Raw genomic sequence first — 57,671 nt, forward strand, 5'->3', positions numbered from 1 at the left:
TTGTAATAATCGCAGGCCACGATGGGGTCGTCACCCTTCAGTTCGTACATCATCTGAAGTATCCGGCCCTTCTTCTCGCCAGTTTCGTACAGTCTGTCCATCGCCATTTTGTAGCGTGGATCGTTTGTCAGACCCAGCATCTGGGAAAGCTCTATAAAAACGGCGTACTCTACCGGTGCAACGTTTTCGACTACACTATCGCCGAAAAGTTTTGCGGTCAAATCGGCGATCATTTCCAGTGAACTTTCTCTGCTGGCGGATGCGTCTATGAATTCTTTATAGAAGAGAAGTTCGCTGTCGAGTATCTCGAAATCGAATTTGTTGGTTTCTATATAGTTTTCGATCCATTTTACATACGCCTCGTTCCTGTAACCTTCCACGAAATCGCTGTATATATCCTCGCTGGCCGCAAGGTCGGAAAGCGAATCGATCTCCGTTCTTTCTTCGACCACTAACAGGTGGTACCCCGATAAAGTCTTCACAGGTCCGTAGAGCTCGCCCACAGGTGCCGTGAAGATGGCTTCCTCGAACTCGGCGACGGTGTCGCCTCTTTTAAGATAGTCAAGTTCTCCGCCGTTCGGGGCGGAATTGGAATCCTCCGAATACTGCGCGGCCGCATCAGTGAAGGTTACCTCCCCGTTCTTTATTTTGTTTTTCAGCGAAAGAGCCTTGGCCTCTTCGCTGACCAATATGTGCCTGGCCTTCACCGTCTCGTACAGGTCCCGAATTGTCTCGATGTTTTCCATGAAGTAAGCCAGAAGCGATTCCTCATCGGCCGGAATGGCTTTTTCGAGAAAGCGGTTCATCTTGAGCGAATAGGTGACATATTCTTTGATCTCTTCGGCAAAGACGTCTATTGAACCGTATGCCGCTTCGATCTGCCCGACTGTGTATGGGTCTGAAGTGTACATCGAAAGCATGGCTGCAGTCTCGCTGGCAATTTCACCCTCGGATGGAATTAGGTTGTTCTCGAAAGCGTAGTAGTCAATAAGTTTCTCATCAACCAAATACGAGATGATTATCAATTTCATGTTGTGCTCGCTCGGAATGTTCAAATTCGTGAAGTACGGGTCGAACACAACTCCCTGGCCGGCTGCATCTGAAACTGTTGCTTCGAACGCCTGCCCAAGCTCCTCTGAAGATATCCAGAACTCTTCGGGAAGAGCCTCACCATTTCTGGTGACTTTTACGGCATATTCAACAGCCAAAAGGGTGATGGAGAAAAACACCAGTAGCGCCAGCAATAAAGTTTTTTTCATAGCCTATTCCCCCTAATATAGTAGATAGTACAATGATAATACTCGCTATATGGGAATCGTCAGAACTGGTCCGGGAAACAAAAAAGCAACGGATCACTCGAATGCCTGGAAATCCGGTACAAATGCTCTGAAAAGCTCCCGAACTTCCTCGAGAGAGTCACATTTCATGTATTCCTTTCTCAGATTCGAAGCATACCTGATGTTTCTGGTGTAACCGGCAAATGACTTGCGTAGATCTTTAACGGCCTGGTCCTCGCCGACCACGCCGGCCAGTCTTTCTATGTGATATAAAAAATGTTCGAGTCTCTCGTTCAAACCGAACTCCTCGTAAGTGCCGAGCTCCATTAAATCTTTAGCCTGCTTGAAGATCCAGGGGTTGCCTATGGCACCTCTGGCAACGACAACGCCGTCTACCGAGTAGTTTTTTAAGGCTTCCGCAACTGCTTGAGGTGAAAACAGGTCGCCCGAGCCGTAAGAAAGGATTCCTGCCTGGCGGAGCGTTCCGGCGATACTCTCTATCTCTTTCCAATTGGCCGAGCCGGAGTATCCCTGCGAAACGGTTCTTCCGTGGATGAAAACCGCGTCGGGCTTTGCCTCTAAGATGGGTGGGATGATCCTGTCGCTCTCGACGCTATCCCAGCCGAGCCGGATCTTCACCGATACTGGCACGCAAGACACTTCTTTTAAGGCTCTTATCATCTCTCCTATCTTGTCGGGATCTTTCAGAAGGGCACTCCCTGCACCGCGCCTGGTTACCTTTCTAACCGGGCAGCCGGCATTGATGTCGAACCACGTGGCCACATCCTTCAACTTAAGTGCGGCTTTCGCCATTCTGCGAGGATCGGAACCGAAAAGTTGTATCCTGCAGGGACTGGAGGGGATCACTTCTTCGGTCTTTTCGGTCGATCTCAGCACACCCTCTACGCTGAGCATCTCACTGAAGACGAAATCGGCGCCCCACTCGAGCGCCAGTTCGCGCATTACGCCATCGGTATAGCCCGCCATAGGCGACAGTCCTATTTCTTTATACATAAGTCTTTTCGACCTCTCCGATTATCGATCCTGGAACCATGCCCAGCAGAGACCTCTTCGATCTCGCCCTCTTCCTTATCTCGGTCGATGACAGTTCTATCATAGGCGCCTTCAGAAAAACCACCCCTTCCACTAACTGTGATGGCTTTTCGTTGCACGAACGTGGATACACTGCCAGTCGGGATTCCTTCAGGAGTGTTCTGTACTCGTACCAGCTTTCCAGGGCGCGGTAACTGTCCTCACCAACGATCAGGTAAGGTCTGCAGGAGTGTTTCTGCGAGAAGTACCTTATCGTGAAGAGCGAATAAGAGATACCTCCCCTCTCTTTTTCGTAATCCGAGATCACTATCTTTCCTGTCCCCTCGAAGCATTTTTCCAGCCATTTTTTTCTGAGTTCGTACGGTGCAAGGTTTACCTCTCTCTTGTGTGGAGGCAGATAGGTGGGGACGATGTACAGCCTGTCCAGTTCCAGCTCTTCCAGAGCCCTGATCGCTATGATGATGTGACCGTTGTGGACAGGGTTGAACGATCCGCCGAACACGCCAATCCTATTCTCTAAAGACATACTCTCTATCATCTATCACGACGGTATCGCCCTCTTCGATACCGGCATTTTTCAATTTCGTTGTGAGTCCGCCCTTTTCCAGCTTGTCCATTATGAATCTATCCCTGAATTTCTGCGCCTTGATCTTCCTGAAGTAGAAATCTACTGCCGGTCCGGAAACTACGAACCGTCCTCTGGAATCCTTTTCGACCTTGAAGTTCTCCGGTTCTGGGGCCGTGTACACGACCGGTTCGACTACCGGCAAGGGGAGATCTTCCTCGACTTTCAGCCTGTTCAAGAAGGATTCGCTATCGCCGATAACGTTCCAGATGAGTCTTTTTAGATCCTCGACTCCCCTGGAAGTGGCGGCCGAGATAGGCAGGATTTCCTTGCCGGTTTTTTCTTTGAAGAGTTTCACCCGCTCGTTCAACAGTTCTGGTGCGAGAAGATCGCTTTTATTACCGACAACTATCTCCGGTTTTTCCAGGAGTTCCGTTCTGTAGAACTCCAGTTCATAACGGATATCGAAATAATCCTGTACGAAATCTCTCTCCTCGGTCTGCGCTATATCCAGAAGATGGACTAGTATTTTGCATCTCTCTATGTGCCTCAGAAAACTGTGTCCGAGTCCGATTCCTTGGTGTGCACCTTTTATAAGACCTGGCACGTCGGCCACGATGTATCCTAGAAATTCCGTCGCCATTACGACTCCCAGATTGGGAGAAAGCGTTGTGAAATGATAATTGGCTATCTTTGGTCTTGCGTTGGATACGACCGATATCAGGGTCGATTTGCCCACGTTGGGAAAACCGATGAGAGCAACGTCAGCTAGAATCTTCAATTCGAGGCGCACATAAAGCTCCTCACCGGGTTCGCCGTTCTCCGAGGCTTTGGGGGCCTGGTTGGTGGAAGAGGTGAAACGGGCATTCCCCCTGCCGCCCTTTCCACCCCTAGCGAGAACGACCGTTTCGCCGGGTCTGTTCAAATCGGCCAGAGTCTCGCCAGTTTCGGCGTCGTAAGCGATGGTTCCCACGGGTACCAGAATAACAATGTCCCTGCCTTTCCTTCCGGCCATGTTGGACCCTCCGCCATTTTCTCCGTCCTGCGCCAGGAATTTCCTTTTGTGTTTGAACTCGTACAGAGTATTTCTGCTGTTGCTTGCCCTCAAGAAGACGTGTCCTCCGCTCCCGCCGTCGCCGCCGTCCGGTCCGCCGTAGGGTATGTATTTCTCTCTTCTGAAGGAGACGGCACCGTTGCCGCCGTCGCCGGCCTTGACGTAAATTCGCCCCGTATCTACGAGGCTTTCCTGATCGTTCGCGAGCATCCCAGCACCTCCTTGGGTCTTCTATTATGTTATAATAACATCGTTGAAGGAAGGAGGAAAGTCGAAGTGGACCACATTGTCAATATTGGTTTCGAATCTTTTGTCGTGAAAGATAGGGTACTGGCCGTTCTTCCAGTTGCAAGCTCGGCTGTGAGAAGATTGAAGCAGCTCGGTATGGAGACTGGAAAGATCGTCAACCTGACGTTTGGTAAGAGAACCAAGGCGCTTCTCATCACCGATAGTGGTCACATCATCTTCTCGTTCCTTCCGCCAAGAAGAATCATAGAAAAACTTTTCAAGAACTAGGAGGAATTATGGACATAAGTATGGCGCCTTTCGTACCCTACGTAGTTGAAGATAGAGGAAGGGGAGAGAGGATATTCGATATTTTCACCAAACTTCTAGCGGAAAGGATCGTCTTTCTTGGCTGGCAGATAGACGACGAGATCTCCAATATCGTCGTAGCTCAGCTTCTTTTCCTTGAGTCGCAGGATCCGGATAAAGACATCAATCTTTATATAAACAGCCCTGGTGGATCGATCACCGCCGGCCTGGCGATCTACGACACCATGCAGTACATAAAGCCCGATGTCTCGACGATTTGTATAGGCATGGCCGCTTCGATGGGAGCGATCCTCCTCACCGGCGGCACGAAGGGAAAGAGATATGCACTGCCCAGTTCGAGAATAATGATCCATCAGCCTTTCGGAGGCGCCGAAGGGGTCGCGAAGGATATAGAGATCAGAACCAAGGAGATCCTTTACCTGAGGGACGAACTCAACAAAATCCTGGCCTTCCACACGGGTCAGTCGATAAAGAAGATAGAGAAAGACGCTGACCGCGATTACTTCATGAGCGCGACAGAGGCGGTCGATTATGGAATGATAGACAAGGTGATAGAACCCAAGAATAGAGAGAAAGCCAAAGAGTGACTGATTTTTCTCTTATGGCCGGCGCAAAGCGCCGGCTTTTGACGTATCCGGGGTTGGTAGTGTGTCTGAGATAACACCTATGATGAAACAGTATCTTGAGGTCAAGAACAATTACAAAGATTGCATAGTCCTCTTCCGTCTTGGGGATTTCTATGAGACGTTTTTTGACGATGCCAGACTTGTCGCCGACGAACTTCAGATAGTGCTCACTTCACGGAACGGCAATCCCATGGCCGGCGTTCCTTACCATGCGATCGATAGCTATGTGAGAAAGCTGATCTCCGCGGGCCATAAAGTCGCCATTTGTGAGCAGACCGAAGATCCGGCCCAGGCAAAGGGATTGGTGAGGAGAGAGGTTACCCGCGTCATGACTCCGGGAACTATTATGGAGGACGAACTTCTCGCCGGTCAGGCCAACAATTATATATTGACCGTGTCCGAAAAGAAAGGTACGTTCGCGGTCGTCCTCAGTGATATTTCGACCGGAGAAGTGGTGGTTACCTCCTGTGAAAGCCTTCCGGAGCTCCTGGATATAATATCAAGTTTCGAACCGGCCCAGATACTTCTCAGAGAGAGTCTGAAAACTTTGAAAAAGGATATCATGACTGTCTCCGGCGCCTTCATAGAGATCTTCGAGGACTGGAACTTCGCGCTCTCCTCCAGTCTCAGGTATGTGAAAGAATTCTATTCTTTGGCCTCCACAGATCATCTGGAGCTTGATTCCTCACAACTGGAGGCTCTCGGCGCCCTCTTTAAATACCTTCAGACCACCAATTTCAAACCTATGAAACATCTATCGCTGCCCAGAGTTATTAAAAGATCGGAAACAATGCAGCTGGACGCTTCCACGATAGAGAATCTCAACCTTCTGTCGAGCCAGGGAAAGGGTTCGCTTATCGCTATAATGGACGAAAGCGTTACCGGTATGGGAAAGAGGAAGCTGAAACAGTGGCTTTTAACTCCTCTTACCGACGTTCACAAAATAGAGCGCAGACTCGATACGGTTCAAAGCCTTTCGGAAGACCGGCTCCTTCTGGAAGAGCTCCGGGAGTATCTCGGTGGCATCTTCGATCTGGAAAGAATAGTTTCACGCCTTGCCAGTGATCGGGCCTCTCCCAGGGATCTCCAGTCTTTGAGGAACTCCCTCAGAATCCTTCCCTACATAAAGCAGCTTCTCGTGAGTAACCCTTCTCTACGTGAGCGAGGAGAGAGGATAGTCCTTTTCTCGAAAGAACTCGAGTTGTTGGAAAAGGCGTTGCAAGACGAGCCATCCGCTTTCGTCGGCGAGGGCAAGGTGATAAGGAAGGGTTTCAGCCATGAGCTCGATGAGCTACGAGATCTTTTGGAAAATTCCGTTGAGAAACTGAAGGAATTGGAGCGGAGGGAGAAGGAAGCAACCGGGATAAGCACTCTAAAGGTAAAGTACAACAAAGTATTCGGTTACTTCATAGAATTGCCCAAAGCTCAGGCTTCGAAGGCTCCGGAAAATTACACCAGGAAGCAGACTCTAGTGAACTGCGAGAGGTACATCACCCCCGAGTTGAAGGCTTTTGAAGATAGGGTTCTCAGTGCCGGAGAAAGAATAGACTCGCTGGAAAGGTCGCTTTTCGAAAATATTTGTCGCGAGGTGGGTAATTCGGCAAAGGATCTGCAGGAGCTTTCGACCGTCTTATCGGAGCTGGATGTCCTTCAATCTTTCGCCTCGATAGCCAGAAAGTACGGGTACGTCAGGCCCGAGTTTACATCGGATGGCGCCACCAGAGTCGAAGCCTCCAGACACCCTATAGTGGAGAGGTTCGTGGGAGAATTCACCCCCAACGATATAACCTTCGGCGAGGAAGGGCGGTTCTTCATACTCACGGGCCCCAACATGAGCGGCAAGTCCACCTATATAAGGCAGATAGCGCTAATCTCTATAATGGCTCAGATCGGCTCTTTCGTTCCGGCCTCCAGGGCGGTTTTGCCTGTTTACGACCGGATTTTCACAAGGATCGGCGCCAGAGACGATCTGGCCGGCGGGAAATCGACTTTCCTTGTGGAAATGATGGAAACGGCCACTATCCTTTCAAGGGCCACAGAAGACAGTCTGGTAATACTCGACGAAGTGGGAAGGGGAACAAGCACTTTCGACGGCATTTCGATTGCCTGGTCGGTCTCGGAATATATATATGAAGCCATCGGATGCAACACGGTCTTCGCGACTCATTTCACGGAACTGACGGAACTCTCTCAAATGTACTCAGGAATAAGAAATAAAACAGTTAAAATTATGGAGACCGAAAAGGGTATAGTCTTTCTACACAGAGTGATTGAAGGTGTTGCAAGCAAGTCGCACGGTATAGATGTCGCGAAACTGGCGGGTATTCCCAGCGTGGTTCTGGAGAGGGCCGAAGAGATACTCAGGGTTATCTCCAAACAGTCGGCGCTCGATAAGGCCGTTCGAGTGCTGACGACAGACGATCTTGTCGAAATACGCAGAGCAAAGAAGGGCAAGATGAACCGTAACCAGATAACGTTGTTTGACACATAGATCAATGGAGGTTGAGCATGTCGAGAATTGAACAATTCAGAAGCAAATTGGCCGAAATGGGACTGGAAGGCTTTGTTCTTTACAACCACGAATCGAGCAACAAATCGAGTTCCTGGTATCTTTCTGGCTTTTCCGGTTCTTTTTCTGTGCTTGTTATCTCCCCGGTGGGCGAGTATATCATCACCGACTCCAGATACTATACCCAGGCTTCGATCGAGACCGATTTCAAATTGATACCCTACAAGAGCGGCGATGAACTCAAGGACTTGATTTCAAACATACTCAAGAGTGACGGCGCTGGAAAGGTGGGTTTTGAAGAGGATACTATCAGTTACGGCCTTTACAAGAGAATCTTCGAGAATCTTGGCGTTGAGCTTGTTCCAGCCGACATTATTTTAAAGGAAATGCGAATGGTTAAGACACCGCAGGAGATAGAGAAAATAAAAAAGGCCGTAATCGTGGCTGAAGAGGCTCTTATAGAAACCCTCAACTATATAAGACCGGGAAAGAGCGAAGAGGATATAGCTGCCATTCTCGAACACGAGATAAGGACGCGCGGTGGTTACCTCGCCTTCGACACCATAGTTGGTAGCGGTCCAAGAAGTGCGGTGGTACATGGTAAGCCTTCAGACAAAAAGCTCCGCGAGGGCGAGTTTGTGCTGATAGATTACGGTGCGAGAGTTGACGGCTACAACTCTGATATCACCAGGACCTTCTCGCTTGGAAGCCCCAGCGAGGAGATGATAAAGGTTTACGAAGTCGTCTATGAGGCCCAGAAAGCGGCAAAAGAGGCCGCACACGCCGGAATTATTGGCAGCGACCTGCACGAAGTGGCCGCTTCGATAATAAGGCAGGCCGGATACGGTGAGTACTTCGGACACGGTCTAGGTCATAGTCTGGGAATGGATACCCACGACGGATCCGGCGGTGCAAGCCCGTCAAATAAAAACCCAATTCCCGCAGGGGCTGTGATTACCATAGAACCGGGAATATATCTACCCGAAAAATTCGGGGTCAGAATTGAGGACGACCTCTATTTTGGAGAAGATAAAACCGAGGTTCTTACTAACCTCGATAGAGAACTCAAGATACTGTAACGATCCGGAGGTGGCTTCTATATGATAGAAGTTGGCAAGTTAAGAAAGGGAATGCCTCTACTTATCGATGGAGAGATCTACATCGTTCTAGAGGCTAACAAACACTCCATGGGACGGGGAGATGGAATAATAAGGACACGAATGAAGAACCTGAAGACCGCTCTGGTTAGGCAATTTACTTTTCAGGCCAGTGAAAAGGTCGAAGAGGCTTCACTTTCGATAAGACACGTTCAGTACCTTTATTCCGAAGGGGATTTTTTCCATTTCATGGATCTAGAAACGTTCGAGCAGTACACGATCGGACCCGACGAGATGGGAGACGGTCTCGACTATTTGAAGGGAAATGAAGAGGTAGATCTTCAATTCCACGAAGATAGACCGATCGGAGTGATTCTACCCAACACCGTGGTACTCCAGGTCACCGAAACGGCACCGGCCTACAAAGGCGACACGGTTTCCGGAAGCGGAAAACCGGCCGTTCTGGAGACAGGTTTGAAAGTCACAGTACCATTCTTCGTCGAGAACGGCGAAATGATCAGAGTTGATACGAGAACCGGCGAATATATCGAAAGAGCCTGATAAGGAAAGGAGGGAGAAGAATGGATTTCGAAGAAACGGATCTTGGAAGGATAGAGATCTCTGAAGCCGTGATCCGGGATATAGCGATTCACTCCTACATCGAATTCTTGAAGTTCGATCCCAGAGAAAGCAAAGCCAGAAAGGAAGCCAAATCAACCGTAGATATCGATCTGGACGAAAAAGTGGATGGAACGAAAACCGTTAAGATCACCGTGAATACGAAGATCAAATATGGGGTCTCTATTCCTTCTTATGCCAGAAAGATGCAGGAGAAGCTTAAGAACGACGTAGAGAGTTTCAGTGGTCTGAAAGTGGAAGACGTCTCGATAAGTATTGAAGATGTCTACGAAGAACCCCAGAAGCCAGCCATTATCGAAGAGGAAGAGCCCGAGCACGAAGCGGCCCTTCCCCAAGAGGCGGGCCAAGCCGTTGAAAGCCCCATTGCCGAAGTAGAAATTGAGAAAGAAGAGGAAAAGAAAGAGAAAGAGGTATAACTCCACAATGACAGGTCCAAACAAAAGCCGGCGGAAGATGCGTGAGATAGTCTTCAGCGCCATATACCAGTTTGATTTCACTGAAGATGTGGAAACTTCTTCTGCCTATCTTGAGAGGGAATTGAGCTTTTTTGCCATGGACATGGAAATGAAGCTAATGACCCGAAAGTATTTCGAAAACATACTTCGAAGAAGGGAGGAGATCGACGGGATAATAAGAAAACATCTGATGAATTGGACTTTCGACAGGCTCGCCTCGACCGACAGAAATGTATTGAGGCTCGGCACTTACGAAATCGTCTATGAAAGTGCGGTGCCGATAGAAGTGACACTGAACGAAGCGATAGACATTGCGAAGAAGTACGGTTCGGAACAAGGAGGAAAATTCGTCAACGGAGTTCTCGATAGGATTGCCAGAGAATGTGCACCTGTCGCAAAAAAAGATTTATAATGGGAGGGTCAGTATGTTAACCGATCTAGAAATAGCTCAAAAAGCGGAACTCAAAGAAATCAGCGAAGTAGCTTCCTCGTTGTCGATACCTGAAAAATACATAAGGCGGTACGGAAGAAACATAGCCAAAATATCCCACCACTATCTTGAAGAGCTGCAAGAAAAACCCGACGGAAAGCTCGTACTAGTTACAGCAATAAGTCCTACCAGCGCGGGTGAGGGAAAAACGACTACCTCGATAGGACTGGCAATGGCACTCAACAAGATAGGGAAAAAGACATTTGTTACTCTGAGAGAACCCTCTGTCGGCCCTGTGATGGGTATAAAAGGCGGTGCCGCAGGAGGAGGTTATTCTCAGGTCCTTCCGATGGAAGAGATAAACCTGCACTTCACTGGCGATTTCCATGCTGTTTCTCAGGCTCACAATCTGCTTTCAGCTGCAATCGACGCGCATATAAAGTTCGACAACAAGCTCGGCATCGATCCCGCAATGGTTTTCTGGCCGAGGACGATGGACATGAACGACCGCGCCCTAAGAGAAATCATCGTCGGTCTCGGCGGGAAGAGCAACGGCTATCCAAGAGAGGAGTCTTTCGTCATAACGCCGGCTTCCGAAGTAATGGCGATAATCTGTCTTTCCAAAGATATCGATGACCTCAAGGAGCGACTGTCTAGAATAGTCGTGGCGAGATCGAAGAATGGCGGCTTCATCACTGCGAAGGATCTCAAAGTCCACGGTGCCATGGCCGCCCTGTTGAAAGATGTGCTCGATCCCAACCTTGTCCAGACCATCGAGGGGACTCCGGCCTTCGTTCATGGCGGTCCTTTCGCCAACATAGCCCACGGGACAAATACAATAATCGCCACCAAGATGGCTTTGAAACTCTCCGATTATGTTATAACAGAGGCTGGCTTCGGCGCCGATCTTGGAGCGGAGAAGTTCCTTGATTTTGTCTCGCCTGTTGCGGGATTTAAACCGTCATCGGTCGTTCTCGTAGCCTCTATTCGCGCCTTGAAAATCAACGGCGGAGCATCGAAAAAAGAAATTAACCAGGAGAATCTCGAAGCGTTGAGGGCTGGCTTCGAAAACCTTAAAGTCCACCACGAAAACCTGAGAAAGTACGGAATACCCGTTCTGGTAGCATTGAATGAATTCCCCAGCGATACGGAAAAGGAAAGGGAGCTTTTTGATTCTCTGTGCAGCGCTAACACCATTTCTTACGAAGTTTCCAGAGTGTGGGAGAAGGGTGGAGATGGTGGAATTGAAATGGCAGAAAAGCTAGTTCAGCTCGTTGAGAATGGCAGCAACAATTACAGGCCGATCATAGATCTCGATATGCCCGTTGAAGAAAAGATAAAGAAACTGGCCAAGGAGATATACAGGGCCGGAAAGGTTGAGTTTTTACCTGAAGCTCAGGCCAAACTCAAGCTGTTCAAGAAGCAGGGACTTGACAGATTACCGGTTATCGTTGCCAAGACACAGTATTCCATAACCGACGATGAGAAGAAGCTGGGAGCTCCATCCGGTTATACTTTCAACGTCAGAAACTTGAATCTCTCTGCTGGAGCAGGTTTCATAGTAGCCGTTTCTGGAAACATAATGTTGATGCCGGGCCTTGGAGAGGAATTCTGCGCCCAGCAAATAGATGTTGATAAAAATGGCAAGATAAGCGGACTATTTTGAGGTGGTTTCCATGATACTTGACGGAAAGAGTGTCGCAGAGAAGACATACTCCGAAATAAGAGAAAAGATCGAAGGCATGGTTTCGCTACCTTCACTGGTTCTCCTCTGTGATGAGCCCGATAGTTCGAACAAGACCTACATGAAATCCATAGTGAAACAGGGTGAAAAACTTGGAATCAATGTAGTGATTGAAAACACCGGAGAGGATCCCATCGCTCAGGTACACAGGATGAATTCCGATCCCTCCATTGCCGGTGTGATGATAATGCATCCGCTCAAAAACGCCGACGAAAAATCCGTGCTTGCCGCACTCGATCCTTCGAAGGATCTCGAAGGGCGTACTGTCTCTAATCTCGGGGGAATTGTCAACGATGAAGAGTTTTTCGCTCCTCCGACCGCTGAAGCGGTCATGGAGATGCTTTTTCAGTATGATATCAATCCTAAAGGGCGCGATGTCACGATAGTGGGACGCTCGAACACGGTTGGTAAACCCCTCGCTCTGCTTTTACTTAAGAAAGGTGTCGACGCGACAGTGACGGTCTGTCACTCCAGAAGCAGGGATATTGCCGAGAAAACGTTCAACTCCGATATTGTCGTGAGCGCCGTTGGAATAGCGAAGTTCCTCAAGAGGGAAATGGTAAGGCCCGGTTCCATAGTTATAGATGTCGGAATCAACTTCCTCGATGGAAAACTGGTTGGCGACGTCGATTACGACGAAGTAAGCCAGATCGCGGCCGCTATAACCCCTGTGCCGGGTGGTGTGGGAAGTGTAACCACGGCTTTGCTCTTCAAACATTATTTGAAATCGCTTGAACGTATGGGGAGAATTGCCCGATGAATGAAAGCCCTCTTTTCAGGAGATTGAAGGATTATACATATCCGCAGCTGGCCATGCTAGCCGAAGAGATAAGAGAGACAATAACATCGGTTGTGGCAACAAACACCGGCCATCTCGCCTCGAATCTCGGGACAGTGGAGCTCACCCTGGCCCTTTACAGGGTCTTCGATCCAGATAGAGACATAATAATCTGGGATACGGGCCACCAGGCTTATACCCACAAGATACTAACCGGGCGGTACGGTTCCTTCAGATCTCTCAGAAAAAAGGGCGGTTTGAGCGGCTTTTTGAAAGTATCGGAAAGTCCTTACGATCGTTTTGGCGCCGGTCACGTGGGAACGGCACTCCCCGCGGCACTCGGTATGGAGAAGTCAGACGAGCTCTTCAGAATCTCCAGAAATATTATCGTAGTGGCCGGTGACGGCGCCATTACTTCTGGAATGGCTCTGGAAGCATTGAATCAGATGAAGGATCTCGGTTCTAAAATAAAAGTAATAATGAACGACAACGGCATGAGTATAGGAAAGAATGTAGGCAGTCTTTCATCGGCGATGGCCGAGATGAGACTCAACCCCTTCTACAGAGAGATCAAGGGAGATCTGAAAAACACGCTTGAAACGATGAGGCTCGGCGGCCTGGAGCAATTTCTTTCAAAGATAAAGAGCGGTCTCAAGGCCACCATTCTCGGCGGAAACGTTTTCGAAGATATGGGCTTGAACTATATCGGACCGGTAGGAGGACATGATATTCAGGAGATGGAAACGCTTTTCAACGCGATAAAGGAGATCGATGAACCCTTCTTCGTGCATGTAGTTACGAAAAAAGGAAAGGGACTCGAGTATGCAGAGAAGAATCCAACACGTTTTCACAGCGTAGGAAAGATAGATCCCGAAAGCGGCGAAAAGCTCTTCGACTCGGCGGAGGTATCGTACAGCGATGTTTTTGGAAGAACCCTTACAGAGCTGGCTTCTCTCGATCCTTCGATCGTCGCCATTACTGCTGCTATGCCCGACGGAACGGGATTGTCCGGCTTCATGGAAAAGTTTCCCGCGCGTTTTTACGATCTTGGTATAACGGAGCAACTATGTACGACCTTCGCGGCCGGAATGGCAATCTCGCACAGCAAACCCGTCTTCGCGGTTTATTCTACCTTTCTACAGAGAGCCTTTGACCAGCTTGCTCACGATGTGGCCCTTCAGGATCTGCCGGTGCTTTTCGCGATCGATAGGGCCGGAATAGTTGGTCAGGATGGTCCGACCCATAACGGTATTTTCGATATTGCTTTTCTTTCCATGCTCCCTAACATGAGAGTTCTCTCTCCTTCGAGCGTCCAGGAACTCTCGAATATGCTGTACACCCTTCTTCTGAAGAAGGGTATGGAACATCCCACCGCCATAAGATATCCTAGAGAGGCCGAGATCATCTCTCTAGAGGAAGTTCTATCATCCATGAAAGAGATAGATCTCTGGAAATGGGAAGAGATAATGCACGGCGAAGGAGGTACGATACTGGCTACCGGCTCAATGGTGTCGCGTAGTTATGAGGTCGCTTTGAAATACGGCTACTCGCTTTACAACTGTCGCTCGATAAAACCACTAGACGAAAGCACGCTCGAATACATATTCGGCAAGTACGATACGATCGTCTGCGTCGAAGAGGGAATCAAAAGGGGTGGTTTCGGCTCCAGTATAGCTCTTGAAGCCATCGAACGCGGTTACACAGGTAAAATCGATATTGTGGCTATCGACGATTGTTTCTCGCCCCATGGAACCCGGGACGAGATTCTATCTGAACTGGGACTCGACGCCAGGGGAATAGAGAAAACTATCTCTAAACTGAGAGGTGAAAAAAATGCAAGTGACTACGGAATTCGGTAAAATCGATATTTCTCTTCAGGCAATCTGCTCAATAGTAAAGAAAGTAGTTTCCGAATCTTATGGACCGGTTAACGTAGGAGCACCACAGACTGGCTTTCTGGCCAAATTGTTTGGAACTGCCGAAGATACAAGAAAGGGAATTAAAGTAACCGAAGAGATCGATGGCACTCTGGAAATCGACGTGGATCTGATCCTCGAATACGGTGTGAGGATTCCTACTGTTGTGGAAAACATACAGGAGAACGTCTTCCATAAACTTAAGGAACTCACGGAAGCCACGAATATCAAAGTGAATATACATGTTGTTGGCTTACAGGATTGACAGGAGGCTTTAGCGATGAAACGTATCAACGGCAAGTTCTTTGTCGCCGCCTTCCGGAAAGCCGCTGAACGTCTTCTGGCCAACAAGGATGAAATAAACGCTTTGAATGTCTTTCCCGTTCCAGACGGCGATACAGGTTCAAATATGTCCGCGGCCATGATAGAAGCCTGCGAGTATCTGGACAGGTTGAAAAAGGATGATCTGGTCAGCGTCCTCGAGTCCGTCAAGACCGGGATGTTGATGGGTGCCAGGGGTAACTCCGGTGTAATTCTATCTCAGATATTCAGAGGTTTTGCGGAAGGGATAGGAAACAGAAAGTTCGTAAGTACGAAGGCCTTCACCGAAGGGCTTATAAAGGCGAAGGAAATTGCATACAGGTCTGTCATGAAACCAGTAGAAGGGACCATGTTGACCGTCATGAAAGTCGTGGCTGAAACCGCCAATGAGCATTATACGGAGCTGGAGGATTTCGAAGAGTACTTCGATGAAATGGTGAAGACCGCCTTCGAAACTGTAGAAAAGACACCCAATCTTCTACCGAAACTCAAAGAGGCCGGTGTAGTTGATTCCGGCGCCAAGGGTCTGGCCTATATCTTCGAAGGTTTTCAACTGGCTATAAAAGGAGAGTTAGAAGTCGATAGTCTGATACAGCAGATGCCACAGGCGATAGGCTCTTCGACAGAACGAATAGTGGAAATAGTAAGAGAAGAATTGAAATACACATACTGTACCGAACTGATCGTCAACCTTTATGACAGCGAAAACCCCGAAGAAACTTCCGATGAATTGAAAGCTTTCCTTGAAGAGATGGGAGATTCGATCGTCATGGTCAATCAGGACGAGTTCATAAAGGTCCACGTGCACACCGATCATCCTGGAGACATTATCGAAAAGTTCCTGCACGTAGGTTTTCTCCAAAAGGTGAAGATAGACAACATGAAGGTTCAACATGAACACATTGTAGATATCCAGACGAAGACATCGGAACTCTTCGGAAAGGGCAAGAAACACGGAATAGTTGTCATCTCCCCTGGGGAAGGCCTGGCCGATGTTTTAAAGAGTTTGGGAGTAGATTATACGGTAAGAGGCGGCCAGACCATGAATCCCAGCCTCAAAGATCTGTACGAAGCGATAAGTCACATGGAACCGGACAAGGTCATTGTCCTGCCCAACAACCCCAATATTATACTCACGGCCAAAGAGGCAGCCAACGCTGTTCATGACGAGAATCCCAAAAAGGAAGTGTATATCATTCCGACCCGAACGGTGCAAGAAGGTATCTCGGCCATGACGGTGTACAACGATGATTCCGATACTAAGGAACTGATAGAGGAGATGACGCAGGCGGCCGACGCGGTTACACCTATTTCCATAACCTACGCCGTTCGTGACTCGAGTATGAAAGGCAAAAAAATAAAGAAAGGCGAGTACATCGCCATCGGAAAGGATGGGCTTCTTGGCTCCGGCAAAAAGCTGGACAAGCTCGTACAGGACTCGATAAAAGCGGTTATTGGAAAGGAAAGCAACAGAGAAGTCGTGACGGTGTTCTACGGGTCCGACGTTTCCGAAGAAACGGCAGCAAAGTTGGCCGAGACATTATCTTCAAATTTTTCCGATCTCGAATTCGAGATCCACAGTGGCGGACAACCGTATTACTATTACCTGATTTCCATTGAATAATTCAGGAGGAGAAGATGTACCTACAGAACGTAATAGCTAACCTCAACAACTACTGGTCATCCATGGGATGCATCATAGATCAGCCTTACGACGTTGAGATGGGTGCGGGGACCTTTCATCCATCCACCTTCTTGAGATCTCTGGGCAAGAAGCCGTGGAAGGTGGCCTTCATTCAACCAAGCAGACGACCAACAGATGGCCGTTACGGTGAAAACCCTATGAGAGTTCAGCGCTACTTCCAGTATCAGGTGATAATCAAGCCAAATCCCGAGAATTCACAGGAGTTATACCTAGGATCTCTGCAAGCGTTGGGCATAAATCCCGTCGAGCACGATATTCGATTCGTGGAAGACAACTGGGAGTCACCCACACTCGGTGCCTGGGGAGTTGGTTGGGAGGTCTGGCTAGATGGAATGGAAGTGACCCAATTCACTTACTTCCAGCAGATTGGTGGTATCGACGTCGATCTGGTCTCCCTGGAAATAACCTACGGACTTGAAAGGATAACCATGTACCTACAAAAGAAAGATAACATATTCGATATAGATTGGAATGGAGAATTCAAATACGGCGATGTCTTTCTGGAGAACGAGAAAGAGTTTTCAGCCTACAACTTCGATGTGGCAGATACCGCAAAACTCTTCGATTTCTACAGAATGTACCGCGACGAATTCGATCTCTGTTTGAAGAGCGGATTAATCAGACCTTCTTACGACTATATGATCAAATGCTCCCATGCTTTCAACCTTCTAGATGCGAGAAACGCCATAAGCGTCTCTCAGAGGCAGAGTTATATCAAATCTATAAGGGAGATGGCCCGGTCGGTGGCGCAGGCTTACGTTGACAGGGAGGGTGAGAGCGATGCATAAGCAAAAAGCGTTGCTTGAAATTGGAGTCGAAGAGCTCCCCTCTAGTGAAGTATCGGCGATAAGAAACCAACTAAGAGAGAAAATCGAGAAGAGCTTACAGGCTACTAGATTGGACTACGATGGACTCAAAGTCTTCACGGCCAGCAGAAGATTCGGATTGTACATCGACGGGCTCTCTCCAAAGCAACCCGATTACCTCGAAGAGAAGAAAGGTCCGTCGGAGAAGATAGCTTACAAAGATGGAGAGCCTTCCAGAGCCTTGATAGGCTTTCTCAAAAGCAACGGTGCAGGAATTGAAGATATAACCGTTAAAGACGGTTATGTTTATATAGAAAGGAATATACCGGGAAAATCGTCGCTGGAGATTCTGCCCGGTATATTCAGGCAGGCAGTTCTGTCGCTTGAGTTCAAAAAGCCTATGCGCTGGGGTGATGGAACGTACAGATTCGTCAGGCCCGTGAAATGGGTCGTATCCATGATAGACAAAACCGTTCTCGAGATGGAGCTCTTCGGAAAAAAAGCCTCCGATACGACTAAAGGCCACAGATTCTATTTTGATGAAATACGCGTCTCTCCCGAGGATTACTTTGAAAAATTGAGAGAGGCGCTTGTTATCGCTGACGGTTCGGAACGGGAGAGACGCGTCCTTTCGGAGATAGAGAAAACCGGAGAGCTCCTCCAGGGAAAGATACCTATCGACGGAGAGTTGCTCGAAGAAGTGGTCTCCCTCACAGAGTATCCAACGGCCGTTGTTGGACGTTTCATGGAGAAGTATCTGTCACTACCGCCAGAGGTGATAATCGTCACGATAAAGCATCACCAGAGGACCTTCCCCGTGTACAGAGAAGGGGTGTTGACCAATAATTTCGTTGCATTCCAGGACGGCCCGGGAGACCCTCTCGGGAATATCAAGCAAGGCTACGAAGACGTTATAAACGCACGACTCGAAGACGCCTTCTTCTATTACGAGAAGGATCTCGAGAAACCTCTGGAAAGCTACGTGCCTGGTCTGGAAGAAATACTCTTTCAGAAAGGTCTCGGCTCGTTCATGGATAAATCGAAGAGAACGGCGGCGTTGGCACTCGAAATCGGAAAGCTTCTCAAGGCCAAGGGTGGAGAGCTGGAAAATATCGAAAGAACTGCTCTTCTGGGCAAGGCCGATCAGGTTACACGGGTTGTCCAGGAATTCCCGGAAGTCCAGGGAGTCATGGGAAGGATATACGCCGAAAAATCCGGTGAGAGCGAAGAGGTGGCTCTCGGGATCGAAGAACACTATCATGACCAGAAAGTTCCCACGACCCTCAGTGGCGCAGTCGTGGGCGTTGCAGACAGGATAGATACAGTCGTCGGAAACTTCACGATCGGCAATGTTCCTTCGGCCTCGAAGGATCCCTATGCATTGAGGCGAAAGATGGCTTTTATATTCAGGACTATGAATTACCTGGGATGGAAGATCGATCTTGAAGGGCTTTTAAAGACGAGCGCCGGTATCCTCGGCGGTCAGGCGTTCGATACTTTGCAGTCTGTAGCCTCCTTCTGTCGTTCCCGGTATGAATCATACCTTCTCGAACAGGGTTTCTCGATCAACGTTACCAGGGCAGTCAGCGACTGGTGGAGACTCCCTTATCTGGGCGAGAGAGCCGCGAAAGCTATAACCGAATACATTGAAAAGGCTGAATTCACGGACCTTCTGATCGCTTACCAGAGGGTTCACAATATAAGTAAGAACCACGATTCCGACGCGTTCGAAGGCTCGAAGTTCATGGAACAGGCCGAGAGAGATCTCTTCAACAAATACCTCGAATGTTTAGAGAGTGTCAATTCGGCCCTTGAAAAAGACGATTTCGAAAAAGCGCTTCATCTCCTCACAGGATTGAAATCATCGATAGACAGGTACTTCGACGATGTCTTCGTTATGGATAACCAGGAAGATATAAGGCTGAACAGGCTAGGCTTCCTCAAATCGCTAGATGGGCTCTTCCTGAAAGTAGGGGATCTCTCCCTGCTTCTGGAAGAAGAGAGAAAATGAGCGAAATCTTCAAATCCGGGATAGTCGCCCTCGTTGGAAAGCCTAACGTTGGCAAGTCATCGCTCATTAACCGAATAATCGGTGAAAAGATAGCCATAGTTTCCGATAAGCCGCAGACTACCAGAAACCGCATCGGTGGTATCTACACGACCGAACACGGTCAGATAGTTTTCTACGACACTCCCGGAATACACAAGCCTCTACACAAACTCGGCCAGTACATACTGAAAGTTGCGACCTCCTCTCTGTTGGGCGTCGATCTTCTGCTGGTTATGGTCGATCCCACCGACGGACTCAGGGAATCTGACAGACTGGTAGCCACCCACGTCAATGGAAGCCGCGTCCCGGTTTTTCTGGTGATAAACAAAATAGATGCTTACAGTGACGGAAAACTCCTGCATAACTTCTCGGAAAACGCTTCCCGTCTTTTCGAGAATGTTCTGGAACGCTTTTATATCTCCGCTGAAAAGGGTACTGGTGTCGATTCAATGATAGAGGCCATTTTCAAATTTCTTCCTTCTGGAAAGCTCCTCTTTCCCGAAGATTACATAACCGATCGTTCCTCAAGATTCATGGCTTCGGAAATCGTCAGGGAGAAAGTCCTCCTGCATACTCACCAGGAAATCCCACATTCGGTCGGAGTCTCAGTTCAAGAGTTCAAGGATGAGGGCGAATTGTTGAGGATAAGGGCCGATATCGTTGTGGAGAGGAACAGCCAGAAACCCATAATACTCGGCAAAGGCGGTTCTATGATAAAACTCATTGGTAGCGACGCCCGAAGGGACATGGAGTACATCTTCGATCAGAAAGTCTTTCTCGATCTCTTCGTGAAAGTCAGAGAAAAGTGGAGAGATAAGGATTCAATGATACAGGAGTTCACCAATCTGAAAGACGAACTCAGTTGAAACCGGGAGGGTTAGTATGAAAAAGAGCCGTGCAAGGATTGTACTTTTTCTCATGCTCTTCATGATGGTTTTTCTCAATGCGGATCAAATGGTAATGTCTCCGAACATCGGAGAAATAGAGGCCGAATTCGCTATAACCAAGGCAGATATCGGTCTGATTCAGGGATCTTTCACGATCGTGGGCGCCCTGGTCTCGCTGGCCTGGGGTTTTCTGGCCGATAAGTACAATAGGAAGCTTCTATTGTTGCTGAGCGTGCTGGTCGGAGAGATACCCTGTTTCCTCTCGGCCTTCGTCCAGAGCTTTCCACAGTTGTTCATAACCAGAGCCTTGACTGGAATCGGCGTTGGGGCACTCTTTCCGGTAGTTTTCTCCTTTGCGGGAGATACTTTTAAAGAATCGCACAGGCCAAAGGTCAACGCCTTTCTTTCGACAGCCATATCGCTCGGGGCAATAGTGGGAATGGTTATAGCCGGCTTCACCGGTTCAACGCTGGGATGGCGCATTCCATTCATAATCGTCTCTCTTCCCAACATCTTTCTGGCCTTGGCCTTCTACTTCCTGGCCGAGGAACCCAGGAGAGGCGCCGCCGAGGTGGCCGTTGGAGATCTGGTAGATAAAGGTTACAGCTACACCGGCAGGGTGAAGCTCTCCGATTATCTCAACCTCTTCAGAGTCAGGACCAATCTGGTGCTCTTCATACAGGGAATACTGGGTACTATTCCCTGGGGTGCTATCCCTTATTATCTGGTCAACTACTTCGAGACCTACAAAAACCTTTCGAAGGAATCGGCCACTCTTATCTTCATTTTTTTCGGCGTGGGGAACGTTCTCGGGATCTTTCTGGGCGGTCTGCTCGGAGGTTTGCTTTACAAAAGGAAGCCTTCCTACATGCCTCTTTTCAGCGGCGGTATGACTATCGCAGGAACATTTGTTGCCCTTGGTGCCCTGAACTTCCCGCCGGTTGAAGGTACAGGTGGTTTTTTCACACTTGGAATTCTTGGGATGGTTGCGGCAGCGACGGCCTCGATGACCGGTCCAAATATGAAAACCATGCTTATGAACGTTAACGAGCCGGAAAGCAGGGGCAGGATCTTCTCGGTTTTCAACCTCACCGATTCTCTGGGCACGGGGTTCGGTCAGTTCTTCGCTGGCACTCTCGCCACCGCCGTCGGCTCTCTGGGCGTAGCCATGAACGCTTCGGCGCTCTTCTGGTTGCCCTGCGGGCTCGTTCTTCTCGTCGCCGCGTTGACCTTCCCGCGAGACATCGCCAGGCTACATACGAGGATGCAGGAAGTGGCGAAAACAATGGAAAGTTGTAAATGAAAGCTATCTGAAAAATTTTTTATACCGAATGACTTCTCGATTTTGATTCTGGAGAAAAAAGTTGTATAATAAAGATGCTGAAGTAACCCTCAGACCGCTTCGCTGCCCTCGAAAGGGGCAGCAATTTTTTTCGTTTTTGGTCTCTCTTCCTCATCTTCCGTGTTCAAGGCCTTCCCGATTTTGCTCGAATCGAGATTCCGGCCAGATAACCCGTCGAGAAAGCCGCCTGGAGATTGTATCCGCCCGTCTCTCCGTCGAAGTCAAGAACCTCGCCGGCGAAGAAGAGATTGGGAACCAGACGCGATTCCATGCTCCTGGAGTTAACCTCCGTGATTGAAATACCCCCTCTCGTCATCATGGCGGTGAGAAAGTCCCCGGTTTTGGAAACTTTCATCTCGAGACTTGTGAGAAGCCTCTCCAGTTTCTTCCTTTCCTGCTTTTTTATCTCAGCTCCCGTTCTCGCCGCTGCACCGGAGAGTTCCACAAGCTTTTCGATCAACCTCTCCGGCAGATCCAGATCGGCCAAGATATTCTTGACGTTCTTCTTGCCATTGATGGTCAATCTCTCCAAAAGAAGCCTGTCCGCATCTTCCCTCTTCCAACCGGCGAGGTTGATAAGCAGAGTGTCTCCCGGGAGTATCTCTCTGGAGAGATGCAAGATCGCTGGGCCGGATAGTCCCGTATGGGTCAGCAGGAGATCCTCTCTTCTTTCGGCTATCTTGCCCCCGTTCCTCCAGAGAGAGACTTTGGCCTGCTTTATGGAGATTCCCGAGAGGTCTGATAAGGGAAAGTCGTCTATATATACGGCTGAAAGTGCCGGCCTTGGCTCTTGAATAGTGTGTCCCATCTTTTGCGCGAAGAGGTAACCATCCCCCGACGAACCGGTGTAGGGATAGCTCCTGCCACCGGTCGTTATGGCCAGGTAGTTGGCCTGAAAATCTCTCCCCGGAGTCTTGACAAGAAAGGTTCCGTCGTCTTTCCTATCGACGGATGTAACCCGACAGTTGCATTCGACGGTTATCCCTTGCTTTTCACACTCGGCCAGAAGTACTTCAAGTACATCCCTGGCGCTAAGTGTTGCAGGAAAGACTTTTCCGTCGTCTCTCACGGTCATCTTCAGCCCCCTCTTCTGAAAGAACTCGATCAGTCTGGAACTGTCAAAAGCCATAAGGGCTGGCTTGAGAAACCTTTCTGCTTCGATCCCGAAGTAATGCTTCAGCATTTGCTTCGGGGCCTTCAAGTTTGTGAGGTTGCATTGTCCCGAACCCGTCATCAGAAGCTTTTTGCCGGGCGAGTCGTTTTTATCGAGTACGGTGACGTTTCTCCCCTCGGTCGTACAGCTTATGGCAGTGAAAAGGCCGGCCGGACCGGCACCTATAACCAATATATTCCTCAATTTGAAGACCTCCTATCGCATCTGGCCGTCTTTTTCGAATGGGCGGATTTTTAAGCTCATGAACGTCTTATCGAGCGTATCCGGGAAAGACCGGCGATAATCTCACTCCGCGCGCTGAACAGGAAGAACGCGAAGAAAACTGCGTTCCCCAGCAGTAGCCATAGCAGGGTGGTAGAAAAATACTTCAAGACGAAAACAAAAAGATAGAGAGCCACAGCACAAATCAAAAGCAGTAAGATCCTCCTGAAGGGCATGAATTTCATTCCCTCCTTTTTCATGAGGAGATTGTAAATCACGGTCGAATTCAGTGAAACTAACGAGGTGCTGGCGGCTATGCCTGCGTGGCCGAGAGGCTCTAACAGTAACCAGTCGAAGAGAACATTGAGCATTATGGATATGAAGGATATAAGGGTTATGAAGCGAAGTTTTTTTCGAGCTATGAAGTAGCTAGAACAAGTATGCGATACGGGCGAAATAACTATGAGTGCGCCGTAACCTATCAAGGCCATGCTGACGAGCTTCGTCGAATCGGCGTCGAATTCTCCACGCTGGTATATGAATCTCACTAGAGGTTCGGCCATGGATATCACCCATACCGCGAGAGGTAGGGCGATGTTTAGCGAACTTGTGACGGTTTTTCGAAGTCTTTCGCGTGTCTTTTCGTGCTCTCCGGATACGACGAATTCGGAGAGCTCTGTGTAGGAAGTCATCAAAAAGGCCGTCACGATGAACGTGATCAATCCCAGAAGTGTGTGTGCGTACTGGAGAGAGGAGACCCTCCCGGGTGGAAGCAGAGACACGAAGGCTTTATCGACCATTCCATTTATCAGACTCAGACTTCCCGATAGAATCAAAGGCAGAGAAAGGGTGAGCGTCTCGATTATTCTTGTCCCCCTATCCAATTTCAACACGAAAAGGTCACGCGATTGTAGAGCGTAGAGCAAAACCGTCAGAGCGTTTCCGACGATCCAAGCCAGTATATACGAGGCTTCCGAGAGAAAGGGGTAGGTGAAGAGGATAACCGGTATGGCCACAACGTTGAAGATCAGCTGGGAGATGCCGAACTGTATGAACCTCCTGCTGGCCTTCAAAAGAGTTCCCAGAAGGTTCTCCAGTCCACCTACTAATGGATATATCGAGAGAAATCTCAGCTTTCTAGAGGCATAGGCAATGGTTTCGTCGGAAAAACCAGGAGCGAAGAGCTTTATCACCAGATCGGGTATCAGCAAAAAAATAATGCCCATGGAGAGGAAAATAAGACTTCCCACCATAAACACAGTACCGGCGTATCTTTTCGAACGGAGGGCATCTTCTCTCTTTATAGAGTGATAGATAGGTACGAAGATCGAGGCTAGAGCTCCGGCGACTATGCTGGAGAGAGTGGTGGCGGGCGTCATGGCGATGAATACTGCGTCGAGATTGCCGGAAGTTCCGAAAAGACCGGCTATGAGCATCTCTCTGAAAAAGCCCATTCCCTTAGATATGATTGAGAATGTTAATATGGCCAGCGTCCCGACGGCAACCGAGCTGGATCTCGATATTTTTCGCATGCTTTCCTCCGATCTCCCTAACAAGTATATGATAGTTGTCGCTTTATTTCCTGCGTGGGTGCTAGAATTTCAGCGGGAGGTTCACGATAGATGAGAAGGTCGGCGTTTATAGTAATTTTCATAGTGATTTTCCTGATTTCTTCATGCGTCAGGGTCTCTTCGGCTTCGCTGAGATATATAAGGTTCACTTTCTCGCCGTGGGAGCCTTTTCTGGAGATTGTTCCCGGCGTAAGGCTATCGCTGGAAGGGGCTGAAAAAACAGCGACACTATCCTACGCGGTTCAAAGACTCTCCGGAGACAGTCTTTTGCTGGTCTTCGAGGAGGATAGGTCCCTTTCCGGAATAGTCATGGAGCTCTCTCACGAGTTGCTTGGAGTGGAAGTGTCGCAGGTGCTTATGGTACAGCCCCTGCTGAGAGATGGTGCCTTCTCGCTTGCCGATTCCGGTTACGAATTTTCTGTGAGCCGTGATGCTCTAGAAACCGTGGTGAGGTTCACTCAGCTCCCTTACTGCCTGCTCATAAGCAGGGCCGACGCCCTTTACTTTGCCCAGCATCTTCCCGGAAAGTACCTTCTCGAAGGAGATTTGCTTTATCACATAGGACCTAACTGGATCCCCTCGCATTCGGGCGTTTATCTCGGCGTCGATAGAGAGGCGGTCATGTCTAATGAAAACTACGGCTTCAACGACGGAGAGACCTTCGCCGATTCCTATCCCTACCAGACCCATGGTTTCAACCTCATCGAAGAGGGAGTCTTCGTCTTTCCAAACGACCTCGATGGTTCGAAATATGTCAACCTTTTCAACTACGACACATATTCTTCGCGCTGGTTGAAATATTGGGCTTCTGCCTTCACCGGTCCAAGAAGATACGTTGGAGAGCTCACCGGCGAGCAGAGAAGGAAGATCTCGAGGTATCTTTACAGGGTGTCCGATAACGGTGCTCTCTGGTCGGTTGGTCTGGCCTGGTCGGGTTACAGGGACCTTCCATTCACGAAAAGAGACCTTTACTCTTGCGTGGGTATTGTTGAAAAAGCTTACGAAAGCGCTGGAGCTAACATAGTACCTTTCTGGGACGACTGGTTCTATCTCAACTCCTTCGAAGAATTCTGCAGAACCATCGCAATCCCCTCGATCAGCGAGTACGAAGGCAATACGATCGAATTCAGGGTGAACACCCTATTGGCCGACTGGCAGTACGTTGGATCGACCGCATGGTACATTCCCGAATTCGCCTGGGTCTGGCGATCAACGGCCGAGGTCGAGCTGGTAGATTCTCCCGGAACCTTGACCAAAGAAGGAGATCACTGCATCTACAACTGGACTCCCACTCAGCCCGGAATGTACAAAGTGACCTTCAGATTTCACGGGCTTTTCGAGGGACATTCGGTTGAGAAGAGCCATACCCTTGAGATAAATGTGCTTCAAAAAAGATAGAGCTCCGGTCCATGCCAGCCATAAACGGAAAGATCGACCGTGTCACTCTCGTCGAACTCGACGCCTTCGCGTTCCAGGATAGCTTTCTGAAGAGAGTAACCGGCATGATCGCGTATGCTGATCCTGCCTTTGGAGTTTATCACACGTTGCCAGGGGACTTCGAGGTCGCTCACTCCAGCCATTGCGTATCCCACCATTAGGGCTGTACACCCCCCGACCATCCTGGCTATCTGTCCATAAGTGGCAACTTTACCGGAAGGTATCATTTTGACTGTTTCATAGATCCTTTTGTAAATTGATATCTCTTTCTCGTCCATCATCATCACCCAGAAACTCCACAATTTTTTAAAGGAACCGGCAGCGGACAGGCAGCAACCGTTGCCGGGAGATCGTAAAGAGATAGCTGAGCCTTTGCCGTTACTGCTCTACGGCTTCCATTCCGGCCTTTACCGCCTGGATGTTGAGTTCTATGAGGGTCGCTTTCTCGCCCGTGAGTTTCTTCTCAAAGGCCTTTCTCACACCTTCGAGCGTAACGGAGCCGGTCTTTGCGATATAGGCCCCAAGAACCACCATATTGGCCACTTTCATGTTTCCAAGCCTTTCTGCCACTGCACCGGCGTCGATCTTGACGATTTCTATGTCTTTTCTCGTGGACTCTCTGTCCACAACCGAGGTGTTGATTATCATAACTCCACCGGGCTGTATCTGCTTCTCGAACTTTATCAACGAGGGGATATTCATCACGATCAGCTCGTTGGGACTCTCGGTTATCGGAGAACCTATCGGTTCATCGTTTATTACTACCGTGCAGTTGGCTGTCCCTCCCCTCATCTCGGGCCCGTAGGAGGGGAGCCATGTGGTGTACTTTCCATCAAACATGCCTGCCGTCGCTATGACCTGACCCAGGAGCATCACTCCCTGTCCTCCGAATCCGGCAGCCACTAGAAGATGTTCTTTCATTTCAGATCACCGACCTTATCGACAAAAACACCGAGAGGGTATTCCTTTTTCATGTTTTCGTTCAACCACTTTATCGATTCGACCGGACTCAACCCCCAGTTCGTCGGACAGGTGGAAAGCACCTCGACCATCGCGAAGCCCAGACCCCTCAACTGAACCGTGAAAGCCTTCTTTATTGCTGCTTTTGCCTTTCGCACTTCCTGTGGAGAGCTAACCGCGACTCTTTCGAGATATATTATTCCGGCTGTCTCCTTTAGCAACTCCGATACGTGTAGCGGGAAGCCTTCGGTTTCGGATTTTCTCCCGTAAGGGGAAGTAGTGGTCTTCATCCCTAGCAGAGTGGTGGGAGCCATCTGGCCACCGGTCATTCCGTAGATCGCATTATTTACGAAGATGGTCGTTATCTTCTCTCCCCTGTTGGCGGCGTGAATTATTTCGGCCGTTCCGATGGCCGCAAGGTCACCGTCGCCCTGGTAGGTGAAGACCACTCTATCGGACAACGAGCGTTTCATCCCGGTGGCAACGGCCGGTGCCCTTCCGTGCGGCGCAACTGTACCGTCAACGTCGAAGAACTCGTAGGCGAAGACTGAGCAGCCCACAGGTGCGACCATCAACGTCTTTTCTCTTATGTTCAACTCGTCTATTGTCTCGGCTACAAGGCGGTGTATTATACCGTGATGGCATCCCGGACAGTATGAAAATTCCCTTTTTGCAAGCGATTCCGGTCTTTTGTAAGTCGCTTCAATCATATATCATCACCTCATACATGTTTAAGTAGCTCTGCGAGGACTTCGTCGGGCGTTGGAACCATTCCGCCGGTTCTTCCATAGAACTCAACGGGGACGGAACCTTCGACGGCGAGCCTGACGTCTTCCACCATCTGGCCAGTTGACATCTCGACGGTAAGGATCGTTTTAACACCTTGCGCAGCTTTTTTCAGCTCGGCGTAAGGAAAGGGCCAAAGCGTGATCGGTCTGAAGAGGCCGACTTTTATGCCTTTATTTCGCGCTAGCTTCACGACACTGCCGAGGATTCTTCCCATGGTACCGTATCCCACGAGCATATACTCGGCGTCTTCAAGGGCGATCGCCTCGTACCTGACCTCTCTGACCTTAACTCTTTTGTAAATCTCTTGAATGAGCATGTTCATCTTTTCAAGATTCACGGGATCGATGTCGAACGAAGTGACCTTATTGGCATTACGCCCTGTCGCTCCCCTGAGAGCCCAGGCCGAATGATCGTTTATCCCTTCCAGTTTGACGAATTCCGGGAACTCGACTGGCTCCATCATCTGCCCGAGCATTCCGTCGGCCAGAATAAGTACGGGCATGCGGTACTCATCGGCCATTCGGAAGGCATCTTCCATAAGATCTACTGACTCCTGAATACTGCCAGGCGCGAGGACTATAAGGTGGTAATCACCGTGAGCACCTCCCTTGGTTGCCTGGAAATAGTCGCTCTGGGCCGGTTGTATATCTCCCAGCCCCGGACCTCCCCTCACAACGTTCACGAACACAGCCGGAAGCATGGCTCCGGCTATGTAGGAGACTCCCTCCTGCATCAAGCTGAAGCCTGGACTGGAAGTAGATGTCATCACCCGGTTTCCAGTGCAGGCAGCCCCGTAAACCATGTTGACGGCCGCGACCTCACTCTCGGACTGCAGGAATACACCATTGACCTGTGGCATTCTACGGGCCATATATTCGGTGAACTCGGATTGGGGAGTTATGGGATATCCAAAATAAAGGCGGCAACCGGCCCTTACGGCGGCCTCGGCCATCGCTTCGTTTCCCTTGACCATTACTTTTTCGGCCATGTTTATCCCTCCTTCAGACCTTCGCCGTATCTTTGAAGACGGTTATAGCTGTGTCAGGGCACATCATGTAGCAGAAACCGCATCCGATACAGTTGTCGGGATCGTGCTGTCTGGCTGGATGATAGCCCTTGCTATTGAACTTTTCGGAGAAACTGAGTACTTTCTTCGGACAGAAGTTAATGCAAAGGCCGCAACCTTTACAACGTTCTTCGTCGATTTTCACGAAATTCTTACTCATTCTCTACCCTCCCAAGGATTTTTCATGTATTTGATTATACGAAACTCGTGATACCTTCCTTTCAGAAAATTTACACAATTCATGACGACGGTGAAGGCCACGGGTATTGCCGTTATTTTCGAGATCTTTTCGATAAAGTCCTCTCCGTACAGTATCTCTTTTTCAGTCGTTTCCGGGCCGATGTTGGAGTTGTTCACGAGAAAGTCTATCCTCATTCTCGATCTCTGCCCCAGTCTCTCGACGTGTGATACTGCGTTGGCGACCGTATCGTTGAAAGGTCTGTATGGATTCAAAACGTAGAAAGTTGTGCACCTCTCCAACGGCAATCTCCGGCTCAGAGAGGATAGAACCACCGCACCGTCGTCGTTGCCACCAACATCTATTACAATTCTGTATTCGGGGTTTTCCACGTAACCAAAGACTTCAGGGGGTATGATCGGAAGATCTGCTTGGGCAAGCTTTCCCGCCGGCGCAATTATCTTTATGCCATCTTTTTCGAAGGTTTCCCTGAGATCTCTCGATCTGTAATAAGGGCTGACGGTATCTATATCGGCTAGCGCTACTCTCTGTCCGGACCTCGAAAGCGATTGTGCGAAATTGAGAGCGATCTCCGTCTTTCCACTTCCGAACATTCCCATGAATATCAGTATCTTACCGGGAAAGTCCATCGTACTCTCTGGCCTCCTCTGAACCTTCTATAACCCTGAGACCGGCCATGGCGAGAGCCAGTTCTTCGTTCCCGCCCGGCACGATGTCTATCGGGGCTATGAAAGAAAGCTTTTCAGTGAGCCAGGGGATCATGAAATTCTTGTCGTAAGCTATACCACCGGTGATTATTATAGAATCCACTTCGCCTCTGAGAGCGGCGGCCATCTTTCCAGCCCATTTGATTATCTGATAGGCCATCGCTTTGTAAGCCATCTTGCAGTTTTGGTCACCTTGACGAATGTACATCTGGACTTTCTGGCAATCTGTCGTACCGGTGTAGGCCATCAATCCGCCCTTGCCCTTTATAAGTTTTTTCATTTCGTCTTTTGTGTAAGTGCCGGAGAAACAGAGCTTTATAAGACCGGTCAGCGGTAGAGTCCCCGATCTTTCTGGGCTGAAAGGGCCATCACCGTCGAGCGCGTTGTTGACGTCGATGACCTTTCCCTTTCTGTGGGCACCTATTGAAATACCTCCACCCATGTGAATAACCACTAGATTCATCTCTTCATACCTTTTACCATACCTTGCAGCTACCTGTCTTGCAACAGCCTTCTGGTTGAGCGCGTGGAATATCGATCTTCTCTTGAAGTCGGGATGGCCGGAATACTTGGCGAGCGGTTCCATCTCATCGACCACCACGGGATCGGCGATGAAGACCGGTATATCCCTGCCGCTCTCGCTTAAAAGTTCTCTGGCCAGTATTGCCCCGAGATTCGAGGCGTGTTCTCCATACCGGGCTGTTTTCAGGTCCTCTATCATACTATCATTCACATAGTATGTACCACCCTGGAGAGGTTTGAGCATTCCACCCCTTCCGACTATCAGGTCAATTCTATCCAGCGGATAGCCGCTTTTCTGGAGAAATTCGACTATCAATTTCTTGCGAAAGATCCTCTGCTCGTAGAGAGTGTTGAACTGAGAGAGTTCCTCTGGCTGGTGTCTTATGGTGTGTTCCCTGATAAGCTCACGATCATTGAAAAGTGCGAGTTTGGTAGATGTGGAGCCGGGATTGATTACCAGAACAATCGGCATTCATACCCCTCCCGCCAGTACGACGTTGAGTGCTATGGACTGGAGTTTCGTCCTCTCGGAGTCGGCTCTGGATGTCAAAATTATTGGCACCTTTCCGCCGACTATCGTACTTGCCAGCTCTGCACCCGATAAAAAGGCCATCGCTTTGTAAAAGATGTTTCCGGCTTCGATATCGGGTACTATAACTATGTCGGCGTCTCCCGCCACCGGGCTGACTATTCCCTTATGCTTCGCGGCTTCGGCCGAAATCGCGTTATCCAGGGCAAAGGGACCATCGACCTCAACCGCACCAAGCTGACCACGGGCGGCCATTTGAGAGAGAACCGCCGCATCAATAGTAGCCGGCATCTTAGGATTAACGACTTCAACTGCCGCCAGCACGGCCACCTTTGGCACTTCAATACCCAGAGCTCTGGCGACTGAAGCTGCATTCACGATGGAGTCGGCTTTCTGTTGGAGATCTGGAGATATAACCATTCCAGCGTCAGTAACCAGGAGGAGTTTGTGATACCTTTCCAGTTCGAAGATAGTCACCAGATTCATGGTTCTGCCTGTCTTTAGGTTGAAATCATCCTTGAGAAAGGCACTCAGAAGCTCCCCAGTCTTTATATACCCTTTCATGAGAAGCTGACTCTCACCTGAGCAGACCGAAAGTATCGCACCGGTTATTGATTCTGTTTTATTTTTGCAATCTATGATCGTGTAACCTTCTTTGAAATTCAAGGCCGAACACATCTCTTCTATCTTATCGGCCGAACCGTAGAAGCGGAAGGTGGCGATTCCCTCGAGATAAGCCTCCTTCGCCGACGAGATAACCACCTCATCTTCGGCGGCAGCAACTGCAACTACTTTCGGATTTTTCTTTGCCAGTTTCACGAGCGTAGAAAGATTGGTTATCAAAGTACCACCTCCAGATGGAACTCTTTCGCTTTTTCAACACCGGAAAGCACACGCTCGGCTCCTAAGGCCAGCGACATGAGCTCATTCTCACCGGGTTCTATAACAACGAGAGCGAATCTGCTCACGTATCCTTTGATCATTTCTACGAAGCTGCTGTTGTAAGCCATGCCTCCCGTGAGAACTATCGCGTCTATCTGTCCACCTGCTACAGCGCACATTCCGCCTATCTCTTTGGCGATCCCGTAGGCCATGGCTTCGATCACTTCGCGTGCCTTTTCATCGCTTCTGGCCATTTCCATGGCTACCCTTAGATCATCGGTACCCAGATAGGCGATCATTCCACCAGCTTTGGTGTACCGAGATAACAGCTCCTTTTCGGATAGCCCGCTGCTGAAACAGGCTTCCACGATGCTTCCAACGGGCAGTTCTCCCGATCTCGTTGGACTGAAGGGGCCTTCATCGTTCGCGTTGTTTACATCGACCATCTTTCCTCTCAATTGAAGTCCAACGGATATCCCCCCTCCCAGATGTACCACCACCAGGTTGAGACTCTCGACATTTCTTCCAAATTCAGCCGCCACCTGCCTCGCCGCCGCCTTCATGTTAAGCGCGTGCAAGAGTGAAACCCTGGGTATCTGTGGGAGACCCGAGTAGCGGGCCTCGGGCGAAAACTCATCAACTGAAACCGGGTCGGTTATGAAGACAGGAATACTGCCGCGCGACAGCTCCATTCCTATTGGGGCAGCCAGATTTGCAGGGTGATCCATTTTGGAACTGTTAAGCAGATATTGGCACATCTCTTCATTCACCCTGTATGTACCGCTTTCCATGGGGGGAAGTATTCCTCCCCGGCAGGCAATCGCATCGAACTGCTCGAGAGGGATATCTTTGACAGCGAGATAACTCCGTATCTCCTCGGCTCTCGATGCCACTCCCTTATCGTTTGATGAATCCTCATGCTTCATGTGCTTCAAAGATTCGGCTACTATCAGCATAGAGTCTTCGAAAACACCTATTTTTGTGGAAGTCGACCCCGGATTAATAACCAGAACTTTCATAGTTTCACTCCCTCAAAGAAGATTCCTTTCCTTGCCGTATTCCATAATAACCTTCTTCAATCTTCTAACTCCTTCTACTATGTCGTTTTTTGGAGGGAGACAGAAGGAGAGTCGCATCGAGTTCTTACAGGTATCGTCCAGTGAAAAAGCGATTCCCGGTACGAAGAGGATGTTTTCGGATTTTCCCATTTCAAGCATTTCATCTGTGTTGAAGCCTTCCGGAAGTGTGAACCATATGAAGAGACCCCCATCTGGCCTGGTCCAATGGAAACCTTCCATGTCACCGAAGTTTTTCTCCAGTTCTGCCAGCATCAGGTCTTTCTTCTCTTTGTAAAGGGCTATGGTCGGCTTAATCTGAGCCATGATGTCGTGTCTCTGAAGGTACCTGGCCGCCAGCCTCTGAGTCAAACTGGGTGTGCAGAGATCGGCCGCCTGTTTGGCCATGACCATCTTTCTAATAACATCGTGGTTACCGATAACAACTCCGAGTCTCAATCCGGGCGAGAGTATCTTGCTGAAAGTTTTGAGTAGCAGAACCCTGTCTTTTCCTCCAATTTTGAATATGGAATCTATGGGTTCGCCGTCGTATCTGAGATCTCCATATGGATCGTCTTCGACGATCAGAACATCGTACTTTTCGGCTATTTCCACCAGCCGCTTTCTCTTGGCCAGAGAAATCGTGACTCCTCCTGGGTTGTGAAAGTTTGATATGACGTATATGAACTTGACCTTTCCTATATCTCCCCTTGTCTTAATCTCTTCAAGGCTCTGTTCCAATTCATCGAGATCTACGCCGTCTTCGGTGAGATTCATGTAAACGTACTGTCTGGACCTCAACGAGAAGGTGCTGGCCGCTCCCAGATAGACTGGCTTGGATACGAAGTAGATGCTGTCCTCGTCAAGAAAGATTTTACTAACCAGATCTAACGCACTCTGAGAACCAACGGTTATGAGAAGGTTGTCCAACTCCAGACCTTCGATCCCGTTCTCTCTCTTGAGAAGGGCGATGAACTCCTCTTTCAGTATCGGATCGCCTTCGGTAGATGCGTACTGCAATGTATATCTGTATTCGTTTTCCAGTATTTCTCTGGATATTTCCGCCATCTCGTGTCTTGGAAAGGTCTCCGGGTCTGGAACTCCCCCACCAAAGGAGATCATTCCGGGTTTGCCGGTGACTTTGAGTAACTCTCTTATAATATTAGACTTCATCCTTTTGGCGATCTTGGAAAACTTATCCGTCATTGTGGAACACCCCCTAATTGTGTTTTTCAACTTATGTTTCAATATTTTAGAAGCAAAAATATGCCAGACCGTTCACCAAAGCGAGTCTGGCATTTATAGCTGATTATAGAATATCAAGTTACAGAGAAGCATATGTTGTGCAAGTATTTGCACGCAACCTTATTCAATTATGCAAACCTCTGCACTTATACACAGTAAGTAACTTAAAAATCGAAGAACTTTCCGTATCCAACCTTGAAATTGAATCCCAGCTTCTCGCCTAACGAGAGCAACGACGAAAACAAAAACTCCTGTTTGCCCTCGGGGCTGTAGTGCAGATTGAAGCTCAGTAAGGTCTTTCCGGTGATCGGTTCGGCCAATCTGTACCATTCGTATTCGAAAGGTTCACCATAATAATCATCGATCTTGTAAACGCCCGACCTAAGATACTCGAGGCGGATTTCTGCCAGTAATTTCTCCGTTTCATAAGAGAGTGCGAGAAGGTCCAGAGTCACATCAGGACCGTAAGGAAATCCGTAAAAGCCGTTGACAACCACGTACTGTCCACCCTCGATGTCGCTGGCATTGAAGCGGATCGGATTAGTGTACTTTCCCTCTTCGAAGTCTCTGTTGTAGAGGTAGGGGGTGCTGTGGTAATGTTCGTACTTCAGCTTCAGTCCTCCGGAGCTATCGAAAACCGTTTTTTCGCGGAGTGTGAACTGACTGTCCCACAGAAGAGGACCGGAGTAATTCCCCCCATCGATAAAAGTATATGTACCGCCAGCGTACCAACCCAGAGAAGTGGGGTTTTTCGTTCTGTCTCCCGGTATCAATATATCGTCGGCATACAGCAAACCATACATGTCGAAACGGTCGAGATCCAACTCCAGGAAGATACCGGCGTTCACATTTGAGTTCCGGGCGTAATTGTTGTGGAAGATGGTGAAGGGGCTGAGGTCTCTCAAGTCGGGAAAAGTTTTGCTAATCAGGTTGGTCTCTACCAGGCCCAATCTCAGGAATTGGTTGCTGAAGCCAAAGGAGTGACCTATCAACGTTTTGGGACTGTTATAGACCGATCTATCGGAAGAGATGATAAAAAAGTTGTAGTAATATCTGCCGTAGGAGACTTCCGTGTTCAAATCGAACCATATATGTTCGAAGTAAGGAACAGTCTCCGACAACACAAAGTTGTATGTGGCCGGCCCGAAGTGTAGCTTTCTTTTGCCTACCGAAAGTCTGATTAGAGAGTTCTCGTATTCGGCCAGTCCGACCCTGGGCAAATCGGTATCGATGTAGAGAGAATTTTTGTTTGGATCGAGCGGTAAGTTGGACCAGCCTCTACCCCGAAGATAGGCCGAAAGATCCTGCCTAAAATCGAATCTCAAGAGCGCCCTGTAAGAGGAGCCAGATAATTCGACTCCGAAAGTCGCGAAGGCAGGATATTTGAAATAGTCGTACATATCGTACATAGTCGGTCGGTAGTCTCTATCGTGCACCGGTAGATTGTTGTACGAAAGCACCGGGAAGAAACTGATGAAGAATCCCGGACTGGAAAAGGCAAAAACCGTCACTACCGAGAACATCAAGATCAGAAAGAGCCTCTTCATTTCGAACTACCTCCCATAAGCTACAGAGTTGGATTTATCGTTAACTAACCCATCTTTCGTTCATCCGTTGATTATCGCTTCGATATCTCTCATCACCGTATCCAGCTGGCCGGGGTTAGTCACAATATCGACTATTCTGGCATCGATCCTGTACACGGGAGAGCGGTTGTAACTGCTTATCCAGTCGGAGTAAAGCCTATCCAGCTGCTCCCAATATGCAATCGGCACGGCCAGCTCCATTTCGCGGCCTCTTCTCCTGATACGCGTGAGAATCGTGTCGATATCTGCATCGATATAGACCAGAAGGTCGGGATTCTTCAGATAGTTGATCATCGCATAGAACATTGTCGTATAGGCATCATATTCTCTACGGGACATTTTTCCGGTTTCGAAGAGGTTGCGTGCGAAGATTTCTGCGTCTTCGTAGATAGAACGATCGAAAACCATGTTTTCGTTTGCCTCAGCGTGTTTAAGTGAACAGTATCTGTGATAGAGAAAGTAAGTTTGCAGATGGTACGACCACCTCTTCTGATCGTAATAAAAATCTTCCAGAAAGGGGTTATCGGAAACGGATTCGAAATGGACTCCGTATCTCAATCTCTCGGCCACAGCTCCGGCAATCGTGGATTTTCCGGCACCGACATTTCCCGCAAAGACGATTATTCTTCCCAAAGCGTATCTCTCCCAGTCATCGCAAAGTGTACTGGCAAGACAAAGTCGGCATAATTACCTTATAAAAGATTCTATCATCAATGGCCTGCAAAGAAAACAGCAGCGCTCTAAAACATAAATTACGAGAGTACAGATCGGCTGGTAGATTGTTCAGTGCGACTGAGATGTTCAGTTGATAGTTTAAGGGGAAGCGTTGTTGTATAATTTCTTAAGGAACTCCGGTTGAGTTCGCACAAAACACTTAGGAGGGATAGAGATGAAGAAATTGCTTTTGCTGTTCGTGGTTCTTGGACTGGCTGTAGCGCTTTTCTCAGAGCCTTTGATCGTATGGCCTGATAAAGCGCACGGAAAACCCCTGGTGGCCGGGTTGCATTCCCCCGTTTACGGAGAGGCAAAACTGGATGTTTTTGGAAACATAACAGGCTGGATCGGGCCCAACCTTGGACTGGGCTGGACCTGGAAGACCTATTTCAGTCCTCTGGAATTGCAGAAGGTCAATTTCTACTATGAATTTGGGACTAACCTCGTGATCTTCCCCTACGTCGGTGCGGGGTTCGATTATGCCCTGGTTCTCCAGAACAACCAAACTCTTCTGCTTGGAGCGGGTGTGGCCGCTTCACCGCTTCAGATTTTGTCTGCGGTTCTCGCTCCCACCACAATTCCTGCAAGCATAATTTCGGCGGTGAAGCTGAGTATCGCCGTCGTATTCTGAAAAATCCGAGCGTAACCGATATAATAGACCCCGAAAGGGGTCTTTTTATTGAGTGGAAATTTTTCTATTAACCCGGAACATGACAGTGAAGTAAGGTCGATAGTTACCAAGTACTCTATAATCATGGTTATAGTCCTCGCGATAATACTGATGCTTCTTTCTACCAGAGGACGGGTGGAGAGCTTCAGCCCGGAAAGCATGATTGGTACGATAGAGAAGACCGCGGAACTATTCATAAGAGAGAGATTGCTTGACAAGGGTGAAAGTCTGCAGAGAGTTGAAGTGGTCGAATCGAATTATTCCACCGTTGAATGGGGAGAGTACACTTACGATGCCACCATCCAGTACAGAACGTTATCGAGAGAGGAAATACTTTTCACCCGCTGGAAGTACTCGGTGAAAAACGACAGCCTCGACCTCCTTACCTACTCCAGGGAGGACGGTTCGCCTGAAGAACCGTAGCGTTTTGAAGATTACGGGCCTGACAATTCGATCTCAGAGATGAACAAGAGATTGACTTAAGGCATGGAATGAGTGTAAAATCTAATTATGTTTGAGATGCTCTAGAAATCCATAAAAGGGGGTATTCACATGAAGAAGCTGCTTATTCTGGTTGCAGTGCTTATGGTTGCTTCGATCTTCGTTGCAGCTCCAAAAAACTTCATTCTCGGTCAGGGTCTCTACGGAGATGTCGTGTACGATATGATGGGTAATATCACCGGTTTCGAGGGGATGGACTTCTTCCTTTTCCAGGCTAGCACCTATTACGAGAAACCGATAACACCAAACGAAGTGAACGCCTTTACGTTCGACGGAAAGTTCCTGTTTTTCATTCCCGTCTTCGGTAGAGGCTGGGAATTTCTGCTGAGACCTGCGGACAGTTTGATATTGAGTGCGGGCCTGAGCCTTTTGTACAATTTCCTGCCAGGTGTGTATTTGAACCTAACGATCCTTCTATAAGACAAACCTTCTAACAAAAGAAGCGGTGATCTCTCACCGCTTCTTTTGTTCTGATAAACCTGTACCAAAGCTTTATAATTCAGGAGATGTAGTTCGATTGTTCCTCTCCTAGTGAGCTTTCTGACCACCGAAGTAAGACGGCAAACTCTTAAATTTGAGGTGATAGACAGTGAACAATATAAAAGACGATGCACGATATATAGTTGAGAGATCAATAGAAACCGTACTGCCGGAAAAGGCGGTTTGCGATTCTTTGGAGGGTCTGCACTTACCCGGGAAGACTTTCCTGTTGGCTATCGGAAAAGCCGCCTGGAGGATGGCGAAGGCGGTGAGAGAGAAGCTCGGTCGGTCTATCACGACCGGAGTGGTAATCACCAAGTACGGACACGTCGAAGGCGATATTCCGGACATCGATTGCATGGAAGCCGGACACCCCCTTCCTGACGACAACACAATCGCCGCAACGACAAAAGCACTGGAAATGATAGGTACCATCAAGCCAGACAATATATTGTTTCTGGTTTCCGGAGGCGGTTCGGCACTCTTCGAAAAGCCAGTGGAGGGAGTCTCTCTGGAAGACCTGGTTGCTATAAACAACCGCTTATTGAGGTCGGGAGCGAACATCGTCGAGATCAATACTATTAGAAAGCGTCTATCGGCAGTAAAGGGCGGACGTTTCGCGAAGATGTTCGCTCAAACCACAATACATTCACTGGTACTCTCCGATGTTCTTGGAGACAGACTGGATTCGATAGCCTCCGGTCCGGCATATCCCGACAGCAGTACCTGCGAGGAGGCTCTATCCATAATCGACAGGTACGGTCTGACCCTTAGGCCGGAACTCCGTGAGATCTTAAAGAAAGAGACACCGCATCTTCTAGGTAACGTTCAGACCAGGATTATAGGAAGCATAGGCAGAGCCTGCGAAGCTGCCAGCATCTTTGCCAGAGAACTCGGTTATGAACCAATGATATTAACCACAACTCTCGATTGCGAGGCCAGAGAAGCGGGGACCTTTCTAGCGGCGATAGCCAGGGAAGAGATGTACGATCGGCCACTGAAGAGACCGTGCGCGATAATCCTCGGAGGAGAGACCGTAGTCCACGTCAAGGGGACGGGACTGGGCGGCAGAAACCAGGAACTGGCTCTTTCATTTGCTATTGCATCTGATGGACTGGACAAAGTTGCTCTGGCCAGTGTCGGAACGGATGGGACGGACGGTCCAACAGACGCCGCAGGTGCGATAGTGGATGGCGATAGTGCCAAAGAGATGATCGAGCGGGGAATAGATCCGTACATCTACCTTCTGGACAACGACTCATATCACGCGCTGGAAACATCTGGCGAACTTCTCAAAACCGGCCCTACCGGAACTAACGTCAACGATCTTATAGTTCTGCTTTGCCAGTGAGATATTAAGGAAATCATAAAAGTAATAGTTTTTCCTTCGCCATCGGTTTTTTTGCGGGGAATCATATTTCCATTCCGTTGTATTTCGACATGACTTTTTTGAAGTCGCCGGCTACTATTTCTCGCGCAGACTGAACGGCTAGGTTTATCGCTTTGCTCACTGTTCTGTAATCCTCATCTGAAAACTGTCCGAGTACGTAATCGATCATATCCCGATTCTCCGGTAGGGGTCCAACGCCTATGCGGATGCGTGGAAAGTTCTTCGTTCCCAGTTCGGTGATTATCGATTTGAGACCGTTATGGCCTCCATCTGAGCCATTCTCCCTGATCCTTATCTTTCCAAGAGGGATCCAGATATCATCATAGACTATAACCACAGTATCCTCGCCTGTGAAGTTAAGGTCAGTGATCATACTCTTCACTGCGATACCGCTGAGATTCATAAAGGTAAGCGGTTTTGCCAGATAGATCTTGGGTTCTCCATCCAGTAGATAGGCTTCATAAGTCTTCTTTTTGAAGGTCTTTCGGACTCCGCCCCTGATCATCTCGTCCACGAAGAGAAAACCCACGTTATGTCTGGTAAGAACATAACGTGGGCCGGGATTTCCCAGACCTACAAAGAGGAACACCTTTTATTCCTCTTCTTCCTCTTTCTTCCCCTTGTTTATAACTTCGGGCTCGGTCTCCTCTTTTTCTTCCGGTGCTTCTTCTACCTCGGCCCCTCTGGCTGCCCTTGGAAGTTCTATAACGAGAACCGGCTCTTCACCGTCAACAAGAGGCTTCATTCCTTCGGGAATAGGAAGGTCTTTGACTCTCAGTATTTTGCCGACATCGAAAGAAGAGATATCGACATCTATTGATTCAACGATATCCTTTGGAAGTACTGAGACGGGGAGTTCATTGATTATATGCTCTACGATTCCACCTTTTTCAATGCCGATCGGCTTTCCGTTCAACCTTATCGGAATATGAATCTCCATTCTGTGACCTTTTGATGGAGAGTAGAAATCCAGATGTATAATCGCGTCGGTCACCTTGTTTCTTTGAACGGATTTAAGGAAGACGTGGTGTTCTTTGCCGTCCAGGGATAGAATGACAGAAGTTGTTTCGGCAATCTTGTTTATATTTCTGAGCACCTCAACTTTGTCGAGGCTTACAGAGAAAGTCTCAACTTCTGGTCCGTAAACTACCGCTGGAATCTTTCCCTGATTCAGCAGGTTCTTTGCTTTGGTTTCTCCGCTGCGAATTTCAGCAACGAAATTTATCTCGTGCATTTGTTTCCCTCCTCTATCTGAACAGAATACTCACCGAGAGATTTTTCCTGACACGCGTCAAAGCCTCTGCCAGAAGAGGAGCTATAGACAACATCCTTATGTTTTCCGGCAGATCGTCGTGGTGAATCGTATCGGTTATGAAGACCTTCTCCAGTTCGGAACCGGCAATTATCTCTTTGGCCTCTCCCGACAGGACACCGTGAGTCGCACAGGCGAATATCCTCTGAGCGCCGTTGGATTTTAGCATCTTGGACGCTTCCACAAGTGAACGACCGGTGTCAATTATATCATCAAAGATTATGGCTGTCTTACCCTCCACCTCACCAATTATGTGCACCATCTCGGCCACGTTGTCCCTAGGTCTCCTCTTGTCGAGAATCGCCAGGGGAACACCGAGTTTGGAGGCGAATTTACTGGCCCTTTTCACTCCGCCGATATCTGGTGAAACTACCACCGTCTCATCCTTATTGAAAGAGCGTCCGCTGAAGAACTTAGAAAAAACAGGAAAAGACCAAAGGTTGTCCACGGGGATATCGAAGAAACCCTGAATCTGTTCGGCATGAAGGTCGATCGTTATTATTCTGCTTGCTCCCGCTGTGGTAATGAGGTTTGCAACTAGTTTGGCCGTTATCGGGTCTCTTCCTCTGGCCTTTCTATCCTGACGCGCGTAACCGTAGTAGGGGATCACTACCGAGATCGAGTGGGCCGAAGCCCTTCTGAATGCATCTATCATGATCAGCAGTTCCATCAGGTTTTCGTTCGCGGGGCTGCACGTAGACTGAATTACGAATATGTCGTGACCTCTGACGGTTTCATCGATCTTGAGGTTTATTTCGCCATCCGAAAACCTCTTCGTATGACAGTCTCCGAGGTGAACTCCAAGATAATCGGCAATGCTCTTCGATAGATCTAGACTGGCCGAACCCGCAAAGATCTTCATCTCGTTCGTCTGATATGGCATCAGTCCTTCTCCTCCCGGTTCTTTTTATATTTGCCCTCTTTGTTGATCTGTCTGGCCCTTCCGAGTGCCAGTGAGTACGGGGGCACATCGTCGGTAATGACCGAGCCTGCGGCCGTTACCGATCCTTCACCAATCTCGACCGGTGCGACCAACGAGGAGTTACTCCCGATGAAGGCTCTGTCGCCGATACTGGTTTTGAATTTGTTTTTGCCATCGTAGTTGCACGTAATTGTTCCAGCGCCTATATTGGCATCTTCGCCTATGGTGGTGTCACCTAGATATGTGAGATGGTTGGCTTTCGATCTTTTGCCGAGGATCGATTTCTTGAGTTCCACGAAGTTACCGACATGAGCCTGTTCCATGATCACCGCTCCCGGCCTCAGGCGTGAGTAAGGCCCAACTCTGGCTCCTTCCCTTACATCGGCTTCCAGTACTTCCGAACGCACAATTTCGACATTGTCAGCAATTTTCGAATCCTGTATCCTTGACATCGGCCCTATAAGACAGTTCTGACCTATCGTAGTCTGACCGTAAATAAAGGTCATGGGTTCTATTACGCTGTCGATACCGATCTTCACGTTTGGTCCTATGTATGTTGTTTCTGGATCGACTATCGTCACACCGGCTTCCATGAGAGCGTTATTTATCCTCTTTCTTGCGATTCTAGCCACCTGTGCAAGCTGTGCCCTGTTGTTAATACCAAGAACTTCTTCGGCATCGGCTATAATCATTGTATCGGCTCTGGCCGCCATGCCTACCGTATCGGTCAGATAGTACTCACCCTGTTCGTTGTTGCTTCTCAGACTACCTATCGAATCACTAATGAAAGATCCTCTGAAGGCATAGATACCGGTGTTGACTTCCTTTATGTTCCTAATCTCTTCGCTGGCATCTCTCTCTTCGACGATCTCAACCTTTCCATCACGCTTCACGACTCTGCCGTATCCGGAAGGATCAGGTGGAAACATCGTTAGAAAAAGTACATCCAGATCGGCCTCTCTCCTTCTGCGGACCATCTCCCGAAGAGTCGAAGGCTTTATCAACGGCTCATCTCCAGCCACAACCACGACATCCTCGTCGTCGAGAAAATCTTTGGCCATCATGACGGCGTGTCCTGTACCCAGCTGTTCATTCTGTCTAACGGTCAGTATATCGCTTTCCAGAAGAGATTCTATTATCTCGGCCCTGTAGCCTGTTACGACCACCACCCTATCGACTCCGGCCTCTTTCAGTGATGAAATCACCCAGTTAACCATTGGCCGATCGATAATCATATGTGCAGCTTTCGGCAGGTTCGACCTCATTCTCTTGCCAAGACCGGCGGCAAGAACTATTCCAGTCACTCAATATCCCCCCTTGAGTTCAGATCGTCTGCGCTCTTTCACCAGTATTCCCGCATAATTATATAGCAGCATAGTTAATATTCAATGGCCCGGTAAATAAAAAGTGTGACTCCCGGAGTCACACTCTGTATAGTTATTCGAGAAGTGCGGCAACTTCTTTGAGCTTCTCTATTATGGGTATTTTCTGTGGACAGAGTTCCTCGCATCTCCCACACTCGATGCACTTGGATGCCCTGTTTTCGGGTTTGAAGAAGTTGTTGTAAGCCCTTCTCGCACCTTCCACATCATCGAACATCGCGGCGTCGTTGTAAATCTCAAAAGAATCGGGTATAGCCACGTTGTTGGGACAGGGCATGCAGTAGCCGCAGGCGGTGCAATTGATCTTTATCCGGCTTATGTATATCTCTCTGACCCGGGATATAAGGGAGAGTTCCTGAGAGGTCAATGAATTTGGAAGAGCCGCGTCGGCTATCTCCAGATTCTGCTCCACTTGCTCCATGCTCGACATACCGCTTAGCACGACCCCGACAGCCGGGTTGTTCCACACCCATCTGAGTGCCCACTCGACGGCCGATCTCTTCTGTGGAGCTAAATCCCATATCTTCTGCACGTCTCCTGGAACACGCCTGACCAGCTTGCCCCCCCTGAGAGGCTCCATCACTATAACACCCATCTCCCTTTTGTACGCATAGTTGAGCCCTTCTGTTCCGGCCTGGTGGTCGGTGTCGAGAAAGTTGTACTGTATCTGGCAGAACTCCCAGTCGTACGCATCGACGATCTTCTTGAAGGTCTCCAGCGTATCGTGAAAGGAAAACCCGATATGCTTTATTCTACCGCTACTTTTTGCCCTGTCCATAAAATCGAAGACATTGTTCTTCACGAGGTTGTCCCAGAATCTTTTGTTCAGGGCGTGAAGTAGGTAGAAGTCTATAACATCTGTCTGGAGTCTCTTTAATTGCTCGTCGAGATAGTGATCCATGTCTTCGCGACTCTTGATGAGCCAGCTTGGGAGTTTCGTGGCAAGATTGACCTTTTCCCTGTATCCTTCTTTGAGAGCTTCACCCACGAACGGTTCGCTCTGGCCGTTATGATAACCCCAGGCCGTATCTACATAATCGACGCCATTATCGATTGCATGTCTCAACATACGCGTCGCTTGAGGTATATCTATGCCGTTGTCGAGCGTGGGCAACCTCATACAGCCGAATCCCAGGGCAGATACCTTTTCTCCGGTCTTTCCCATCTCTCTATAAACCATTTTATACCTCCGGAAGAATATTGAAGATTCTTGAAAGCCACACTATATTCTACAATATCTGCTCCCGATTTTCGACCCGGTATATGATCAACTCCTAGAGAGCGTCATAGATCCTTTTTTCGCCTTCCAGCTCTCTTAGAGGTGCGATATTCTGTGTCACTTCGAGCGTTCCTATGTACCTTTTCTGTGCATCTCTGAGGGCTATGTATCTAATATAGACCATTTTTGGGCCAAGGTTGAGCCAGAAGTCAGCAAAATCACGTTCACCGGCCTTGAAATCAGCGAGGATTTTGTTGACGACATTCACGCTTTTTTGCGGATGGCAGTTCTGAACTTTCCGCCCTATGATCGCACGCGTTCTCAAGAAGATTCTGTCAGGTCCTTCGCTGAAAAAACGAACAGTATCGTCAGCATCCACAAAGGTTATGTCTAATGGTAAAGAGCTCATCATAGTTCTCAGTTGATCGACAGTCAGGTAACCGCTACCCAGGTTCAAAAGGCCTTCGTTACCGGAAGTTTGTATTACCGATTCCGAAAGTGAAAACTCGAAAGGCATCGGTCGGTATGCAAAATAGCCAATCTCGTCGAACTGTATCCTTGTGTCGTGCCACTCTTCCGGTGAGAGCAGTTTCAAAGCCGATGGGAAGAGTATCTTATGTTCTTTGTATATATGATTGGAAAAGATCTCCCCTATACCTATCGAGAGATCGAAAACCTTTGCTGGTTCGATCGTACCGTTGTCTATTATCTCTCTCAGCTTCTTTCGCAATTCACGTATTTCATCGTGTTCTTTCCACATGATCGCGGGCGGCTGTACCAGTCCATGCCTTTCCAGATAGGGAAAGAGCACGTTCTCCTCCTTGAGGAAATATTTCTCTACCTCATCCATATAGTCGAGCAAATTGGCCATAGCCTGGATGTCGCTTTGTGTGAGATCACCGTTTTTTATACGACCGGCTCTACCGCGCAGTTCTTTAGACCTGTTGAGGATGTCTCTGTGTTCCTCGACGAGTATGTGGAGAGGGTGCCACGGTTCAACATCGATCTCATCTTCGCTAAGCGCCTCTTTGAAAACATCGAGGTGAATATTACACATGAGTTGGATACTCTCGGCGGGCATACCCTCGTTGACTAGTTCCTGTTCGATCTTCGCGACCTCTATAGGAGTCATCTCTCTGACGATTCTCATGAAGTCCTCTTTCACCTTCTCAAGGTTTTCCGGATCATCGTGTATTCTCTTTATAAGATTCTTGAGGAAATCTTCCCTGTTGAACAGTTCGCTCATTTTCACACCTCCATCTTCTAAACTAAATGATACTTCAGTGTGAAAGAGAGGACGGTAACATATGTTACCTCAGCGGTAGATTATCTGGCCGTGTACCCACCGTCGACCATGATCGATTCCCCGTGTATGAAGGAAGCACCGTCGCTGGCGAGGAAGAGAACTACACTGGTGACTTCCCGGGGTTCTCCAAACCTGCCTACTGGATGTAGAGCCACCATCATCTCGTAGGCCGGCGAAGATTGGACCATACCGGCCGATTCCAGCAGGGGAGTTTTAATGAAGGCCGGGTTGATTGCGTTTATTCTTATATTCCTGCTGGCATATTCGAGCGCCGCTGCCTTTGTCAATCCTACCACGCCATGCTTGGAGGCCGTGTATGCCGAAGCGTTGCTGAATCCAACTTTTCCGAGAATCGAAGAGTTGTTTATTATGGCTCCTCCGCCCTGCTTAAGCATCTGTTCGATTTCGTATTTCATTGAGTAAAAGACTCCGCTCAGGTTTACAGAGATTATTTTTTCCCATGAGTCAACTGGGTACTCGGCCACCGGAATCGAAGGGCCGCTTATGCCTGCGTTGTTGAAGGCTATGTCAAGTCTTCCGAATTTCTCCACAATTGCTTTAACGACTTTTTCCGTCTCTTCGACATTAGAAACATCGTGCTTCAAAAAGATCGCCCTACCGCCCTCGCTATTTATCTCTTCTACGAGTTTTCTACCTTTCTCCTCATCAATATCTGTGACGACCACAGTCGCACCTTCCCGCGCAAAGGCAGCAGCTGTATCGGCACCTATTCCGGAACCTCCACCAGTAACCATCGCAATCTTTCCTTCGAACCTTTTCATAGTTATTCCTCCCTTCTTTCATCTAAACCGATATAAGATATCGGCTATATTTATTATATCACAATGCCTCGAAGGGTTCCGGTCCGTGATTATTCTTAAGTTCTTAAGCTTTTCAGGTTGTACGACAAGAGAGGCCAGAATATGAAGAACGAAAGATTTTCAAACCTCGTTCTCCTTAACTCCAGTATTGTGCCTGGCACAAAAGGCAGAAGAGAGTTATCCTCCAGGGATGTATAGGTTGAAGGCATCTTTCAGATTGGTGACTTCTACTCCCGGCATTTTGGAGAGCTTTCCCGAATCGAAACCGAAGAATATTAGATATACCGACTCGGGTACGCCGGTTCTTATGTAGGCATCTTTGTTCAGTATTACCGTGTATTTGGTTTCTATCTCAGGGTTTTTAAGGTAGTAAAACTTCTCCTGAGACAGACCCGGTTTGAAGTTCTTCTGGAAGTAGTACGCCGAGTCGCTAGAACTCTTCTTCATTCCAATCCAGACTTCCTTGGTGCCAGTCACGAAGACTCTGAAATAAGGCCTGTCACTCTGATGCTGCATTTCTGTCAGTATCGCGTCAAGATCTACGCCTGTATTGGAAAGAAAGTTTTTGGCCACTATGTATTTCTCCAGTGTGCCGCCTCCTCCCAATAATTTCTCTATACTTGTTAATTTGGTCTGGAAATCGGCCTCCATCTTCTCTATCTGTCTTTCGTAAGAGTTTTTCAGTTCGGTCATCTCTCTCTTAATCTGCCCAACACGGTTCACGGCCATCAACGAGAAGACAAATCCCACTATTGAGGCCAGTATCAATGTCAATCCAATTATCATCGCCGGTGATTGTTTACGTCTCTTCGCCATGTTTCTACCTCTTGATTGCACAGAAGAACAGGTGCTCGGATCTTGAGAAGGTCTCTTTCTGTCTGCAATAACGATATTCCCACTCGCAGGCTTTAGAGATGTTCGACGCCAGCGAGACTTCGTTGTAGGGATAAAAGGCAATGAGAGAAGCCATATCGACCAGTTCGAAGCCGCTGGATCTTAAGATGCCGCTCATCTCTCCGGGGAAGTAAGGACGGGAAAGAAAATCTTTTTTACTCACCGACCTGTCGCCTATCGGAATCTTCCTCTCGTCCAGCAACTTCTGGGCCATCGAATATTCAGCAAGGGAGAGAAAGTCCTGGAGGAAAGCCCAGGCATTATCGACACTCGCGAGGAGTTTACCACCTTTTTTGAGTACTTCACCAACTTTTTTCAAAACCTTTTCCGGCTCCACAGCATAAGAGAGCACATCCCCCATTGCCAGAACGCTATCGAAGTAAGCTTTCTCAAAAGGAAGGTTCTCTCCACCGACTTCTAGAAACTCGATCTTCAATTCAGCCAACTCGGCCTTCATCCGGGCCACTTTCAACATCTCCCCGGCCGGATCTACGCCGATGACATCGTGCCCGTCTTCGGCCATTCTTAACGCCCATCTTCCTGTTCCGGTGCCGAGGTCGAGCACTCTGGAACGGTGAGTTATATGATCATCCACCAGCCTTTCCACGAGCATGTGGTAAAGTTGCCAGTAAGGCTCCTCGTACATGTAATCGTATCTAGTTGCGATATCGTTGTAATATTCCCACGACTCCCTCAAACCTCATACACCTCTCGTCAAACAATGAAGGGTTATCTCAATGTCCCGAATGCCCAAAAAAACTTAGAGCTCAGGTCAATCCTAGTATAATACATATTCGATGAGAACAAATCTCCGGTCGATTTTGCCTGACTAAAGAGAAAGGAGAACTGAGAAGGTGTGTTAACAAAACCGGGGAATCTATCCCCGGTCACTTTTCTTCTTTCAAGCTGAAGCCGCTCATGAAAGTCTTCTGGAAAATCAAAAGCATTACGAGAGGTACTATCATGGCCGTTATCGTTCCTGCCATTATGATGTTCCATTCCGCAGCCTGGGCTTCACTGGCCAGCAACATCTTGATACCGATCTGGACGACTCTCATGTCGTTTGTGGTCGTTATTATGAGAGGCCATAGGTACTCGTTCCAGATGAAGTTGAACTCTATCAGAAAGAGCGCACCCATGTTGGTCTTTGAAAGGGGAAGAAGGACGTTGAAAAGGAACCTCATAGGTCCGGCGCCATCTATTCTCGCCGCGTCGGAGAGCGATGTAGGGACGGTAAGAAACAACTGGCGGAAGAGAAGTGTCCCCGTCGCGCTGGCGAAGAAGGGTATCGTAAGAGCATAATAAGTGTTTATCCAGTCGAAGCTCTTCATAAGTTCATAAGTCGGCAAAATCCTTACAGGAAGCGGAAGCATGTGTGTTATGAGTATCATGCCAAAAAAGAAGAACTTTCCCCTGAAGTCACCGAAGTAAGTGAAGGCAAAGGCTGCTAAAATCGCAAAACCTATTTTTCCTGTGGCAACGACGAAGGCGGTAAAACCGCTGTTGAGCATGAGTCTGCCCATGTTCACAGTCTTCCAGGCCGTTACGTAGTTTTCAAATATATTCTTTCCAGGTATGAAACGGGGTGGATAACTGTAGGATTCGGCTGCCGTGAGTGTGCTCATGCTAAAGGCGTAGTAGATTGGGAACATCACCACCAGCGCCATAAAAGTAAGCACCAGGTATATCACCAATTTTTTAAGGTTTTTCTTCTTCATGCTTATCCATCCTCATCCATCATCCGTAAAAGACTTTTCTTTCTGTGTATTTAAACTGGAGGACTGTCAGAATAGCGACAAAAATGAAGAGAACGACTGATTGCGCAGAGGCAAAACCGGTGTTCATGCTTATGAAGCCGTCCCTGTAAAGCTTATATACTAGCAGCTCGGTTGCGTCGCCCGGGCCGCCTTTAGTCATAATATCTATAATTCCAAAGACGTCAAAAAAAGCGTACAGCATGTTCATGATCAGAAGAAAGAAGGTTGTCGGCGAAAGGAGCGGCAGTATGATCTTAAAGAATTTCGTCACGCCTGAAGCACCATCTATAGAGGCAGATTCTAAAAGTTCTTCGGGAATTGCCTGCAGTCCGGCCAGATAGAAAATTATGTTGTAGCCCATCATCTTCCATGAAGCGGCTATGACAACTACCGCCAGAGCAAGGTTTCTATCGGTCATCCAGTTGATTCCTATCCCCGTTATACTTCTTATTATATAAACTATCGGACCACTCGACGGGTTGAACATAAGCGCCCATATGGTCCCGGCAATGGCCGGTGAGATGGCGTAGGTCCAGATGAAAAAAGTCCTGTAAATGAAGAGACCGCGCAGCTTCTGGTTCAGCAATGCGGCTATAACAGTTCCCAGCGACAGGCCGATGAGAACCACCAATACGGCAAAGATAAGGGTAATTATTAGGCTGTGCAGATAGGCTGACGACTGAAAGAGTCTGGTGAAGTTCTCGAAACCAACGAAGAATTTTCTATCGCCGAAGGGCGAAACCCTGAAGAAGCTCATGTATATTGATTGAACGGTCGGTACGATGAGAAAGATAATGACTATAACAATCGAGGGAGAAAGTAAGATGTACGGAAGCACTCGATTGGGAAATCTTCTCTGCATTTTTTCTTTCACCGCCTGAAAGTAGATTAAGGGGAGGGGAAAACCCCTCCCCGTCGAAAAGCGAATCAATCACCGTACAGTTGAATGTACTCTCTCAATATATTGTTGCACTCTTTTGCCGCATCATCGAGAATCCTCTTGGCTTCCTTTTCGTAGTCCTTTCCCTTGTACTGAACGGCCTTTTCGACAGCCGAATCGACTACGTCCCTTATCGCAACGAAATTACCCAGTCTGACCCCCTGTGCTTCGGGAATGTTTGATCCGCTGAGAATCTGCAAAAAGGCGGTCAGGTGATTTGGCTGAGAAGCGAACCAACCTTCATCCATGAGCAGCTTGACGGTTGTGTTGCTTGAGGGGAAGTAACCGGTACTCTTATGCCATTGCAGCGAGATTTCGGGTCTTATGATGTACTTCAGGAATTCCCAGACGGCCTTGTTTTCAGCCTCGGACTTTCCCTTGAGAACCCATATCGTGGCGCCTCCTATAACTGAGTTACCTCTGGGGTACCCTTCCATTCTCGGCAGAAAGGAAGTCCCGACGTTGAAAGAGGCTGTCTTCTGGATGGAGCCAACCGAGGAAGTCGACTGGATCAACATAGCAACCTGCCCTGTGAGGAAAGCCGTGTTGGCGCTGTATTCTCTTCCACCATAGACGAAGACGTTATCTTGCGCCCACTTCATCCACTCGACGAAAACTTTCTGGCCGAACTCTCCGTTGAATAGAACCTGGGAAGCCTTGGCCTTTCTACCGTTTTCATTGTTGGCATAGAATTGCGCATGAGTTGCGTGCATCTGCTCGAAAACCCATGCCGGCCAGCCAAAAGATATACCTCCTTGAGACGCACCTGACTGTACTATCTTTTTGCCCATTTCGTACAGCTCGTCGAAGGTTGACGGTGGCTTGTTGGGGTCAAGCCCGGCCGCCGCGAAAATGTCTTTGTTGTAGTATAGGATGGCAGTCGAGGAGTTGAAGGGCATAGAGTAGAGTTTACCGTTCACCGAATAGTAGTTCAGGATTGGAGTGACAACGTCTCCCCAATCAAAACCCGGCTCGGCAAGCTGATAGACCGGAAGAATAGCCCCACTGTCAAGCATGGTCTGAAGCCCTACTTCGTAAACCTGTACGATGTGGGGATGTGTTCCAGTTCTATAAGCGGCTATCGCTTTGGTGAGAGTTTCGGCGTAACTCCCGGTGAATTGAGCAACCACTTCGATCTCGTTCTGGCTTTCGTTGAATCCCTTGACAATGTTATCAACGGCGGTTAGGTTGCTTCCGCTCATCGCGTGCCAGAAAGTGATTGTTGTTTTGGAAAAGGCCAAGACCGAGAGAAGAACCAGAACAACGACTAGAACCTTTTTCATACAAACGCCTCCTTGTCGAAAAATGGGTTCGATGGATCGCAAAATGATTATAACACCCACTACTCTCGATAAAAAACCTTCAGCATGAGCTGAAGGGTAATAGGACCTTTTGAAGATGTAAGGAAATGTATACGGTCTTTTATTTTGCGCTTCTCTTGATTCTCCTGTCACCTACTCCTTCTATTATTTCTACAAATACTCTGTCAACCAACAGAATCACGAGAAAGCAGAATCCAAAGAATTTTCTCATAATCGATCCCTCCTGAAAATTGTATTATTTTTACTAGATACTCAAATAATTTTATCTATTAGTACATATATATTATAGTGGATCACAATAAATTGTGTTACGCAGATATTTAATCGATGAAAAGAAGATAATTGATCAATTTTACTCATAAAATGGGTTTATTGAATCAAATAATGTGATTGTTGAATTCAGTATTTAAAAATACACATCTGGGAATTCTCAAAAGGCAAGATAGCGTGGATGTATCACCGGGAAACGCTTTAAAGTTGCGCGGAGGGCAACCATAACTTCTGGAAAAAACCAATCGCCACTTATCGATATTCCGACTTTATGGTCTATAATTGAGCAATCTAGTCTGAAAGGAGGGTTTGATTTATGAAAATAGGCATAGTCACAGACAATACGTGCAACCTTAAACCCGGCGATATTGAGAAGCTGGGAGTAAATATAGTATCTCTCTACGTCAACAGGTCCGGTAAATACACCAGAGCAATAGATCTCGATCTCGATTCCTATTACAACGAGCTAGGGTCTGTCGCAGAACTTCCAACCACTTCGCAGCCCTCTCCCCAGGATTTCATGGAGGCCTTCGGCAGGGCTCTACAAAATTTCGATGTTCTCGTTGTTCCTTTGATTTCAGGTAAGCTGAGTGGCACTTTCGTTTCGGCGAGCATAGCGTCAAGGGATTTTGACATGCCCATTCACGTCATCGATACTTTGCTGACGGAAAACGGTCTGGGAATGCTGGTTAAGAACCTGTCGAAAATGATCGCGAACGGAAGCGATACCGATGCTCTTGTCAAGTATGCCACCGATTTTCATAAGAAAATCCGCACAATCTTTTCTGTGGATGACCTGAACTATCTCTACAAGGGCGGAAGAATCGGAAAGGCTAAAGCCCTTATGGGAAACCTTCTGAAAATGAAGCCCGTTTTACAGCTTGAAGATGGTGAATTGAAACCCGTCGAAAACATCAGAGGCAACAAAAAACTCCTCCAGAGTATGGTGGATCACACCCTGAAAGGTAAGGATCCGGCCGATCTCAAGAAAGTTGAAATCGTATACATAAAGAGAAATGAGGATGCCGAAGAATTGAAGAGAATACTGCTGGAAAGGGTGCCGAATATCGAAGTTGAGATCTCGTTGATCGAACCTGTGATAGGCACGCATCTAGGTCCGGAGGGGATCGGTATAATCAGCGAATGGGCATAGTCTGATTTCGAAATCTGTCGGTGATTCGAGCGCTTGGATTTTGAAGCGCTTGAATTGCTCATTTTTATATGGTTAACTATCAAGGACTGGGGGTGTACAGGTGAAAACGATCGATAGAGTCGAAACAAGAAAGGGAAGAATCTACGATTTTTTACCGGGGATATACAGACTTACAAACAACGAAAGATTGGTCGAACATTTCAAAGAACTGACGCCGGGCTACAGACCCGTCGGCGAGATAGCCGAATGGGTAAATATCACTCTAAAAAAGCTGCCTGAGCCGATACTGGAAAAGATGGATCTATACTTCAACTGGCAAACACCACTGGCCATGAGATTGAGTCCGATCATAAGTGAAAATTGTCTCAAGACGGTTGACGAGTTCTTTAAAGCCCTGCGAGCAGTATCTCCGGAAGATCTGCTGAGGGATTTCCTCCTGATCGGTCTTGGTCCGAGGGCTGTAGGCTTCGATGAGAGTATAATCTCGCAGATGCTTGGCGACCAGCGAAAAGCACTAGTTTTTTTGGTCGAGAAAGCCGTGCTGACACCCCATCAGAAAGCCGTTATGTTGGATTTCTTCTCCAATCCAATTTCAATGAAAGATGACTTTGTCTATCTTCTGGAATGGTACGCCGAGCACATTTTCCCCACAATCCCCTTCGATGAAGGTGCTCTGGAAGAGAGCGAAAGAGATCTGATCCTAAACCTCCAGTCTAGAGGTGAGGATTACCTTCTTAAGCTCATAGACAATATGCGTTACGATGAGCTGGAGGACAGAAGGAAGATACTGCTGGCCATCTCGTATTTCGTGGAGAACGCCCAGGGTGGGGTTTTCCATCCAAAAGCGAAAAATGACCTCTTCGTCGTAGGATACAGATTCGTGAATTCAGTTCTCGAAGACGATCCCCTTAATCAGGCCGCGGCGAGGTACAGGGCTATGGGAGAACCCAGACGTATAAAACTTTTGCGAATGCTTTTTGGAAAGCGCTACACCGGCTATGACATTTCCAGAAAGTTGAAGATGTCCAATGCAGAAGTTACCGAGACTTTCAGCAATCTGATCGCCTGCAACCTCATAAAGACCTACCGCACAAAAGAAGGGGTTTACTTCACCGCCGACCGCGATGAAGTGATAGATCTGTTGATAGAACAGCTTTCAGAAAGCGACTAGAACGGCTAAAGCGTCTGCAATGGCTAGCGCAGCTCCTTTCCACCGGAACTCTCCGGTTTGTCGTATCTTTCGAACATCGGCTTGTCCAGGCTACCGTTGTTGCTGTATCCAAGGACCTCCCAGTATCCTCGGTAAGTCTCATCGTCCGAAAGCTCTATTTCTTCGACCCAGCGAGCCCACTTATAGCCCCATTTATCTTCCGCTACCACTATGAAAGGAAAACCCTGCGCTGGGGGAAGTTTTATACCGTTAAGTCTGTCGGCGAGTATTATGTTCCTTTCCTTAATGTAATCCAGACTCAGGCTGGTAGTGTAGCCGTCGGTAGATTTGAAGATCACGTTATCCACCTCCGCCATCGGACCGGCCTTTTCTATCAGTTCCACGAGCGGTATCCCTCCCCACAGCATTTTGGCGGTCCATCCCTCGACACAAAAGAGGGTCACGACTTTCTCTGTGTGTTCCAGTTCCTGAAGAGTGGAGTAGCTCATCTCGTAAGGCCTTTCGACAAGCCCGCCTACCCTGAGAATGTAATTCTCTTCGCTGACGTACTGTACACCCTTTATGGAGTTCTCTCTGAAAGCAGTTAGGTCATCAAGCTTTATTCCCTGGTAATCTTTCACCAGTATCTCCTGCACATTTTTTTGCGGTGCGTTATTTATTCCAAAGACTATAACTGTAACTACGATTGCGCATAAGATTATGAAAAGCAGAACCTTCACCGGTTAACACCTCCAACGACTTATCTGGTATCGTTAAAATTAGACATCGACGCTTAATTTATAGTTCGCCACTCTGGCAAAGAAAAGCCCGGAGAAAACTCTCCGGGCAGGGTGGTAGGAGAAGAAGTCTTGTCAAGCAAAACTATGACTTCTTCAACCTTTAGAAAGTTCAGATCTAAACTTCATCTGAGCAAAATCGTCTTCATCTCAAAGGAATCCAGTATCGTCATCGTGACTCCGAGATTCTCGTTTCCAAACTCACTTTCGATAAATGGGCTTTGAAGCGTAATCTCCAGGAACTGAGCGTCGGCCGGTCTCTCATCGGGCATAAAATCCACAGAATTCTGGACAACAAATCTCAGCGGGTCCTGATTACCGAAAAAGTAATCTATAAAATTCTGTCGCTCATCTTCGGTGATACCCAAGGTGTAGGTCGCAATCTGGCCAGCAGAGGTATCTACCGGAACCCATCCGTAGTTTGGCAGGTAGAACTCGGCCCAGAAATGCGACCCGAGCTGGCCTGTGAAGATCTGAAAGCCTCCCGGTGCCCTAGCCGGTATGCCGATAGATCTGCAGAGTGCAGAGAAGATAATGGACTGAGTTCCACAGTCTCCGTAACCGTGTTCGAATGAGTAAACACTTTCGGGTATGCCTTCAGCTTCGATCGCAACGTGAGCCATATAACTATACAGGATGTTTTCTACGACATAATGGTATATTTTCTTCGCCTGGAGGTATGGGTTCGTCTCTTCTCCGACGATTTTCCTAGCCAGCTTTTCGAAACTTTCATCAAAGAAGATACTGCCTTCGGATTTTGTGTAATTCTTATACAGTGAACTTTCGGTGTCGTATTCGCCCACCTTTTCCGGATCTATATCGAACTGCTGCTGATAGTGTCTGAAAGTGAACTTCACCGAGATGTTCAAATCTTCTTTTAGATCAGAAAGATCGAATTCAAGCAGAACATAAGCAATATCACCATCGATTCTGGGGACTCCGACCACCGCTTCTTCTGGAGTCACCTCCAGGATATAGATGTTCTCCTGTGTAGCCGTCTGTAAGGGAAGAGGGAACCAGATCTTCAGAGAGCCCTTTTCAGGCAGCAAGGATCTTTCGGTGTTTACCGTATATTCGACAAGATAGTCTTTTGGGTTGAAATAAGGGCTAAAGGCAGGTTTGAAATTGGCAAAAGGTGTCTGCCGGGGTCCATACTCACTTAGAAGGTATTTGACCAGCAGGGTATTGGCGGCTGACCATTCGGGTTCGCGCTTTACCAGTTCGGGGTCGCGGGTGAAAAGATTGTGTTCGAATTCTCCAAAATACATTTCAACACCGTCAATGGTACGTCGCTGAATATCTCTATCCACTATGAATCTTCTTACTTCTTCATCACTCTTGAGTTCAGGATAGTGCTTCATAATGATATCTCTGGCCTCTTCGAAAGTCAGGAAGAATTCAACCGCGAGTTTGACCTCATTCTGTCTTTGAAGATATTCATCGGATCTTTGAAGCGTGGTTCCGAGAACTATTGTAGATATTAGAACGACAAAAAGAATCAGTTTCGCTTTCACACCTATACCCCCCATCTTGTCTTTCAAGAAGACACTATACATGAAGTATATAACTTCATACCTATAATTCAAACATAATATGTTATCTTATGACTTAGAGTCTAATTTTTTGCATTGATGTTCATTCAATTATTATCATCGTAGATTGAGAACATATGATTGTACCGATAGATTACATATCTGCGAAGAACTTTTCAGCTTAAGTCGGCAATCTCTTTTTATGTACTAATACAGGAATGCCAAAAAAATGGATATGGTTTTCTAACATCGACCGTGATAATATCTTTGCGGAGGTCGAGAAGTTATGGCCAAAAGCAAGCTTTTCACAAAGAGGAAACCGCCTTCGGGATCCGTACCGGGCACCCTTAGCATAGACGATTCCTCGCCTTTTCCGGTGATGAAACTGATAACTTTCAACGAGAAGGAGATGGAAGAGATCACCGTCGAAGATCCCTCGTTGCTTGAGAAGCACATTTTCGAAAAGGGGCGGGTAAACTGGATTGACGTTCAGGGTCTGGGCGACGAGAAAACATTGAGAAGGCTGGGAGAGATCTTCAAGCTCCATCCACTTGCTCTGGAGGATATCACCAATGTTCCGCAGATCCCGAAAGTAGAAGAGTACGAAAATGGCCTTTTCATCTGTCTTCGCATGATAAGACTCGAAGAGAAGGAAGTGATCTCCGAACAGGTCAGCTTTTTCGTTGGTGAGACTTTCGTCTTGACTTTCCAGGAAAGGTATGGGGATGTTTTCGACCCAGTAAGGCAGAGGATGCGCCGTGGATCCACCATAAGGAAACTCGGCAATGACTTCACGGTTTATGCTCTTATAGATACCATCATAGACAATTACTTCCCTGTGCTCCAGGAAACTGGGAGTTCTCTGGAAGCACTCGAGGATGAGATGATCCTCAAAATCAACAAAGAAAAACTCCAGAAACTTTACGAACTCAAGCATGGTCTCGCCGAACTGAAGAGAATTCTCTGGCCGACTAGAGACGCGATAGGTCAGCTGGCGAGAAATGAAAACCGTTATATAGATGGGAAGACGGCACTGTATTTTCGAGATGTGTACGATCATGTCATACAGTCCATAGATATGCTCGACCTTTACAGGGAACTGGCCTCCGAGCTCATGAACGTTTATCTTTCTTCCATGAGCAACAGAATGAATGAAATCATGAAAGTCCTCACCATAATATCCACGATTTTCATACCGCTTTCCTTCGTGGCTGGTGTTTATGGAATGAACTTCCACTTCATGCCGGAACTTGAGCTGAAATGGGCCTATCCGATTGTATTATTAGCGATGGTCGCCATCGCTGGAGCCATGCTGTACTTCTTCCATAAAAAAGGCTGGTTCAGGAAAGATTGAAGCGATATCAATATATACTCACGAAGTGCGTGAAAGTAACGGAGAAATGAATC

Annotated in this window: 56 protein-coding genes (1 of these 56 cut by a window edge); 24 read left to right on the forward strand and 32 right to left on the reverse strand. The window is 48.1% G+C overall.

Annotated elements, in window-relative coordinates; translation table 11 throughout:
- The 4 genes from MESINF_RS00765 to obgE form a co-directional block, all read right to left on the reverse strand.
- Positions 1 to 1,259: the 5' portion of a peptidylprolyl isomerase gene (locus MESINF_RS00765; protein WP_169698065.1), read on the reverse strand. Its footprint begins 232 nt before the window's first position; only the first 1,259 of its 1,491 coding nucleotides appear in the window; its start codon is at positions 1,257 to 1,259; its stop codon lies off the left edge, out of view.
- Positions 1,260 to 1,352: 93 nt separating this feature from the next.
- A complete protein-coding gene (locus MESINF_RS00770) occupies positions 1,353 to 2,291 on the reverse strand; it encodes a tRNA dihydrouridine synthase (protein WP_169698066.1) in 939 nt (312 codons plus the stop codon).
- A complete protein-coding gene (nadD, locus tag MESINF_RS00775) occupies positions 2,284 to 2,856 on the reverse strand; it encodes a nicotinate (nicotinamide) nucleotide adenylyltransferase (protein ID WP_169698067.1) in 573 nt (190 codons plus the stop codon). Before nadD ends, MESINF_RS00770 begins: the two co-directional genes overlap by 8 nt.
- A complete protein-coding gene (obgE, locus tag MESINF_RS00780) occupies positions 2,840 to 4,159 on the reverse strand; it encodes a GTPase ObgE (RefSeq protein WP_169698068.1) in 1,320 nt (439 codons plus the stop codon). Before obgE ends, nadD begins: the two co-directional genes overlap by 17 nt.
- A gap of 66 nt (positions 4,160 to 4,225) precedes the next feature.
- On the opposite strand from obgE, the gene MESINF_RS00785 reads away from it, so the two are divergent.
- The 16 genes from MESINF_RS00785 (at position 4,226) to MESINF_RS00860 (ending at position 21,770) form a co-directional block, all read left to right on the forward strand.
- Positions 4,226 to 4,465: a DUF370 domain-containing protein gene (locus MESINF_RS00785; protein ID WP_169698069.1), complete on the forward strand. Its 240-nt coding sequence runs from the start codon at positions 4,226 to 4,228 to the stop codon at positions 4,463 to 4,465.
- An 8-nt stretch (positions 4,466 to 4,473) separates the two neighbouring features.
- Positions 4,474 to 5,091: an ATP-dependent Clp endopeptidase proteolytic subunit ClpP gene (gene clpP, locus MESINF_RS00790; RefSeq protein ID WP_169698070.1), complete on the forward strand. Its 618-nt coding sequence runs from the start codon at positions 4,474 to 4,476 to the stop codon at positions 5,089 to 5,091.
- Positions 5,092 to 5,152: 61 nt separating this feature from the next.
- The gene (mutS, locus tag MESINF_RS00795) at positions 5,153 to 7,621 is read left to right on the forward strand and encodes a DNA mismatch repair protein MutS (RefSeq protein WP_231936793.1); all 2,469 of its coding nucleotides are present in this window, start codon (positions 5,153 to 5,155) and stop codon (positions 7,619 to 7,621) included.
- A 17-nt stretch (positions 7,622 to 7,638) separates the two neighbouring features.
- Positions 7,639 to 8,718, forward strand: coding sequence for a M24 family metallopeptidase (locus MESINF_RS00800; protein ID WP_169698071.1), 1,080 nt, complete (start codon positions 7,639 to 7,641; stop codon positions 8,716 to 8,718).
- Positions 8,719 to 8,739: 21 nt separating this feature from the next.
- Positions 8,740 to 9,297 (forward strand): elongation factor P, encoded by a 558-nt coding sequence (gene efp, locus MESINF_RS00805; protein ID WP_169698072.1) that lies wholly within the window; start codon positions 8,740 to 8,742, stop codon positions 9,295 to 9,297.
- A gap of 20 nt (positions 9,298 to 9,317) precedes the next feature.
- Entirely contained in the window at positions 9,318 to 9,791 is a 474-nt protein-coding gene (locus tag MESINF_RS00810) for an Asp23/Gls24 family envelope stress response protein (protein WP_231936794.1), read from the forward strand.
- Positions 9,754 to 10,242, forward strand: a complete 489-nt coding sequence (nusB, locus tag MESINF_RS00815; RefSeq protein ID WP_231936795.1) for a transcription antitermination factor NusB — start codon at positions 9,754 to 9,756, stop codon at positions 10,240 to 10,242. The genes MESINF_RS00810 and nusB overlap by 38 nt, the downstream gene beginning before the upstream one ends.
- A gap of 13 nt (positions 10,243 to 10,255) precedes the next feature.
- On the forward strand, positions 10,256 to 11,926 hold the full coding sequence (locus MESINF_RS00820) for a formate--tetrahydrofolate ligase (protein WP_169698073.1): 1,671 nt from the start codon (positions 10,256 to 10,258) through the stop codon (positions 11,924 to 11,926).
- Between the two features lie 10 nt (positions 11,927 to 11,936).
- A complete protein-coding gene (locus MESINF_RS00825) occupies positions 11,937 to 12,764 on the forward strand; it encodes a bifunctional 5,10-methylenetetrahydrofolate dehydrogenase/5,10-methenyltetrahydrofolate cyclohydrolase (protein ID WP_169698074.1) in 828 nt (275 codons plus the stop codon).
- On the forward strand, positions 12,761 to 14,641 hold the full coding sequence (gene dxs / locus MESINF_RS00830) for a 1-deoxy-D-xylulose-5-phosphate synthase (protein ID WP_169698075.1): 1,881 nt from the start codon (positions 12,761 to 12,763) through the stop codon (positions 14,639 to 14,641). Before MESINF_RS00825 ends, dxs begins: the two co-directional genes overlap by 4 nt.
- Positions 14,616 to 14,963 (forward strand): Asp23/Gls24 family envelope stress response protein, encoded by a 348-nt coding sequence (locus MESINF_RS00835; protein ID WP_169698076.1) that lies wholly within the window; start codon positions 14,616 to 14,618, stop codon positions 14,961 to 14,963. Before dxs ends, MESINF_RS00835 begins: the two co-directional genes overlap by 26 nt.
- 15 nt (positions 14,964 to 14,978) lie before the next feature.
- Positions 14,979 to 16,643, forward strand: coding sequence for a DAK2 domain-containing protein (locus MESINF_RS00840; RefSeq protein ID WP_169698077.1), 1,665 nt, complete (start codon positions 14,979 to 14,981; stop codon positions 16,641 to 16,643).
- 14 nt (positions 16,644 to 16,657) lie between these two features.
- On the forward strand, positions 16,658 to 17,512 hold the full coding sequence (locus tag MESINF_RS00845; RefSeq protein WP_169698078.1) for a glycine--tRNA ligase subunit alpha: 855 nt from the start codon (positions 16,658 to 16,660) through the stop codon (positions 17,510 to 17,512).
- Positions 17,505 to 19,541, forward strand: coding sequence for a glycine--tRNA ligase subunit beta (gene glyS, locus MESINF_RS00850; protein ID WP_169698079.1), 2,037 nt, complete (start codon positions 17,505 to 17,507; stop codon positions 19,539 to 19,541). Before MESINF_RS00845 ends, glyS begins: the two co-directional genes overlap by 8 nt.
- On the forward strand, positions 19,538 to 20,446 hold the full coding sequence (gene era / locus MESINF_RS00855) for a GTPase Era (RefSeq protein WP_169698080.1): 909 nt from the start codon (positions 19,538 to 19,540) through the stop codon (positions 20,444 to 20,446). The genes glyS and era overlap by 4 nt, the downstream gene beginning before the upstream one ends.
- A gap of 16 nt (positions 20,447 to 20,462) precedes the next feature.
- Positions 20,463 to 21,770: an MFS transporter gene (locus MESINF_RS00860; protein WP_169698081.1), complete on the forward strand. Its 1,308-nt coding sequence runs from the start codon at positions 20,463 to 20,465 to the stop codon at positions 21,768 to 21,770.
- Positions 21,771 to 21,933: 163 nt separating this feature from the next.
- Here the strand turns inward: MESINF_RS00860 and MESINF_RS00865 are convergent, their stop codons facing one another.
- Together MESINF_RS00865 and murJ are read right to left on the reverse strand one after the other, a co-directional pair.
- A complete protein-coding gene (locus MESINF_RS00865) occupies positions 21,934 to 23,166 on the reverse strand; it encodes a BaiN/RdsA family NAD(P)/FAD-dependent oxidoreductase (protein WP_169698082.1) in 1,233 nt (410 codons plus the stop codon).
- Between the two features lie 56 nt (positions 23,167 to 23,222).
- Positions 23,223 to 24,716, reverse strand: a complete 1,494-nt coding sequence (murJ, locus tag MESINF_RS00870; RefSeq protein WP_169698083.1) for a murein biosynthesis integral membrane protein MurJ — start codon at positions 24,714 to 24,716, stop codon at positions 23,223 to 23,225.
- A 90-nt stretch (positions 24,717 to 24,806) separates the two neighbouring features.
- Here murJ and MESINF_RS00875 point away from each other — a divergent pair, with 90 nt between their 5' ends.
- Positions 24,807 to 26,153, forward strand: coding sequence for a hypothetical protein (locus MESINF_RS00875; RefSeq protein WP_169698084.1), 1,347 nt, complete (start codon positions 24,807 to 24,809; stop codon positions 26,151 to 26,153).
- Here MESINF_RS00875 and MESINF_RS00880 read toward each other — a convergent pair.
- From MESINF_RS00880 to MESINF_RS00935, 12 genes are all read right to left on the reverse strand, one after another.
- On the reverse strand, positions 26,141 to 26,476 hold the full coding sequence (locus tag MESINF_RS00880) for an MGMT family protein (protein ID WP_231936796.1): 336 nt from the start codon (positions 26,474 to 26,476) through the stop codon (positions 26,141 to 26,143). The two genes, MESINF_RS00875 and MESINF_RS00880, sit on opposite strands and share 13 nt — an antisense overlap.
- Positions 26,477 to 26,570: 94 nt before the next feature.
- Positions 26,571 to 27,113, reverse strand: coding sequence for a 2-oxoacid:acceptor oxidoreductase family protein (locus MESINF_RS00885; protein ID WP_169698085.1), 543 nt, complete (start codon positions 27,111 to 27,113; stop codon positions 26,571 to 26,573).
- Positions 27,110 to 27,862: a thiamine pyrophosphate-dependent enzyme gene (locus MESINF_RS00890; protein ID WP_169698086.1), complete on the reverse strand. Its 753-nt coding sequence runs from the start codon at positions 27,860 to 27,862 to the stop codon at positions 27,110 to 27,112. The genes MESINF_RS00885 and MESINF_RS00890 overlap by 4 nt, the downstream gene beginning before the upstream one ends.
- 11 nt (positions 27,863 to 27,873) lie before the next feature.
- Positions 27,874 to 28,929: a 3-methyl-2-oxobutanoate dehydrogenase subunit VorB gene (locus tag MESINF_RS00895; protein ID WP_169698087.1), complete on the reverse strand. Its 1,056-nt coding sequence runs from the start codon at positions 28,927 to 28,929 to the stop codon at positions 27,874 to 27,876.
- 13 nt (positions 28,930 to 28,942) lie between these two features.
- Positions 28,943 to 29,167: a 4Fe-4S dicluster domain-containing protein gene (locus tag MESINF_RS00900; RefSeq protein WP_169698088.1), complete on the reverse strand. Its 225-nt coding sequence runs from the start codon at positions 29,165 to 29,167 to the stop codon at positions 28,943 to 28,945.
- Positions 29,164 to 29,835 (reverse strand): nucleotide-binding protein, encoded by a 672-nt coding sequence (locus tag MESINF_RS00905; RefSeq protein WP_169698089.1) that lies wholly within the window; start codon positions 29,833 to 29,835, stop codon positions 29,164 to 29,166. The genes MESINF_RS00900 and MESINF_RS00905 overlap by 4 nt, the downstream gene beginning before the upstream one ends.
- Positions 29,819 to 30,907 (reverse strand): butyrate kinase, encoded by a 1,089-nt coding sequence (buk, locus tag MESINF_RS00910; RefSeq protein WP_169698090.1) that lies wholly within the window; start codon positions 30,905 to 30,907, stop codon positions 29,819 to 29,821. The genes MESINF_RS00905 and buk (MESINF_RS00910) overlap by 17 nt, the downstream gene beginning before the upstream one ends.
- Complete coding sequence (locus tag MESINF_RS00915) at positions 30,908 to 31,807, reverse strand: bifunctional enoyl-CoA hydratase/phosphate acetyltransferase (protein WP_169698091.1); 900 nt, start codon at positions 31,805 to 31,807, stop codon at positions 30,908 to 30,910.
- Complete coding sequence (gene buk / locus MESINF_RS00920; protein ID WP_169698092.1) at positions 31,804 to 32,865, reverse strand: butyrate kinase; 1,062 nt, start codon at positions 32,863 to 32,865, stop codon at positions 31,804 to 31,806. Before buk (MESINF_RS00920) ends, MESINF_RS00915 begins: the two co-directional genes overlap by 4 nt.
- 12 nt (positions 32,866 to 32,877) lie before the next feature.
- A complete protein-coding gene (locus MESINF_RS00925) occupies positions 32,878 to 34,107 on the reverse strand; it encodes an aminotransferase-like domain-containing protein (protein ID WP_169698093.1) in 1,230 nt (409 codons plus the stop codon).
- Positions 34,108 to 34,310: 203 nt separating this feature from the next.
- Entirely contained in the window at positions 34,311 to 35,693 is a 1,383-nt protein-coding gene (locus tag MESINF_RS00930; RefSeq protein ID WP_169698094.1) for a hypothetical protein, read from the reverse strand.
- 60 nt (positions 35,694 to 35,753) lie between these two features.
- Positions 35,754 to 36,365, reverse strand: coding sequence for a deoxynucleoside kinase (locus tag MESINF_RS00935; RefSeq protein WP_169698095.1), 612 nt, complete (start codon positions 36,363 to 36,365; stop codon positions 35,754 to 35,756).
- A gap of 256 nt (positions 36,366 to 36,621) precedes the next feature.
- On the opposite strand from MESINF_RS00935, the gene MESINF_RS00940 reads away from it, so the two are divergent.
- From MESINF_RS00940 to MESINF_RS00955, 4 genes are all read left to right on the forward strand, one after another.
- Positions 36,622 to 37,077 (forward strand): hypothetical protein, encoded by a 456-nt coding sequence (locus MESINF_RS00940; RefSeq protein WP_169698096.1) that lies wholly within the window; start codon positions 36,622 to 36,624, stop codon positions 37,075 to 37,077.
- Between the two features lie 48 nt (positions 37,078 to 37,125).
- Complete coding sequence (locus MESINF_RS00945; protein WP_169698097.1) at positions 37,126 to 37,539, forward strand: hypothetical protein; 414 nt, start codon at positions 37,126 to 37,128, stop codon at positions 37,537 to 37,539.
- Positions 37,540 to 37,668: 129 nt separating this feature from the next.
- Positions 37,669 to 38,037, forward strand: coding sequence for a hypothetical protein (locus tag MESINF_RS00950; protein ID WP_169698098.1), 369 nt, complete (start codon positions 37,669 to 37,671; stop codon positions 38,035 to 38,037).
- Between the two features lie 169 nt (positions 38,038 to 38,206).
- Positions 38,207 to 39,448: a glycerate kinase type-2 family protein gene (locus tag MESINF_RS00955; RefSeq protein ID WP_169698099.1), complete on the forward strand. Its 1,242-nt coding sequence runs from the start codon at positions 38,207 to 38,209 to the stop codon at positions 39,446 to 39,448.
- Between the two features lie 61 nt (positions 39,449 to 39,509).
- Here the strand turns inward: MESINF_RS00955 and pth are convergent, their stop codons facing one another.
- The 12 genes from pth to MESINF_RS01015 form a co-directional block, all read right to left on the reverse strand.
- Positions 39,510 to 40,076 carry an aminoacyl-tRNA hydrolase gene (pth, locus tag MESINF_RS00960; protein WP_169698100.1) on the reverse strand — a complete coding sequence of 189 codons (567 nt, stop codon included), beginning with the start codon at positions 40,074 to 40,076 and terminating at the stop codon, positions 39,510 to 39,512.
- Positions 40,077 to 40,079: 3 nt separating this feature from the next.
- Complete coding sequence (locus MESINF_RS00965; protein WP_169698101.1) at positions 40,080 to 40,721, reverse strand: 50S ribosomal protein L25; 642 nt, start codon at positions 40,719 to 40,721, stop codon at positions 40,080 to 40,082.
- A gap of 13 nt (positions 40,722 to 40,734) precedes the next feature.
- Positions 40,735 to 41,682 (reverse strand): ribose-phosphate pyrophosphokinase, encoded by a 948-nt coding sequence (locus MESINF_RS00970; protein ID WP_169698102.1) that lies wholly within the window; start codon positions 41,680 to 41,682, stop codon positions 40,735 to 40,737.
- A complete protein-coding gene (gene glmU / locus MESINF_RS00975; protein ID WP_169698103.1) occupies positions 41,682 to 43,025 on the reverse strand; it encodes a bifunctional UDP-N-acetylglucosamine diphosphorylase/glucosamine-1-phosphate N-acetyltransferase GlmU in 1,344 nt (447 codons plus the stop codon). Before glmU ends, MESINF_RS00970 begins: the two co-directional genes overlap by 1 nt.
- Before the next feature lie 133 nt (positions 43,026 to 43,158).
- Positions 43,159 to 44,283: an aldo/keto reductase gene (locus MESINF_RS00980; protein ID WP_169698104.1), complete on the reverse strand. Its 1,125-nt coding sequence runs from the start codon at positions 44,281 to 44,283 to the stop codon at positions 43,159 to 43,161.
- Positions 44,284 to 44,377: 94 nt separating this feature from the next.
- Entirely contained in the window at positions 44,378 to 45,568 is a 1,191-nt protein-coding gene (locus MESINF_RS00985) for a DUF438 domain-containing protein (RefSeq protein WP_169698105.1), read from the reverse strand.
- 80 nt (positions 45,569 to 45,648) lie between these two features.
- Positions 45,649 to 46,410 carry an SDR family NAD(P)-dependent oxidoreductase gene (locus tag MESINF_RS00990; RefSeq protein WP_169698106.1) on the reverse strand — a complete coding sequence of 254 codons (762 nt, stop codon included), beginning with the start codon at positions 46,408 to 46,410 and terminating at the stop codon, positions 45,649 to 45,651.
- Positions 46,411 to 46,626: 216 nt separating this feature from the next.
- Positions 46,627 to 47,265 carry a hypothetical protein gene (locus tag MESINF_RS00995; RefSeq protein WP_169698107.1) on the reverse strand — a complete coding sequence of 213 codons (639 nt, stop codon included), beginning with the start codon at positions 47,263 to 47,265 and terminating at the stop codon, positions 46,627 to 46,629.
- A 4-nt stretch (positions 47,266 to 47,269) separates the two neighbouring features.
- Positions 47,270 to 48,040 carry a class I SAM-dependent methyltransferase gene (locus MESINF_RS01000; protein ID WP_169698108.1) on the reverse strand — a complete coding sequence of 257 codons (771 nt, stop codon included), beginning with the start codon at positions 48,038 to 48,040 and terminating at the stop codon, positions 47,270 to 47,272.
- Between the two features lie 190 nt (positions 48,041 to 48,230).
- Positions 48,231 to 49,061 carry a carbohydrate ABC transporter permease gene (locus MESINF_RS01005; RefSeq protein WP_169698109.1) on the reverse strand — a complete coding sequence of 277 codons (831 nt, stop codon included), beginning with the start codon at positions 49,059 to 49,061 and terminating at the stop codon, positions 48,231 to 48,233.
- Between the two features lie 19 nt (positions 49,062 to 49,080).
- Positions 49,081 to 49,962: a carbohydrate ABC transporter permease gene (locus MESINF_RS01010; protein ID WP_169698110.1), complete on the reverse strand. Its 882-nt coding sequence runs from the start codon at positions 49,960 to 49,962 to the stop codon at positions 49,081 to 49,083.
- Positions 49,963 to 50,027: 65 nt separating this feature from the next.
- Complete coding sequence (locus tag MESINF_RS01015; RefSeq protein WP_169698111.1) at positions 50,028 to 51,323, reverse strand: ABC transporter substrate-binding protein; 1,296 nt, start codon at positions 51,321 to 51,323, stop codon at positions 50,028 to 50,030.
- A 625-nt stretch (positions 51,324 to 51,948) separates the two neighbouring features.
- Here MESINF_RS01015 and MESINF_RS01020 point away from each other — a divergent pair.
- Positions 51,949 to 52,785, forward strand: a complete 837-nt coding sequence (locus tag MESINF_RS01020) for a DegV family protein (RefSeq protein ID WP_169698112.1) — start codon at positions 51,949 to 51,951, stop codon at positions 52,783 to 52,785.
- Positions 52,786 to 52,885: 100 nt separating this feature from the next.
- Positions 52,886 to 53,956: a winged helix-turn-helix domain-containing protein gene (locus MESINF_RS01025; RefSeq protein WP_169697925.1), complete on the forward strand. Its 1,071-nt coding sequence runs from the start codon at positions 52,886 to 52,888 to the stop codon at positions 53,954 to 53,956.
- Positions 53,957 to 53,979: 23 nt separating this feature from the next.
- On the opposite strand, the gene MESINF_RS01030 is transcribed toward MESINF_RS01025, so the two are convergent.
- Both MESINF_RS01030 and MESINF_RS01035 read right to left on the reverse strand, forming a co-directional pair.
- The gene (locus MESINF_RS01030; RefSeq protein WP_169698113.1) at positions 53,980 to 54,675 is read right to left on the reverse strand and encodes a molybdopterin-dependent oxidoreductase; all 696 of its coding nucleotides are present in this window, start codon (positions 54,673 to 54,675) and stop codon (positions 53,980 to 53,982) included.
- 182 nt (positions 54,676 to 54,857) lie between these two features.
- The gene (locus MESINF_RS01035; RefSeq protein WP_169698114.1) at positions 54,858 to 56,246 is read right to left on the reverse strand and encodes a transglutaminase-like domain-containing protein; all 1,389 of its coding nucleotides are present in this window, start codon (positions 56,244 to 56,246) and stop codon (positions 54,858 to 54,860) included.
- Positions 56,247 to 56,550: 304 nt separating this feature from the next.
- Between MESINF_RS01035 and corA the strand changes: the two genes are divergently transcribed.
- Entirely contained in the window at positions 56,551 to 57,618 is a 1,068-nt protein-coding gene (gene corA / locus MESINF_RS01040; RefSeq protein ID WP_169698115.1) for a magnesium/cobalt transporter CorA, read from the forward strand.
- Positions 57,619 to 57,671: the final 53 nt, after the last annotated feature.

It is taken from the genome of Mesotoga infera (genome assembly GCF_900157305.1).
Taxonomy (GTDB): Bacteria; Thermotogota; Thermotogae; order Petrotogales; family Kosmotogaceae; genus Mesotoga; species Mesotoga infera.

Bases quoted from the DNA above. Each gene is read 5' to 3' on its own strand.
- MESINF_RS00970 (WP_169698102.1), bottom strand. From the start codon at position 41,682: ATGCCATATCAGACGAACGAGATGAAGATCTTTGCGGGTTCGGCCAGT.
- MESINF_RS00890 (WP_169698086.1), bottom strand. From the start codon at position 27,862: ATGATTGAAGCGACTTACAAAAGACCGGAATCGCTTGCAAAAAGGGAA.
- nadD (WP_169698067.1), bottom strand. From the start codon at position 2,856: ATGTCTTTAGAGAATAGGATTGGCGTGTTCGGCGGATCGTTCAACCCT.
- MESINF_RS00985 (WP_169698105.1), bottom strand. From the start codon at position 45,568: ATGAGCGAACTGTTCAACAGGGAAGATTTCCTCAAGAATCTTATAAAG.
- glyS (WP_169698079.1), top strand. From the start codon at position 17,505: ATGCATAAGCAAAAAGCGTTGCTTGAAATTGGAGTCGAAGAGCTCCCC.
- MESINF_RS00965 (WP_169698101.1), bottom strand. From the start codon at position 40,721: ATGCACGAGATAAATTTCGTTGCTGAAATTCGCAGCGGAGAAACCAAA.
- MESINF_RS00950 (WP_169698098.1), top strand. From the start codon at position 37,669: ATGAAGAAGCTGCTTATTCTGGTTGCAGTGCTTATGGTTGCTTCGATC.
- MESINF_RS01015 (WP_169698111.1), bottom strand. From the start codon at position 51,323: ATGAAAAAGGTTCTAGTCGTTGTTCTGGTTCTTCTCTCGGTCTTGGCC.
- MESINF_RS00895 (WP_169698087.1), bottom strand. From the start codon at position 28,929: ATGGCCGAAAAAGTAATGGTCAAGGGAAACGAAGCGATGGCCGAGGCC.
- MESINF_RS00820 (WP_169698073.1), top strand. From the start codon at position 10,256: ATGTTAACCGATCTAGAAATAGCTCAAAAAGCGGAACTCAAAGAAATC.
- MESINF_RS00875 (WP_169698084.1), top strand. From the start codon at position 24,807: ATGAGAAGGTCGGCGTTTATAGTAATTTTCATAGTGATTTTCCTGATT.
- MESINF_RS00800 (WP_169698071.1), top strand. From the start codon at position 7,639: ATGTCGAGAATTGAACAATTCAGAAGCAAATTGGCCGAAATGGGACTG.
- MESINF_RS01005 (WP_169698109.1), bottom strand. From the start codon at position 49,061: ATGAAGAAGAAAAACCTTAAAAAATTGGTGATATACCTGGTGCTTACT.
- MESINF_RS00995 (WP_169698107.1), bottom strand. From the start codon at position 47,265: ATGGCGAAGAGACGTAAACAATCACCGGCGATGATAATTGGATTGACA.
- MESINF_RS00845 (WP_169698078.1), top strand. From the start codon at position 16,658: ATGTACCTACAGAACGTAATAGCTAACCTCAACAACTACTGGTCATCC.
- MESINF_RS01020 (WP_169698112.1), top strand. From the start codon at position 51,949: ATGAAAATAGGCATAGTCACAGACAATACGTGCAACCTTAAACCCGGC.
- MESINF_RS00940 (WP_169698096.1), top strand. From the start codon at position 36,622: ATGAAGAAATTGCTTTTGCTGTTCGTGGTTCTTGGACTGGCTGTAGCG.
- MESINF_RS00905 (WP_169698089.1), bottom strand. From the start codon at position 29,835: ATGGACTTTCCCGGTAAGATACTGATATTCATGGGAATGTTCGGAAGT.
- MESINF_RS00835 (WP_169698076.1), top strand. From the start codon at position 14,616: ATGCAAGTGACTACGGAATTCGGTAAAATCGATATTTCTCTTCAGGCA.
- murJ (WP_169698083.1), bottom strand. From the start codon at position 24,716: ATGCGAAAAATATCGAGATCCAGCTCGGTTGCCGTCGGGACGCTGGCC.
- MESINF_RS00885 (WP_169698085.1), bottom strand. From the start codon at position 27,113: ATGAAAGAACATCTTCTAGTGGCTGCCGGATTCGGAGGACAGGGAGTG.
- buk (WP_169698092.1), bottom strand. From the start codon at position 32,865: ATGAAAGTTCTGGTTATTAATCCGGGGTCGACTTCCACAAAAATAGGT.
- MESINF_RS01010 (WP_169698110.1), bottom strand. From the start codon at position 49,962: ATGCAGAGAAGATTTCCCAATCGAGTGCTTCCGTACATCTTACTTTCT.
- MESINF_RS00900 (WP_169698088.1), bottom strand. From the start codon at position 29,167: ATGAGTAAGAATTTCGTGAAAATCGACGAAGAACGTTGTAAAGGTTGC.
- corA (WP_169698115.1), top strand. From the start codon at position 56,551: ATGGCCAAAAGCAAGCTTTTCACAAAGAGGAAACCGCCTTCGGGATCC.
- dxs (WP_169698075.1), top strand. From the start codon at position 12,761: ATGAATGAAAGCCCTCTTTTCAGGAGATTGAAGGATTATACATATCCG.
- MESINF_RS00930 (WP_169698094.1), bottom strand. From the start codon at position 35,693: ATGAAGAGGCTCTTTCTGATCTTGATGTTCTCGGTAGTGACGGTTTTT.
- MESINF_RS00860 (WP_169698081.1), top strand. From the start codon at position 20,463: ATGAAAAAGAGCCGTGCAAGGATTGTACTTTTTCTCATGCTCTTCATG.
- era (WP_169698080.1), top strand. From the start codon at position 19,538: ATGAGCGAAATCTTCAAATCCGGGATAGTCGCCCTCGTTGGAAAGCCT.
- MESINF_RS00990 (WP_169698106.1), bottom strand. From the start codon at position 46,410: ATGAAAAGGTTCGAAGGAAAGATTGCGATGGTTACTGGTGGAGGTTCC.
- efp (WP_169698072.1), top strand. From the start codon at position 8,740: ATGATAGAAGTTGGCAAGTTAAGAAAGGGAATGCCTCTACTTATCGAT.
- clpP (WP_169698070.1), top strand. From the start codon at position 4,474: ATGGACATAAGTATGGCGCCTTTCGTACCCTACGTAGTTGAAGATAGA.
- MESINF_RS00840 (WP_169698077.1), top strand. From the start codon at position 14,979: ATGAAACGTATCAACGGCAAGTTCTTTGTCGCCGCCTTCCGGAAAGCC.
- obgE (WP_169698068.1), bottom strand. From the start codon at position 4,159: ATGCTCGCGAACGATCAGGAAAGCCTCGTAGATACGGGGCGAATTTAC.
- MESINF_RS00980 (WP_169698104.1), bottom strand. From the start codon at position 44,283: ATGGTTTATAGAGAGATGGGAAAGACCGGAGAAAAGGTATCTGCCCTG.
- MESINF_RS00925 (WP_169698093.1), bottom strand. From the start codon at position 34,107: ATGACGGATAAGTTTTCCAAGATCGCCAAAAGGATGAAGTCTAATATT.
- MESINF_RS00880 (WP_231936796.1), bottom strand. From the start codon at position 26,476: ATGATGATGGACGAGAAAGAGATATCAATTTACAAAAGGATCTATGAA.
- MESINF_RS00770 (WP_169698066.1), bottom strand. From the start codon at position 2,291: ATGTATAAAGAAATAGGACTGTCGCCTATGGCGGGCTATACCGATGGC.
- buk (WP_169698090.1), bottom strand. From the start codon at position 30,907: ATGCCGATTGTTCTGGTAATCAATCCCGGCTCCACATCTACCAAACTC.
- MESINF_RS00810 (WP_231936794.1), top strand. From the start codon at position 9,318: ATGGATTTCGAAGAAACGGATCTTGGAAGGATAGAGATCTCTGAAGCC.
- MESINF_RS00825 (WP_169698074.1), top strand. From the start codon at position 11,937: ATGATACTTGACGGAAAGAGTGTCGCAGAGAAGACATACTCCGAAATA.